The organism is Roseibium denhamense, assembly GCF_009711415.1.
In the GTDB taxonomy this organism is placed as follows: Bacteria; Pseudomonadota; Alphaproteobacteria; order Rhizobiales; family Stappiaceae; genus Roseibium; species Roseibium denhamense.
Map to the genome: position 1 here is coordinate 84,116 of NZ_SMLZ01000106.1, position 57,671 is coordinate 141,786.

Consider the following 57,671-nt stretch of genomic DNA (forward strand, 5'->3'; position numbering starts at 1 on the left):
TTTGCTTGCTGTTGGGCCGAAAAGAACTCTTGGCCGCCGCAAAAAGCTGCTCGGAAACAGCTCGCATGTCTGCGTTCGGTACGCCTGTGACCGCGCGAGAACAGTCGGTTATGGACGCGCTGGAGGCCTGGCTTGAAGGATACCCATCCCGGGCAGCTGACATTCTTGATGGTGCCTTGATCAAGGCACCCGAAGATGCGCTGATCATGAAACTGGTTCATGCCATCCGCTTTGTGCTGGGCGATGCTGCCGGAATGCGTCAATCGATCGAGCGGATCCAATCCGCCTATTCCGAGACCCATCCGGCTTACGGCTACCTGCTCGGGTGTCATGCGTTCTCTCTGGAAGAAACCGGCGACTACCGGCAAGCCGAGGCCTCCGGCCGCCGGGGGCTGGAGTTTGCCCGTGACGATGCGTGGGGGCTTCATGCAGTTGCTCACGTCCATGACATGACAGGGCGCTCCGAGGAAGGTGTCCGCTGGCTGGAAAACCATCCGGACGGCTGGACCCACTGCAACAACTTCGGTTACCACGTGTGGTGGCACCTTGCGCTCATGTATCTCGATCAAGGTCAGGGGGATAAGGCGCTGGCGCTCTACGACGCCGACATTCGCAAAGACAAGACCGACGACTACCGCGACATCTCAAATGCGGCCTCCCTGCTCGTCCGGCTTGAACTTGACGGCCTAGACGTCGGATCACGCTGGGACGAGATCGCACAACTTTCCGATAAACGTGCTGAAGACGGCTGCAATGTCTTCGCCGACCTTCATTACCTCCTTGCCCTCTTGAATGGCGGGCGGCGCATGGGCACCGAACGGCTTCTTCTGAGCATGAAGGAACGTGCCCAAGGCGAGAACGATATCGGCCGGGTGACCCATGAAACAGGCCTACCGACGGCTCTGGGATTGGAGCAATACCGGCGCGGCAACTACGCCTCTGCCTTCAGCATGCTGACATCGTCCCGCGACAGCCTCTATAAGATCGGCGGCTCCCACGCCCAGCGGGATGTGTTTGAACGGATTACGGTTGATGCCGCTTTGCGCGCAGGTCTTTCAAGCGAGGCGGAGACGCTTTTGAAAGACAGGGCGCACAAACGCGGAGCGCTTGACCGGTTTGCAGAACAACGGCTCGAAATCTGCGAAAAAATGCGCCGGGCCGAGCGCGTGATGGAAGATGAAAAACTTCGCGCCGCCGGTTCTATTTGACACTATAACGCATTCTCAAAACACGACCCTCATTTGCTGGATTGACAGTGAACGCGCATTCACAACCTAGACGCCCCCGCGACCCTCGGCTGGATTTCTTCCGGGGGATCGGCATGTTCATCATTTACATCGCGCATGTTCCCTGGAATTGGTGGACGCTTTGGATCCCGGCCCGGTTCGGCTTCTCGGACGCGACCGAGATCTTTGTCTTCTGCTCCGGTATGGCGTCAGCTCTTGCTTTTGGAAAGATCTTTGAAATCCACGGCTGGGGCATTGGGGCTGCGCGCATCCTACACCGCATGTGGCAGGTTTATTGGGCCCATATCGGCCAGTTTTTGATTATCGCGGTCGGCCTGGTCATGGTTCACGAAAGCGGATTTCTTCAGGACTGCTGCGGCCTGACACAGGACTACGTCGTTTCCTTAAACCTTTGGCATCTCTTTAACAATACCACGGTTGCCTTGCCTGGGATTATGACGCTCACCTGGGTCCCGAATTATTTCGATATATTGCCCATGTATATCGTGATCCTGGCGCTGATTCCGCTGATCATGCTGGCTGCACGTGTATCCGTACCGCTGGCGTTTGCCGTCTCAATCACGCTTTGGCTGGCCTCGCAGTTCGACCTTCTTAACCTTCCCGCCGAGCCTTGGTCGGATCGGAAGTGGTTCTTCAATCCCTTCGCTTGGCAGCTGTTATTTTTCACCGGTTTTGCCTTTATGCGGGGATGGATCCCTGCGCCGCCGGTGAACAAAAAGCTGATCCTCCTGTGCGCCTTCACTGTGGCCGCAACCATTCCGTTCGCTTACTTCCGGGTTTTTGGCGAAAACCATCTGGATCTGGCTTGGGCGCGGGACGTCCGGGAAGCAATCCGCCCGCTCTGGGTGAAGACCGAATTCGGTCTGTTCCGGTATGTGCATTTTCTGGCGCTCGCCTATCTGGCCTGGGTTGCCGCGGGCGAGCACGGAAAACGCCTGATCGGGCATGGCAAGATCTGGAACGGATTTGTCGGCGTCGTTCAAAAGGTCGGGCAACAGTCCCTTGCCGTTTTCATGGCCAGCCTTGTCTTCGCGCAGGCATTTGCAATCCTTCGTGACATGGTTTGGGGCCGGGGCGAATGGCTGCCGCAGGTCTTGACAAATTTGGCCGGTTTCCTTGCCTTGATTGCCGTCGCCTATCTGGTTGGCTGGTACAAGAGCGAGCCGTGGCGCAAACCGCCGCCCCCAAAAAAGACGCTTGATCCAGACCACGCCGGTGCAGCGAATCCTGCCCAGGATCAAGACGGGACGAAATCAAAGCAACCCGCGCTCACATGAAGGCAGTTGCCGCCTTCCATCTCCTCAAACAAAAACACCGGTCAAAGGACCGGTGTTTTTGTTTCTTTGAGTTGTGTCCCTCAGTGCAGAGACGCCATCTCCAAGTCTTGTTCGAAGGCGTTGGCAACCGCTGCTTCGCGGCTATCCGCCAGCAGGATCGGCGTGCCATCCGCATTGAGCAGTGCATAGAGCGTCATATTGTCCTGAAGCATGGGAACCTCAGGGAACATTTCCTTCAGGTCCTTCGCCTTGATCGGCTTGATATAAGCGACATCACCTGTGCCAAGCTCGATGAGCTCATCAACAGACATGTATTCGGACAGGAAAGGCCCATCTGCCCAGGCCGGAGTGTTGGGATCGTGCATCAGTGTGTCTCCATATGTTGGCTAACGAATGTTATTCGCCGCTGGAGATTTCTATTTTTCGGATGACCTTTTCGGGCTCCGGGCGCGCGAGATCGATTGACAGTAGACCATCCTTGAGGTCGGCTCCGAGGATCTCGATCCCCTCGGCCAGAACGAAAGCCCGTTGGAACTGCCTAGCGGCGATACCGCGGTGAAGATATTGCCGGGACTTGTCATCCAACTGGCGCCCGCGGATCACAAGCTGGCTTTCCTCAACCGAAACATCCAGTTGATCCCGCGTGAACCCGGCCACCGCGAGTGTAATCCGGATAACATCACCTTGGCCTTCCTCTTTCGGAAGCCTTTCAATGTTATAGGGCGGATAACCATCATTTGCGGCTTTGGATACGCGGTCGAGAACCCGCTCAATATCGTCGAACCCAAGCATTAATGGGCTAGAAAACGCTGACATACGTGTCACCCTCAAAGTCCTTGTCGAAGCGACCTTGCGCCCAGACCCTACCAAGAGGCATCCGGGCAGGAGCATCCCGCTCCCTTCGCTATTGAATATGGAGACTTGTTAATTTTGAATCAAGAAGCGGGCATTTATTGCTCGAGCGTTCGGGTAGACCACCTGTCCGGCAGTCCGGATTAGGGCTTCAAAATCGGATTGGACCGCAACAGTTTTAAAATCCCCCGGGACGCCGCCCTTACGGCAGGCTCGTGTCTTTCCTCATGATGAGTGACAATCCAGCGTTCCGTTTGCAATTCCTCGATAGGATCCCCTATCTGAACCAGATCGGGAAAGGCGGCACCCGCAAAAATCGGCAACACCATTCGGGCTTTACCCTGCCGAACAAGGGAAAGTGCCAAATTCGCTTTGTTGACCGTGACTGTCGGTCCCTCATGTCCGCGCTCGCGGAGCCATAGCCCTGTCGGCGTGTTCGCATCATCTTCGACCAGCTCCACCCAAACATGCTGGCCGCTGGATAAATCGCGTTTCGATTTGAACACGGCAAATTGAACGGTGCCCACCTTCTGCCCTGCTAGCCATTCCTGCACCGGCCGCCGGTTGCGGATACCGATATCTATCTGACGTCGGGCGATATCGCGGTCCCGCATATCCGATAAGAACTCGGGGCACCAGGATGCGTCTGGTCCCCAGAACTCATCGATATGGTCAATCAGCAATCGCATGGTCCAATCCCCGGCAGAAATGCGAACACGCCGTATGGCACTCTTTCCCTGGCTCCATCGCCCAATCAATTGGGCTGCCTGCTCCATATCCTGGGCCTGGCGGACAAGTTCGTGCCCGCTTTCCGTCAACTCGTAGCCTCGCGCTCCCCGTTCCACCAGGCGGGCGCCAAGCGCCCGTTCAAGCGCGGCAACCCGTCGGCTCAAAGTTGCGGGGCTTATTCCCGTCGCGCTTGCAGCACCGGCAAGTCCACCTGCGCGGGCGACCGACAGAAACAAGCGGAGATCATCCCAGCTCAAAGTTTGTTTCATTTTTGAAACTTTAATCTCTGTTTCACAGTCTTCCGCTTCTCCAGATTTCCGGGCCTTAGTAAAGATCCAAGCGAGCCTTATGTTAGAATGGATCTTAAAGATGCATATTTGTTTCATATGCGCAATTCAGCAGCGTACTTCAAAGCGAGGCAGTTCAAAACATAGCCACACCTCTGCCGGTCCGCTTTATCCGGCAAAATGGGAGCTTTGGCCGGAGCCGCTGCCGGAGCACATTCAGCACCGCCATGAAGCGGTGCGGCGTCAGAACGAGGCCAGGGCGCGTTTGGTCAAATCCATCTTTTTATTCAGATGGTTTAGACCTTGCATGCGAGCGCTGAAAACGTCACTGTCAGCCGTCCTTTCGTCCAAGCCTTCCAAATTCCGCTGAGATAACCCGAGTGACCCGTGAAGAATTCGACCTGTTTTGTAGCGCTCTGCCCGCCACGACAAATGTCGTTCAGTGGGGCAATGCCTCGGTTTGGAAGGTCGGCGGAAAGATTTTTACGGTCTGCTCACGCTGGGGGGCCGGCCAGCAAGACAAGATCAGTTTCAAATGCTCCGATATTTCCTACGCGCTTTTGATCGAGCAGGACGGGGTTATACCAGCACCATACCTGGCACGCGCCAAGTGGGTACAGCGTGAGACGGCATCGACGATTTCCGATGACGACCTGAAGGCTTATCTGAAGGAAGCCCATAAAATCATTGCGGCCAAGCTGACAAAAAAGCAGAAGAAAGAGCTAGGTCTTGGCGCATGAATTTGCCGGCAAATGGCGGTCGCTCAGTCTCCTGATGATTGCCGAAATCGCCGCAATGAGCCTTTGGTTCATGTCGGCTGCGATCCTTCCGGATCTCTCCCGCGAGTTTCAGATAACCGAGTTTCAACAGGCCGCTTTGTCGAGCGCCGTCCAGATCGGATTTGTCGCCGGGGCCCTGGCGTCAGCGCTTTTGGGTCTCGCCGACCGGATTGACCCGCGCCACTTCTTCGCCGCCAGTGCAATTTTGGCAGCAGGCTTCAATGCAAGCCTGCTAGTGGTGGAACCGGGCGGTGCTCTGTCAATCGCCGCCCGCTTTGCAACTGGCGTCCTACTTGCAGGTGTTTATCCGGTGGGGATGAAAATCGCCGTTGGCTGGGGTCAAAAGGACCGGGGTTTTCTGGTCGGAACACTGGTGGGAGCGCTCACGTTCGGTTCCGCTGCCCCTCATCTTCTGGCGCTCTTGGGGGGGACGGACTGGCGCTGGAGCCTCACCGTTGCTTCGCTGGCCTCAGCCGCAGGCGGCATCCTCTGCCTGGCGACGTCCCTTGGGCCGTTTCATGCAAAAGCCCAACGCATGAAACTCAGCGCCATTACGACGGCCTGGACAAACCGAAAAATCCGTTACGCTTATGCAGGGTATCTCGGTCATATGTGGGAACTCTACGCAATGTGGGCCTGGATCGGCGTTGCGTTGGCTGCAAGTTTTTCGGTTCAAATGCCATGGGAGGAGGCCCTGCCGCTCTCCCGCCTCATCGCGTTTTTAACGATTACGGCCGGAGGCGTTGCCTGCATTGGCGCAGGGCTAGTTGCGGACAAGGTCGGGAAAGCAAACATCGCGATCCTGGCGATGGTCATAAGCTGCGCCGCGGCGCTTGCCTCCGCTTTAAGCTTTGGCGGACCGGTCTGGCTGGTCATCCTATGCGCCCTCATTTGGGGAGCCGCCATCCTGCCGGATTCTGCGCAGTTCTCCGCCCTCGTGGCGGACTATGCACCTGCCGATCAAGCCGGCAGCTTGATGACTTTCCAAACGGCCCTTGGTTTCGCCCTTACTTTTTTCACTGTTCAATTGACGCCGCTCGCGGCCGACAGCATCGGGTGGCCCGTTGTCTTTTTCGTCATGGCACTCGGCCCGCTGGCCGGCATTTTCGGAATGTTGCGGCTCAAGGCCCTCACATAAATTCCGTTCCCGCGTCTTTCCCTGCAGCACGAGGGCATCAGGCGCTTTGCTAGAAGCGCCCAAAGGTGCTCGACCATTTCACACTCAATCGGCTTTAGGCGTTAAATCCGGTCGAATTTGACGCCCGTTGATTTATGCGCAGACGGGGATCAGCGATGAATTCATGGACCGGTGCCGGTATCGACGTGTCCCACTATCAAGGCACGATCAGTTGGGAAACCGTTGGCAACACTATTGATTTTGCCATGATCAAGGCGAGTGAAGGCGACACGGAAATGGATCCGTTGTTCCAGACCAACTGGGCGGGATGCAAGAACAACGGCATCCTGTGCGGGGCCTACCACTTCTTTCTGCCAACGGACAGTTTTTTGAACCAGGCCGACTTGCTCATTTCCCAGCTGCAATCCGTGGGGTTTGATCCGGAGATCGACCTGCCGCCAGCGATAGATTGCGAAGAGATGCAAGGTGTGAGTACCTCGACGTACATATTCGCGCTGCAGCATCTGGTGACGTTGTTGGCGCAACAGATCGGCTGCACTCCCATGATTTACGTCTCACCCGCGTTTTGGGACGGGTTGAACAATCCCGATTTTTCAAAGTGCCCGCTTTGGATTGCCGACTACACTGCAGCCGACACGCCTGAGATACCCGCCCCTTGGGCGACCTATGCAATCTGGCAAAGTTCGGACGAAGGCCAGATAGATGGTGTCGCCGGTGATGTTGATCTCGACAGCGCCAATCCGTCCTGGTCTCCGAACGCGCGCCAAGAGCCGAAGCTACAATGGTTTTGAGGTCAGCATCTGGTTGATTAGCCCGGAACCTTTGTCTCTTTATGGCCGGGCATGATCAACTCGAACTCAGTCCAGCCAAAGTCTTGTCCGTTGATCCGGACGCTGATCGCTTGTGTCCCCGGATGATAAACACGGGTCGTGATGGGTACAATTGCATGGGAACGATTGAGTTGGCTGCGCTCTCCAGGCTCCAGTTGCAAGCGTGTCCACTTGAAAACCTTGGGCGCAAGCTTGCCATTCGCCTTCCTGAAGTGCAGCACATAGTCGACAACGAGGTCCTGCCGTTCGGCGGAGGCAGATTGGAGGTCGATGTAGAACTCCAAACCCTATCCAAAACAGATCGAGGTTTCGGCCAGGCTTGGCCCCTCGAATTGAAGCTCTGGCGGATTGAGACCGAAGGCCTTCAAGGTTGCCGGGTGACCCGACTTGATGAGCGTTCTGCAAGCATGTTTGACGAGCTTCTCGCGGTTCTTGTCAGCGCCTTTCAACCAATTTGCAGCAATGCCGGCAACAAGGTCCGGGTGATCCTTTGCAATGTCATTCAAATGGTTTGCGACAGATCGCCGGACATATTCCTCAGGGTCATCCTTCAGCCTCTCCAAGAGAGGAAGTGTTGGCGCGGGATCTTTCACAAGCTGTTTGAGCTGCATGCCCCACGGTAGACGGGGCCGTGTCCCTTCCGATACCAAGCGCCTGACGTGAACACAGTCATCTTCAGTCCAAGGCGCCATGATGGCCAATGCGCGCTCCTGATCCTTCGCCAAGAATGGCCGGACATCGAACTCCGCTGTCGCCCGCTTGGTCATCTCTTTCAAAAGAGCAAATGAAGCCTCAAAACCGTCAAGCCCCCAGTCTGAAACAATCATCCCCAGGGGCATGATACCCCATCCGCGGATACCCTGGTCGTCGCTGTGCCGGTCAAATGCAATTTCGGTATTGGGATGCAGGACGGCTTTCAAAATTTTGAACCGCTCCTCGAGATCCATCGGGAGATATTGATGCGCGGTATCCGCAATCAGGCGCGCCCTTTGCTTCAGCTCCAAAGGCTCTATGGAGCCGAGCACCTGACTTTCAAAACCTGTCTGATCAAAGGTGGCGCAATTTTTGGCAAATTGTCTGCCGAGCTGGCGAACCAAGTCAGCGGACAGATTGTTCTTGAAGGGCTCCATGAAAAGTCCTGATGCTGTTGGCCCACCGGTGTGACAAAAAACGCCCGCTTTATCCAGACACCGGCTCAAGTCCTCCTGACATCCTCCCGTCAGGAGGCCTGCCGCAGGACGATCAACGGATGCTTAAAAAAAACCACCCCGATTGCTCGGGGTGGTTTGGTCAAGGCAGGCCGACCCTCGTATTGCCGCCCGCCTCAAAAACAGAGACGTGTCAGTCGATCCGTTTACCGGTGTCCGCGTCGAAGAAATGCACGTCTTCCGGCATAGCCTGCAACACCAGTTTCTGTCCCGGCTGATACTGCGCATGGCTTGAGACCCGGACCACGATTTCCGGCCCGCCTTCGCCGAAGCTGGCATAGAGAAAACTTTCGGCTCCAACGGGCTCAAGCACGTTCACAGTCACATCAGCCGTGACGGCGGCATCCGCAGATGCTGTTTCTACGACTTCGAAGTGTTCCGGACGCACACCCACGGTATAGCTGTCTGCGCCATTTGCGTTTTTGCCGGACAGACCGCTGCCGTTTGTGAGCGCCAGCCCACCATCCCTGACCGTGACAGGCAAGAGATTCATTGCGGGCGAGCCGATGAAGCTTGCGACAAATGTCGAGGCAGGTTTGTCATAAACGCTGATCGGTGATCCTATTTGCTCAATTACGCCGCCATTGAGAACCACCAAGCGGTCCGCGAGCGTCATGGCTTCCAGCTGATCGTGCGTTACGTAGACGCTTGTTGTGCCCAGCGAGCGCTGAAGACGCTTGATTTCAACCCGCATTTGAACGCGCAGTTTGGCGTCCAGGTTGGAGAGCGGCTCGTCAAACAGAAATGCGGCGGGCTCCCGGACAATCGCGCGGCCCATGGCCACGCGCTGGCGCTGGCCACCGGACAATTGACGTGGCCTGCGGTCCAGGAAATTCCCGATTTCAAGGATACCGGCTGCTTCCTTAACACGCCGGTCGATTTCGTCTTTCGCCATGCCGCGGTTCTTCAAACCGTAAGCAAGGTTGTTGTAAACCGACATATGCGGGTAGAGCGCATAGTTCTGAAACACCATGGCAATGTCGCGGTCAGCCGGATCAACATTGTTGACCAGGCGGTCCCCGATTTTGACTTCACCAGTGGTAATGTCTTCCAGGCCTGCGACCATGCGCAGCAAGGTGGACTTGCCGCAGCCAGACGGGCCAACCAGAACGATGAATTCGCCATCTGCGATATCGATGGACACGCCTTTGACGGCTTCCACGTTACCGGCATACACCTTCCGGACTGTGTCGAGCGTGATAGTTGCCATTATTGTTTTCCTTACTTGTCGCTCTCGACGAGCCCTTTGACAAACCAGCTTTGGAAGACGATCACCACGATCACGGGCGGAAGCATGGCCAGGATCGCGAGCGCCATGGCCTCGTTGAATGCCGGGATCTGAGACCCGACCCAAACCTGCATGATTTGTTTAATCCCACGCACCAGGGTGAACAGGCTTTCATCCGTGGTCATCAGGGTCGGCCACAGATACTGGTTCCAGCCGTAGACAAACATGATTATGAAGATGGCCGCGATCATTGTCTTGGAGAGCGGCACAAGTATATCCTTGAAGAATTTCCAGGGACCTGCGCCATCAATCCGGGCCGCCTCCAGAAGCTCATCTGGGACCGACAGGAAAAACTGGCGGAAGAAGAAGGTCCCCGTTGCCGAAGCAATCAACGGAACGATCAGGCCGGAATAAGTGTTCACCATGCCGAGCGACTGCACGATCTCGTAAGATGGCAGAATGCGGACTTCCAGCGGCAGCAGCAGGGTCGAAAAGATCACCCAGAAGCACAGAGACGCAAAAGGAAAGCGGAAGTACACGATCGCATAAGCCGCAAGCATCGAGATAACGATCTTGCCGATTGCAAATCCAAGCCCCAGGATCAGCGAATTCTTCAGCATGACGAAGCCGTCGACTTCTTTGGTAAAGCCGCCTGCCCGGAACAAGACCGTTTCATAGTTTTGCAGGAACTGATCACCGGGGAGAAACTGAACCCCTTCCCGGTAAATCGTGATGGCGTCATGCGTGCTGGTGATAAAGGTCAGCAAGACAGGCGTGACCATGAAAAACACACCGGCAAGCAGAACTAGATGGTCGGAGAGGTGAAGCTTGTTGTTCATCGCCGGTCCTCAAGTGTAATGGACGCGCCGCTCAATCAAGCGGAACTGGATGACTGTCAGGATGAACACGAGCAGCATCAGGATCACCGATTGTGCCGAGGAACCACCGAGATCATTGCCGCGGAACCCGTCCAGATAGACCTTGTAAACGAGCGTTACAGGGTTGTTGCCGGGCTCGCCTTTCAGAACAACATCGATAATGCCGAACGTGTCGAAAAACGCGTAGGTGATGTTGATGATCAAAAGGAAGAAACCGGTCGGCGCCAGAAGCGGGAATGTGACCGTCCAGAACCGCCGGAAGCCCGAACGGCAATCGATGCTTGCTGCTTCCTGAACGGATTTGGAAATCCCTTGCAAACCCGACAGGAAGAAAATGAAGTTTACCGGCACCTGCTTCCACACGGCCGTGACGGTCATAGCAAAGCTTGTGTCGAAGAAACTGACCCCGATTTGCATGTCCCAGCCAAGAAGCGCAAAAAATTCCGTGATGGGCCCAACATGCTGATCGAATAGCAGCACACCAATCAGACCGGCGACTGGCGGCGCGACCGCGTAAACCCACATCAAGAGCGTCTTATACGAGGATGCGCCACGGAGCACCTTGTCCGCCTTGACGGCCAGCAAAAGCGCAATGCCAAGCGACAAGAAGGTGACAAAGAAAGTAAACACGCCAGTGAAACGTGCTACCCGCCCATAATCAGATGATGTCAACGTGTCAGTGAAATTGTCCATGCCGACAAAAGTCGCGCCGAAGCCGAAAGGGTCTTCCAGATAGAAGGACGATTGCACCGCCTCGGCCGCGGGCCAGAGGAAGAAGATGGTCACGATGGCCAATTGCGGCAGAAGCAGCAAGAATGGCACGGTCCGCGACTGAAACTGGACTTTTTTCATCAAGGCACCGGAAAGGTGAACAGCGGACTGCCGCAAGCAGGCAATCCGCTGTTGAAACAGAGAAATGAGGGCGCATGGCGCGCCCCCATCTTGGATTGGTCAGGTCGGCTTAGTTGGCTGTGGTCTTGGCGAAGCGCTCAAGAAGCTTGTTGCCTTCGTCTTCGATGGCTGCGAAAGCGTCTTCAACAGAGGTCTCACCAGACATGATCTTACCGTATTCGCGGTTCATCACGTCACGGATCTGGACGTAGAAGCCCATGCGGTAGCCTTTGGTCCAGTCGCCACCCGGAAGGGTCAGCTGCTTGATGCCGATTTCAGCAGCAGGTGCTTCTTTGTAGTAGCCGTCTTTCTCAGCCAATTCGTATGCAGCGTTTGTGATCGGCACATAGCCGGTGTCTTTGTGCCACTTGTACTGAACTTCCGGAGAAGCCAGATACTCGAAGAAGGACGCGGTGCAGTTGTTTTCTGCTTCCGGCTTGCCAGACATGGAGAAGAGCGCAGCACCACCGATGAAGGTACCGGTGCCAGCACCTTCAACAGCGTCCCAGTAAGGCAGGTATGTCGCGGAGAACGGGAACTCAACAGTTTTCTGGATGCCGCCGAAGGAGCCCGAAGAACCGAGCCACATGGCAACCTTGCCTTCGTTGAACGGGGTTTGGTTGTCGCCCCAGCCAGTGCCGTAGTAACCGAACAGACCATCGTCCAGCCAGCCTTTGACAGCAGTGAAGTGGTTCTTGATCGGCTCACCGAAGACCAGCTGAGTGCCTTCTGCGCCGTCATAACCATTGTTGTTGGTTGCAAACTGCAGGTTATGGCGGGACTTGAAGTTCTCGGTAAAGATCCACGGCAGGTGAGACTGAGCGAGCGGCACGTAGCCAGCTTCTTTCAGCTTCGGCGCGATTTCGATGAACTCTTCCCAAGTCTTCGGAGCGTCAACGCCAGCTTTTTCCAATGCGTCTACGTTGTAGTAGAGGATCGGAGTGGAGGAGTTGAACGGCATGCCGATCATTTTGCCGTCGCTATCGGCGTAGAAGTAACGAACACCGGCAACATAGTCTTCGATGTTGAAGTCAACGCCTGCGTTTTCCAGGATGTCCTGAGCCGGAACAACAGCGCCTTTAGCGCCGATAACAGTGGCCGCACCGGCATCGAAGACCTGAATGATGTTCGGCTGCTCGCCAGCGCGGAATGCCGCGATGCCGGCCGTCAGGGTCTCTTCGTAAGTGCCTTTGTAAACCGGAGTGATCTGGCAAACATCCTGAGAAGCGTTGAAGCCGTTGGCGATTTCAACGGTTGCTTCACCCAGTGCACCACCCATTGCGTGCCACCAGGAAATCTCGGTCGCAGCATATGAAACTGTAGATGTGCCCAGAAGGGCAGCTGCAGCAACGATGCCCGCAGCGGTCTTACGATAAGCCATAGTTCACGCTCCCATATCAAAAGGCATAAGCCCTGATCAGCAGTTGGTTGGTCGCTGTCCCAATTTTCCGGAGGGGTCAGCGCTGTAAAACTTAACACCTGCGTTTGTTATTATTTTCATATGAACGTTATATGACGCTCATATGAACATCAAGCGACGGACAGAATTTTGAGATTTCGGGAGCTGTCTGATGCGCTTCTTCGGCACAACTGATCAAATAAAGTTATATGGATCAATGATTTATCAATAGGGCATTCATCAGGTCCACACACGGAGCAGACCCGAGGCGCACCTGATCAGTTTTCGCGCATACAACTGGGCAACGATTGAGACAAATGACACATCAATGCGAAAATATGACGACAGACTCGCAGGAAATATAGGTGCAGCGTTTAGCTGCTTGGCCGGCGTTTAGGTAGGCGGACACCCGGCACCCGTCAAAGCATGAGCGGTGATATGGATGGTTCTAGAACCGAGAGCCTATGGCAGGAACCGAAGTCGGCTCATCCGCAAACACAGGCGCCAATCAGAACACATTGCTTTTCGCTTGGGATAGAAAAATGGTGGAGCCTAGGGGAATCGAACCCCTGACCTCTTCGCTGCCAGCGAAGCGCTCTCCCAGCTGAGCTAAGGCCCCTTACCAGACGGCGCCGGTATGGGTCACCGGCTGTCGATGGAGGCGGAACATAGTCACCCTGCCCCCGAAGATCAAGCAGAAATTGGAGGGAATTGTATACCCCCCTGTGGAAAATGAAAAGCGGCGGAAAACCGCCGCTTTTTAATACCTATTAGCGGTCCGGATCGTCGTCAACTTCAACGCGGATGCCCGGCACAGCATCGTCGTCTTCATCTTCGTCATCGATAAAGACATCATCGTCAGACGCATCGTCTTCGTCCAGCTCGACGTCATCACCGTCGATATCCGGCACATCATCGTCACCGCCTTCAGCCTCTGCATCCGCTTCTTCCAGCGTCACGATTTCCGGAGCAGCAGCGGTGTCTTCTTCCTCTTCATCGTCATCCTTGGTCTCAACGACTTTCGCCGCCTTGGCGGCGCGGGACGTCATGACCACTTCGAAAATCGTACCACATTTGGGGCATGTCACCGGATCACGGTTGAGGTCGTAGTATTTAGCGCCGCAGCTTGCGCACAGCCGCTTTGTGCCAAGTTCAGGTTTTGCCACTGTGCTCACCCTTCTTCATGTGCATGGCCTCATGAGGCCGGTTTTTCTTGATGGCGCCGCCCATAGCCCTAACAACAGGCATGTGTCAAAGCGAAATCACCGTTTTCTGTCCCGTGTGCCAATTTTTCTGCACGTTGTGGCGGAAATTTCAAGCGCGCGAACAGATGACGCCATCGCATCCTCGTGATAGGACGATGCACCTTTTGACAACCCGTTAACATCGCGGACATTCAATATGTCACATGAATCCTCGCCCTTGCCGCTCACTTCCAGCGCAGGCGCGCCCCTGACAGGCACAATCAAAGTGCCTGGCGACAAGTCCATTTCCCACAGATCTTTGATGTTTGGCGCACTCGCGGTCGGACGCACAACGGTCAAAGGCCTTCTTGAATCGGAAGATGTTCTGGCAACCGCAGAAGCCATGCGCGCGGTTGGCGCTGTCATCAACAAGCAGGCTGACGGCACTTACACGATTGACGGTATCGGACTTGGCAGTCTGCTGGAACCGGAAAGCGTGATCGACTTTGGCAATGCGGGAACGGGCGTCCGCCTGACCATGGGAATTCTCGGAAGCCATAATATCGCAGCGACATTTGTCGGCGACGCATCGCTTTCAAAACGTCCTATGGGCCGCGTCCTCAACCCACTCCGCGACATGGGCACCAATGTCATCGCACGCGATGGCGACCGTCTGCCCGCGTCCATCAAGGGTCCGGAACAGGCTCTGCCGATCACTTACCGCGTGCCGATGCCATCCGCTCAGGTGAAATCAGCGGTGCTTCTGGCCGGACTGAACGCTCCGGGCGTCACCACGGTGATTGAGCCGATCGCCACCCGGGATCATACGGAAAAGATGCTCAAAGGGTTCGGCGCCGACATTTCGGTGTCACTCAATGAGGCTGGCGAGCGTGTCATCAAGCTGACAGGTCAACCCGAACTGGAACCTCAAGATATCGAAGTGCCAAGCGATCCGTCCTCGGCCGCCTTCCCGATTGTTGCAGCGCTGATCACGCCGGGCTCCGACGTTACGATTGAAAGTGTTCTGTTAAACGAGCACCGGACAGGCCTGATCACTACCTTGATCGAGATGGGCGGTAAAATTGAGATTTTGAACCGCCGTGAGACCGGCGGCGAAGAGCTGGGCGACATTCATGTCAAGGCGAGCCACCTGAAGGGCATTACCGTCCCGGCGAGCCGTGCTCCGTCCATGATCGACGAATACCCAGTTCTGGCTATTGCTGCAGCATTTGCTGAAGGCGACACGTTCATGCCGGGGCTGGACGAACTACGGGTAAAGGAATCAGACCGTCTTGCAGCTGTCGCCCGCGGCCTTGAAGCAAACGGCATACCGTGTGTCGAGACAGAAGACACCCTTACAGTCACCGGCGGCGCCAACAACATTGGTGGCGGAACGGTCACAACCCATTTGGATCACCGGATTGCGATGTCGTTCCTCGTCCTTGGCATGGCAGCCCACAAGCCGGTCACGGTCGACGACGGTGCCGTCATACAGACGAGCTTTCCAACCTTCACATCCCTTTTTGAAAAGATGGGCGCCAAGATCTCGGCAAATTCAAGCGAGGCTGCATGATCATCGCGATAGACGGTCCGGCCGCCTCGGGAAAAGGCACCCTTGCGCGGCGGCTGGCCGAGCATTTCGAACTGCGCCACCTGGACACCGGGCTCACGTTCCGCGCCGTGGCCGCCGCACTTTTAGCCAAGGGTTTGCCGCTCGGCGATGAAGCGATCGCGGTCGAAATAGCGCGCAATCTTGACCTGGCTCAGATGGACAAGTCCGTCCTATCCGCGCATGAGATAGGCGAGGCTGCTTCGCGGGTCGCCGTGCTCGGTGCGCTTCGGCAAGAGCTGGTCGACCTCCAAAGACGCTTTGCTGAAACACCTCCAGGCGCGGTTCTGGACGGGCGGGATATCGGGACAGTTGTTTGCCCGGATGCAACGGTGAAACTGTTCGTAACCGCGAGCCCGGAAGCCCGGGCCCGGCGGCGCACAGACGAAATGCTCTCCAAGGGCCAGGAGGCAACTTACGCCTCTGTTCTGGAGGATTTGAAGCGCCGGGACGAACGGGACAGCCAGCGAACTGTGGCCCCGATGAAACAAGCGGACGATGCGGTCTTGCTTGACACCACGGAAATGGATATAGAAGCAGCGTTCCAAGCGGCTGTGGATATCATTTCCAAGGCTGCATAAACGAACGATGACGTGGGGCTCACTTCCAGTGTGCCCCTTTCGGCGCATCTTTCGAGGAACCCGCCCTCAGGGCCTTAATGTTCAGAAATGGACACGAATCTTCGGCAGTGCGTATTTTCGCGCCCTGTGACGAGACCGGATTTTGTGTTTCCCGCCCCGCCGGCCCGCTTGGCAACAAGTGGAAGAACCAGACGAAACGTCGGTTCCGGGAGACAGAAGCTCCGGAGTGCAACACCAACCTGCCGGCGGCGCGCCAAAAGGCGCTAGGAGTATCTATGACCGATTTTAATCCCTCCATGGAAGACTTTGCTGCTCTTCTTGAAGAGTCCTTTGTCCAGAACGACCTCTATGAAGGTGCTGTTGTCAAAGGCACCGTCGTTGCTATCGAAAAAGACCTGGCCGTCATCGATGTTGGCCTGAAAGTCGAAGGCCGCGTGCCGCTGAAGGAATTCGGCGCAAAAGGCCGTGATGGCGAAATGAACGTCGGCGACGAAGTCGAAGTCTACCTGGAGCGTGTCGAAAACGCCCTCGGCGAAGCCGTTCTGTCGCGCGAAAAAGCGCGCCGCGAAGAGAGCTGGGTTCGTCTGGAAGTGGCCTTCGAAGCCAACGAAAAAGTCAACGGCCAGATCTTCAACCAGGTCAAGGGCGGCTTCACCGTCGATCTGGATGGCGCTGTTGCCTTCCTGCCGCGCTCGCAAGTGGACATCCGTCCTGTGCGCGACGTCACTCCGCTGATGCACACTCCTCAGCCGTTCCAGATCCTGAAAATGGACAAGCGCCGCGGCAACATCGTTGTGTCCCGCCGTGTCGTTCTGGAGGAAACCCGTGCCGAGCAGCGTTCGGAACTGGTCCAGAGCCTCGAGGAAGGCCACACTGTCGAGGGTGTCGTCAAGAACATCACCGACTACGGTGCATTCGTCGACCTCGGCGGCATCGATGGCCTGCTCCACGTCACCGACATCGCGTGGCGCCGCATCAACCATCCGTCCGAAGTTCTCACGATCGGTCAGACCGTCAAGGTTCAGATCATTCGCGTCAACCAGGACACGCACCGCATCAGCCTCGGCATGAAGCAGCTTGAAGCTGATCCGTGGGATGGTATCGAAGCCAAGTACCCGATCGAAGCCAAGTTCAACGGCCGTGTGACCAACATCACCGACTACGGTGCATTCGTCGAACTGGAGCCGGGCATCGAAGGCCTGATCCACGTTTCCGAAATGTCCTGGACGAAGAAGAACGTCCATCCGGGCAAAATCGTTTCCACTTCTCAGGAAGTCGAAGTGATGATCCTGGAAGTCGATCCGGTCAAACGCCGCATCTCTCTCGGCCTGAAGCAGACACTGCAGAACCCGTGGGATGCGTTTGCTGAGCAGTTCCCGATCAACACCGAAGTTGAAGGCGAAGTGAAGAACAAGACCGAATTCGGTCTCTTCATCGGCCTCGACGGCGACGTTGACGGCATGGTTCACCTGTCCGATCTGGACTGGAACCGTCCGGGCGAACAGGTCATCGAAGAGTACAAGAAGGGCGACATGGTCAAGGCCATCGTTCTTGATGTTGATGTTGAGAAAGAGCGCATCTCTCTCGGCATCAAGCAACTCTCCGGCGATCCGATGGAATCCGGTGCGGCCGGCGAGCTGCGCAAGAACTCCGTCGTGACCTGTGAAGTGACTGAGATCAAAGACGCAGGTCTGGACGTCAAGATCGCCGACAGCGATCTGGTCGCGTTCATCCGCCGCGCCGATCTCAGCCGCGACCGCGACGAGCAGCGCCCGGAAAAATACTCCGTCGGCGACAAGTTCGATGCCCGCATCACTCAGTTCGACAAGAAAACCCGCAAGGTTTCCGTCTCCATCAAGGCGCTGGAAATCGCAGAGGAAAAAGAAGCTGTCGCTCAGTACGGCTCTTCCGACTCCGGCGCGTCTCTTGGCGACATCCTGGGTGCTGCTCTCAAGCAGCAGAACGACGATTAAGTTATCTGCTTCTTTTCCAGAAGATAAAACGCGAAAGCCCGGCAGCGATGCCGGGCTTTTTGTTGAGATAGGCGACCAGACATATAGGCGTCTGACCAACTCAGATCATTGAACAATCGTGAGGCGCCCGTCCTTCTTTGCACCGGTTTCCGGACCAACGGTTCCGGTCTTGCGAATGTGGGAGATCACTTCGTTCCGGTAAACGAGTCCAGTATGCTCAAACGGCAGCTGACGCACGTCAAAACTCGCAATATTGCCCGGAACATCTGCGCCGATCGGCTTGCCGTTCCAGGTTTCGCCGAAGGCGCCCAGGGCGATGTAGGTGTTGAAGGCAACCCGGAAGGTTTTGTCCAGCTGCTCATCTAACGGCTTGCCCTGGACCAGGACATCAACCGCCCGCGCATCCGCTGCCGTCGCTCCAAGTGCGATCTTGTATCGCAAACCATTGGAGAAATGCAGGAAGCCGCGTGATACAAAGCCTTTCATATCAACGCTTTCCACCTCTTCAGGGCGCAGCAAACGCTTGGCGTTGTTGTCGAGCATCTCCTTCAGTTGCGCACCGGTCATGGTCGCAACATGCACTGCATCCGCGTACGGCATGACGTCATACCAGCCCCGGAAGGTCAGATCGCCCTTGGCGATGCCTGCTGACAATCCTGTCGCATTGAAGATCGCAAGATCCACCGGACCGCCGGGAAAGGCCTTGGACGCCTTGACCAGCGCATCATTCATGTAGTTCGCGAGCGCGACTTCACCAACATACCGGTCTGCAAAGGTCTCTTCCGAGGTCAAACCCTTATCATCAGACACCTGACCAATGACTTCCGCCAGTTTGGCATCGAGCGCCTTGATCATCGGCGCGATATGCGCTTCCTCGAATGCTTGATCGTAGTCTTCCGGCTGTTCAAGAGAAGCAAATTTCGGATCGTCCGCCGCAACGCGCTGGTCGCGTTTCTTGGTCGGATGCAGACCAACGGAGGTGAACCAGCCTTTGCGCCCCTGATCCGCTGCGATCGACATGGCGACATCGCCGAGGAACTTGCCGTGGGCATTGGCTTGGGTGATCAGGACGCCATTGACAACATTGTCGGTGTTGATCCCGCTCTTGTTCAACGTTGTGTGCGAATGACCGCCAATCAGGACCACCGGCTTGTCGGTCAACGGACCAACGGCATCCGCGATCGCAAAGTCACCTTCGCCAATTGTGCGGGACGTTGCCGCTTTCCCGCTCTTATGCTGGTCACCGCCGTAGCCGCAATGCGACAACACAACGATGACGTCACACACTTCGGAGAGTGCCGGGGTCAGGTTACGGGCGGCATCCACCGGGCTGGCAACGGCCAGGTCCGGATCGTCCGGCTGGCCAACACGGGTATCAACCGCTGTTGTCAGACCAATAAAACCCACCCGAAGGCCTTTCACTTCGGCGATGGCCGCCGCAACGTAATCTTCGTCACGCGCAATGTGTTTGGAGCCATGAATGTTGGCTGACAGGACCGGGAAATCTGCGTCGGTATCGATACCCAGCTTCAGAAGTTCCGCGCCGCGGTCAAACTCGTGATTGCCAAAGACGGCGATGTCGACACCGGCGGCGGAGTTCGCGCGGTAACCTGCGTCGGCAACAAACTCCTCCGGAGCCCAGCCCATCAGTTCATCAAAGATCGAACCGGTGTGGTCGTCGCCGGCAGACACGAAAAGAACGATCTCGTCCTCCTTTGCGGCGCTGCGGATGTCTTTGACCATCTTCACGATTTGAGAGAACCGGTGCGTATCTCCCCGCTTGCCGTGCATCTCCGTCAGATGATTGTGCATGTCGTTGAAGTGAAGAACCCGGAGCACGCGCCGCTCACCGTCTTCCAGCGTTGGCATTGGAACAGGATTGCCTTCTTCGGTCACGATCGTCCGGATCGGCCCTGCAAGCGGATCGCCTTTCAAAAGAAACAGACGTTCAAACACCCCGTTTGGGTTCGGCTGTGCTGGAACCATGGCAAGCTCACCGGGTCCAGCCTTGGCATGGGCACGGAAAGAAACAATGGACGGGACAAGCGCCGTGCCGGCAACGACAGCCCCTGTTTTCAAAAATGAACGGCGCGACAGCCCAGATAAAACCGGGTTCGACATAACAACCTCCTTGGCCGGATCGCCAAAATAGAATGGAAAGGATGCGCGTCCTGTTCCATGGCCAAGTGTCAGTAAAATGAATAGTCTGATAAGGACTTAGACAATTCAAGCCACCTCAGGGTCTTTGTCAGGGATAGCGGGTTTCGTTTTATTGCCCAGTACAGTAGGCTTATCTGAGAGAAACGAGCACCTGCAGCAAACTGCGGCCTCAAAACCCACCCCAAGACAGAATTGCGATATGCCTTATGACCGAAGCCAAGCCCGGCGACACGGTTCGCCTTCATTATAAAGGGACGCTTGAAGATGGGTCCGTTTTTGACAGTTCGGAAGGCCGTGACCCGCTGGAATTTACAATTGGGTCCGGCCAGATCATCAAGGGTCTCGATCAAGCGATCCCAGGCATGAAAGTGGGCGACGAAAAAACGGTCAAGATTGCCGCCGAGGATGCTTACGGTCAGCACAATCCAGCTGCAGAGCAAAGCGTTCCGCGCACGCAAATTCCCGACAGCATCCCACTTGCCGTTGGCTTGCAGCTTCAGGCCCAGACCGATAACGGCCAAATGATGAGTGTGACTGTTACCTCCTTCACGGATGAAGAAGTGGTCTTGGATGCAAACCATCCTCTGGCCGGCAAAGATCTCACATTCGACATCCAACTGACCGGTATCAATTGAGCACTGGTGGTGTCAGGTAAATGGCTAAGTGGTCTCTGCAAGCCAGGGAGCACTTGCCGGCTTGGCGGGCAAAGATCCTGCCGGGCCGTCCTGAATGAGCGCTCCAGCACTAAACGTCATGTTTCAACCACTTTGATTTCTTTATAGTTTGCAATTCATCTGGAACTGCGGTCTCAATGCCGGACCTGAGATCCTCAATCATGAGAGCGTTTTGAATGAGTGTTGATGTTGAAGGGTTGCTTGACCGGCGTCGCCTGCGCCGGAAAGTGACGTTCTGGCGTATTCTGACGTTTGTGGTGGTTGCAGCGGGACTGATCGGCGCCCTGATTTATGTTGCAGGCGCGCCAGGACTGTCCAAGCGGTCCGCCCACATCGCCCGCATACCGATTGAAGGCATGATCCTCGACAATCGCAAAACCTTGCGCATGATCGAACGGATGGGCAAATCGACGGCTGTAAAAGGCGTGATCATTTCCATCAATTCTCCAGGCGGTAGCACAACCGGCGGCGAAGGTCTTTATCAAGCGCTGCGCGAGCTTTCGGAGAAGAAACCGGTCGTCGCAGAGATACGTACGATCGGGACCTCCGCAGGATATATGATTGCCTTGGCCGCGGATCATATCGTCGCCCGGTACAACACGATCACGGGATCAATCGGCGTCCTGTTCCAGTTTGGAAACATCCAGCAATTGCTTGATACGGTTGGCGTGAAAATGGAGGCCATCAAAAGCGCCCCGCTGAAGGCCGAGCCCGACTTTTACTCCCAAACAACGCCGGAAGCGCGGGCCATGCTCCAGACACTTGTCAGCGATTCCTACGATTGGTTTGTCGCGCTGGTTGCCGAGCGGCGCCAGTTGGAGCCTGCAAAAGCCAAGGAGCTGGCGGATGGCCGGATCCTGACCGGCCACAGAGCGCAGGAAGAGAAACTTGTCGATGCTATCGGCGGTGAAGACGCTGCTATTAAGTGGCTGGTTGAAGAAAAAGGGGTGACCAAGGATCTTCCGGTCGTCACTTGGACCGTGAATGAGAACATTGACGATCTGCCTTTTGCGGCCCGTGTCTCCCGGGAGTTCGGAAAAGGCATCGGCACAGCCCTTCTTGGCCCAATGAATGACGCTAAAGGCCTGATTCCTCGAGGTCTTACGCTTGACGGGCTCGTATCCGTTTGGCAGGCTCCTGAGGCGGCAGACAATAAACCTTAGCGCGAGGGGGCGTCATATGATCAAATCCGAGCTGGTTCAGCACATTGCTGAGCAGAATCCGCACCTATATCAACGTGACGTGGAAAACATCGTCAATGCGATACTGGACGAGATCACTGAGGCGCTGATGCGCGGAGATCGGGTGGAACTGCGCGGTTTCGGTGCATTTTCCGTCAAGAACCGTCCTGCGCGGGTTGGCCGCAATCCCAGAACAGGGCAAAAGGTTGAAGTCGACGAAAAGTTCGTCCCATTTTTCAAAACCGGCAAGGAAATGCGGATCCGGTTGAATGACGGTGTCGATCACGGGGATGATTGACGCACGGCAACAGCCGTAATGATCCGGTCCCGCCAACAGCTTGAAGCTTCTGGAGATCACTGTGTTCCGTTTCATCAAAACCGTTATTTTGATGCTCACCATTATCATTGTGGTGCCGTTGGCTGTTGCGAACCGGCACACGGTGTCAATCGCGCTTAATCCTTTTGATCCGCAGGACCCCCGCCTGACCGTGCCGGACGTTCCGCTGTTCTGGGTGTTTTTCGCCTGCATTATGGTGGGAATCGTTCTGGGTGGCGTTGGCGTTTGGACCGCACAGGGCCGCTGGCGCAAAGAAGCCCGAGTGAAGCGGCGCGAAGCCGACAAGTGGCATAAGGAAGCCGACAAGCTGCGGGAAATGACGGCACCTGCCCCCGGCTTGCCAGGAGGCAAAGGGCTGCCTGCTCCGGATAAGCGCTCCGCGGCCTAACCCACCAATGCGCATTATCTCCAGCGATGAAATCGATTATTGCCTGGAAGATAGAGACGTTTTGGAAACCCTGCGCCGTGCCTTCCGGTCCAGCATTCAAACCCCGTATGTTGACGCTCTCACCATACCAAGGCCAAAGCAATCCGCCGGGGCGCTCGAATTTCACCCGGCATGGACGAACTTTGCCGGGCAGGGGCATAGCGATCGCGGATATATCGGCTGCAATCTGAAACTGTCCCTGCCGGAACTGACCGGCCCCGCATCCAACATCTATGTGCTGTTTTCCGGAAGCGGCGGCCAGCCTATCGCTCTGATTGATGGCATGCGGCTCGGGGTTTGGCGGAAGGCGGGAATTCACGGGCTGGCCGCGGCTTATCTCGCGCGCGAGGACGCCCGCCGCATGCTTGTCATTGGCGATGATCCCCGGCTCCCGCGTATCGTATCGGCCTATTCATCCGTAAGGGGCCTAACATCGGTTCTGTTCTGCGGCACCGCTCCATCCGTCCAAAAGCGCATTTCGGGAAACTCGGGCCTTTCCCATCTTCACTTTGGAACCACAGCCGACATCCCGGCGGCGGTGGAAGGCGCGGATATTGTCTGTGTTGCCGGTCCCGCGCACAACCAGCAAGATCAGTCATTGCTGCCTGACGACTTCGATCCCCCAGCGGGCTGCCACATCGACGTGCTCAATCCGCGCCTGTCCCTGCCATCGGACCTTCTTGAGGACTGCCGACTGTTTACCTCCGATTGTTCGCACCCGCCTTTTGACGGCAAGGATTGGGCAGCAGATCTGACCGACCTTGCACGCGGTGATAAGGCCGGCCGCCGCTACTATGGTCAAAGAACGCTTTTTTGCGCGAACACACTGACCGGAAAAGCTGACTTTGCTTTGGCAACACACGTTTTTTTGAGAACCTGAGCGCTGGTAAGCGCCATCTCAAAGCCCATATCTAAATGTAGCAAGGGGAGCACCCGAAGCCCGTCGTTCAATGAAGCGTAAAACGCACATGTCATCGACTGCTTCAAATCGTGTTTCTTTCGAAGGAGCCTGACATGCTTAGGACTTTTGCCTATGGCGCAAGTCTCCCGATGGTCACCTTGGGGCTGATCGTCTATGTGTCGGCCGCTTATGGGCTGGTCTACTAACATCAAGACAGAAAGCGGGTCCGGCAGGTCCCGCTTTCTGTCTTTTTGATCTGAACTCTTACTCCCGGATTTCGGCGGGTGTCATCCACCCCTGGACGGCACCGCCTGGGTCTTTGAGGACAGCGATGCGTCCGATCCCCGGGACAACAAATGGCGGCGTAAGGATCATGGCCCCTTGCGTCTTTGCAAGCTCCAACCGCTCATCCACATTGTCGACCGAAAGATAGGACATCCAGTGTTCCGAAACGCCGCCAAATTTCGGCCCTGACATGGGAAACACACCCGCAACCGGGTCGTCACCGAGTTTGGCGAGGTGGTAAATCGTGCCATCCTCCATCGGCATCTCCGAAAACTGCCAGCCAAGGCATGTCGTGTAAAACGCTTTTGCCTTCTCGGGATCCCGGGTCATCAGTTCATTCCAATAAAATGTTCCGTGTTCCCACATAGTCTTCCCTTTCGAGATGGAGGGTAGGATGTACTGCCGGCCGGCGCGCACATGATCCGGGGAAAGTACCATAAACATCGCCATAAGGCTGCGCGGCTGCGGTCACATTCGGACCATAGGCCCCCCACCGGCGCCGGCACATCTCAAGACGGGAGCAAGCCCTTACATCTCTGTGGGAGGTGCTCTAGCGGCTTTTGTAGCCCGGAAGGGTCCAGCCATAGGTCAACGCGCCGCCGCGCAAGACGAAAGCCAACAGCCCGGCAATACAGGCCGCAGGGAGCTGGGCAAGGCCAAGCTTGGCCAAAAGCACAAAGCAGCCGGCCCCGGCAAAAGCGGCACTCACATAAATCTCCGGCTTTACGATTGATGACGGTTCGCGCGCAATTGTGTCACGCAACACCCCGCCGAACGTCGCTGTCGCCACCCCCATCAGGACGGCAACCAAAACCGTGTCGCCAACGCTCATGGCCTTGGCCGCCCCCATCACGGAATACGCAGAAATTCCCACAGCGTCCGCCCATCTCAGCGGCTTGTTGAGCTGCTCGATCCAGTGGGCGAAAAACCACAGGAACACACTGACCCCCAAGCAGACCAGCAAATACCCTTCATTGCCAACCCAAAATACCGGCACACCAAGCAACAAGTCGCGCAAGGTCCCGCCGCCAATGCCGGTCAGCGTGGCAAAAAACAAAAACGCGATGAAATCCAATTGCTTGCGGGAGGCGATAATCCCGCCGGTAATGGCGAAAACCGCAACCCCGACATAATCCAGATACTGCAACAGCATAATCGGCCGATCCAAAATCAAAAAAACCGCCCTGACCATATGGCAAGGGCGGTTTGAATGTCATGTGTTCGCGGCAGTTAGATCAGCGGGCCATTCCCGCAGAAAGCGCCGGCTGAGGGTCACACACTCTTGTCAACAGCCTCTCCTGCGTCGCCGGTCGCCGCAGCTTGTGGCACTTCTTTTGGCCCGCCCTTGGAAACACCAACCATGGCAGGACGCAAAACGCGCTCGCCGATCACGTAACCGGCCTGAACGACCTGGACAACGGTGTTGTTCGGGACTTCCGTGTTCGGCACTTCAAACATGGCCTGGTGGAAATTCGGGTCGAATTTCTGCCCTTCCGGCTCCAGCTTCTTGACGCCGTTCTTCTCCAGCTGATTGAGCAGATCCCGCTCAATCATTTCAACACCCTCGATCAGAGAAGCTACGCCAGCATCGGCATTGCGCCGGTCTTCTTCCGGCAGCGCTTCAAGAGCACGGCGAAGATTGTCGGAGACCGTCAGCATATCCCGAGCGAAACTGGAAACAGCATATTGCCGGGCATCCTTGACTTCTTTTTCTGTCCGGCGGCGTAGGTTTTCCATTTCCGCCATCGTGCGCAGCGCCCGGTCCTTCAGCTCCGCGTTTTCAGCAGTCAGAGCGTCAACCGGGTCAGCACCAGCTTCATCTCCGGCATCTGGCTGTTCTGCGGCTGCTTCAGTGTCCGGTGTGACGGATTCCGGCTGATCTTCCGGGGTTTGATTTTCGTTGCTCATGAATGTTCCGTTTGGCTCAAACTTGTCTGCGGATGCTTATAAGTCCGGTGCCTCGATTTTTCAAAGCAGATCGGCGGATAGGCTTTCGCTTATCCGCCGGATCGCATCGATATGGTCTTGGCAGCCCGGCTGCCCGTGACGACTTAAAGGGCGCTGTTGATCCAGTCGGCAAGCTTGTTTTTCGGTGCGGCACCAACCTGCTGTGCCATTGGTTCGCCGTCCTTGAAGATAATCAGCATGGGGATGGACCGGACGCCATACTTCATGGCCATGTCCTGGTTCTCATCGATGTTCAGCTTGGTAATCTTGACCTTGCCGTCCAACTCCTCGGAAATTTCTTCCAGGGCTGGCGCAATCATCTTACAAGGGCCGCACCATTCCGCCCAAAAATCGACGACAACAGGACCATCGGATTCCAGAACTTCTGCTGCGAATGACGCGTCGGTGACTTGTGTGGTAGCCATAACAATATCTCGTGGTTTGGAAGAGCTGCGCCTACCCAATGCAAGCGCGCTGGTTGGCACGAACGTAGGTAGCCTTCCAGGCGGCGTCAACCCGCGATGGTCTCCGGCAGAAGGTTGGCAAAGGTTTCTTCGAGGACGGCTGCCGGGATTTCCATGATGGACGGACCAGATGTCCACAAAAGCTGGGCAACAATCTCGTGACCGGGATAGATGTGACGCAACAATTCCCGATAAACACTTAGCTGTGCACGATACTCTAGCGGGACATCATCAACCGCCGTTGGCGGGTTCAAGTTGGTCTTGTAGTCCACGATCACAACACGGTTATCGGCGATCACCAGGCGGTCAATCAAACCCGAGATCTCGACACCCTCCCCGTTGGCGGCCTGAATGGTTCCAACAACCGGAACTTCGGCGCGGGCATTTTTCGAAAACACATATGCGAATGCCGGGGCTTCCAGAACGGAGATGACTTCCCTCAGCAGATCCTCCCGGTGCCCGGCAAATTCCGGCTTCACGCCTTGATCAATCAGATCGGCTGCCGCCTTCTTCCGGGCCCCGGCCGGAACATCCGGAAGCAGCTCCAGCAGCCGGTGGATCAGTGTTCCTTTTTCCAGTGGCCATGACGCGTCAGACGCCTTTGCATGAAGCCTGGAGCCTTTGGGAACGGTATCTATCCCCTCCTTGGTCTCCATCGCTTCAAACACTTTCGATGGTTGAAGCCGCCGCTTTCTGGGTAGAGGTTTCATGGGTTCCAGCAACCATCCGGGCATGACCGGATCAGTTGGGGTACGTTCGGGTTGGGTTTCCTTCGGCGCGGTTTCACTATCAGCTGGCGAAGGCGTTTGTTGCCATTGCCATGCAACGATATCCCCAGCCGGGTTCTGGATCTCCTTTGCCTCAGGCTTCAGGGCTCGCGAGACCATCTGATACCAGCAGTTTTCATGAGCTCCCCGTTTTGGCTGCCACCCGCAGACAACAAGCCTGTCTTCGGCCCGGGTGAGCGCCACATAGAGCAAACGCCGGTACTCTTCCTCCTGCTTGTCCCGGAGCCCCGAAAGCGTCTCCTCGTGCCAAGCCATCCGGTCAGCTTTTGGCGGCAACCACACAAGGGCTGGCGGTAACAGCTCGTTTCCGTGTCTTGCCCGTGGCAGAAAGGCCGGATCATGAAGGGCGCTGACAGGAGCGCCGCCCGGATCTGCCAGGATCACGGTCTTTGCTTCCAATCCCTTGGACCCGTGCACGGTCATGATCCGGACCATGCCTTTTGTGTTGGTAAGCTCGCGCTTGATTTCTGTTGGCGCGGCGGCCATCCAGGCCAGGAACCCCTCCAGGCCCGGCATGCCGGTTTGCTCATAGGCAATCGTAAGCGCCAGGAACTCGTCGAGAACATCGTCGACTTCGACACCAAGGCGTCCGCGAAAGGCCTTCCGGCCACCATCCGCTCCAAGAAGGCGCGCGAAGAACTCGTATGGAGGTACGAAGTCCGCGCGGCTGCGCCAGTCTTCCAAACGCGTGCGCACGGCTGCCCACTTCGCGTCTGCCGATGCGCGCTTGAGCACCATCTGCCAAAGCGTTCCGGGCCTCACCTTGTCCGGAGTTTCGCGTGCGACCTCCAGAAGGTAGTCATCATCCAGCCCGAACAAGGGGCTTTTCAGAACGGCAGCCAAGGACAGATCATCTTCGGGCAAAAGCATGAACCGGCCCAGAGCGGCAAGATCCTGGACAGCAATATGCTTTGTCAAAACAAGCCGGTCGCTGCCAGCTGTCGGTAAGTTGAGCCGTTTCAGTTCCCGGTTCAAAGCGTCGACAAACGGGCCTCGTTTGCGCACGAGAACCATCACGTCACCAGGTTCAACCGCACCGCTTCTCACCCACCCGGAAATGGTTTCGGCAATCCGGCAGGCCAGTTTGAGCATGGGGCTGCCCGTGCCGACATGATCAATCGGCTGGCGCCAGTCATCCGGCTCATCGATCTCCGTCTCGGCCTCCATCGGCCACAGCTCGACGACTCCGGGGTCCCGCCGGATGGCTTCGTGAACCGGTGCGGTCACCTCCTGTGAAAGTCCCTTATGCGCCGCCTCGTCCTTGAAGATCCGGTCGACCGCCCCCAATACATCCGGCGCCGAGCGAAACGAGAGCTGCAAGTTGACGGAATGAAATTCCCGCTCGGCCTGTCCGGCACGCCTCGAAAAATCCCGCCGCATGGCATCAAAATAGGCTGGGATTGCTCCCTGGAAGGAGTAGATGGACTGCTTTTCGTCACCGACCGCAAAAAGAGTTCTTGCCGCCTCGCGCGCGCCCTCACCGGAAAAGAACTCTGACGCCAGCGAAGCAATCACTTCCCATTGGCGCGGGCTTGTATCCTGCGCTTCGTCAACGAGAATATGGTCAAGGCCCTGGTCCAGTTTGAACTGCACCCATTGGGCCGCATCGGACTTCGCAAGGAGGGTCGCGGTCTTGACCACAAGATCCTCGAAATCCAGGTAACCTCTTGTGTTTTTCGCTTCTTCGTAATGACCGATCACTGCATCGGCCAGCCGGAGCAAAGCAACGGTCCCTTCATATGTGACCCGTTTCCGGCGTTCTTCGAGGAGGCCGAGTAGCCGTTGTTGCTCGCCAAAAAGCGCCTCGACCATTTCAGGAAAGGCTTCCGCAACCTTCTTGGTCGCAAGAGATTTGCGGGCCTCCAGTTTGCCGGTCAAGTACAGCGGCAGCCAGGCCTCCCGAAACGCTACGGTATCGGTCAGCCTTGCGGCTGCGACGAGAGCCTCCGCCTTGGCCTGATCCGTCTTGGTTCCGGTTCTCAGGGCCTCGGCATAACTGAGACAGGTGTTCAGATCGAACGGGCAGCTGGACTTAAACTGCGCATCAAAACCGGAGACCGTTGCACCGGCCTCCACCTCAAGATCGAGCGCCAAATCGTTCAGGGCAGTGTCGAGCCCGCCTGCGTCTCCCGTCCAGCGGCGAAACGCGTCCCGGTTCTGGATCAGCTCATCCAGTGCCTTTTGAGCAGCACCGTCACTCATGAGATCAATCACCGAGCCGAGGGCCCGGCCAAAAGCGCTGTCCGGTTCGCTTTCCGCTGTGTGTAGAACAAATTCTCGCGCTGCGGCCATCAGCTCGGTCGCCACCCGGTCATCAAGCACGGCAAAATGACCCGCTACATTGGCTTCGAGCGGGAACTGATGAAGCAACGCCTCGCAGAAGCCGTGAATGGTTTGAATTTTCAGCCCGCCAGGCGTTTCCAACGCGCGCGCGAAGAGACGGCGGGCCATGGCAAGACGCGGCCGGTCCGGTTTCCGCCCTTCAATATCCGTCAATTCGGCCGTGAGCGCTTCGTCGCACATGGTTACCCACGTGCCAAGGATCTTGAAGACACGGGTTGCCATTTCGGCCGCCGCAGCCTTGGTGAACGTCAGGGCCAGGATCCGCGATGGATCCGTGCCATCGAGGAGCAGACGGACAACCCGGCGGGACAGGACAAAGGTTTTGCCTGAACCGGCATTTGCACTCACCCAAGCGGAGGCCTGCGGACGGGACGCAAGATCCTGACGTGTCCGGGTCAGTTCGGGGATTTGAAAGCTCACTCCGTCTCCTCCCCGCCAATGGCCCATTCCTGCGTGCGAGCGAGATGATCGTAGGGCCCGTCTTGCTGACGCTCACGCATCACGCGGGCCCGTGAGAGATATCCGGTTTCCTCCTTCGCATAATGGGCGATCAATTGTTCCAGGCGGCTCCAGGCATCTTCGATCAAGTCCTCCAGCGCCGTTTCTTTTGGATTCCGGCCTGCTTCAAGCACAGGATCCGATCCGCCTTTGAGTTGAAGATAAAGAAGATCCGAGATCGGCTCAGATGCAGGAATGTCTGAAAATCCGCCGCGCTTCACCATTGCCGCCGTCAATGGCAGTTGCGGTGACAACAGGGCGTCGACCTGTTTTTGGCTCGGCACCTGTCCGGTTTTATAGTCAATGATCGAAAGGGTTCCGTCCTTCATGACATCGATCCGGTCCGCGCGGCCCCGCAAACGGAAATCAAAGCCGGGCAAGGCCAGCGGAACGCCGCCGCCGATTTCCAGATACCGTTTCTCGACCTCCAAACTCCGCTTGGCCTCATAGCCGACGAATTCCTTGGCAATGCGCTGAAACCGGGGCCACCACAACGCACGCAAGGCCGGAAAGGCGTCCAGGGGCTCGAACAAGTCATCACCGATGCCGATCAGGGCGGCAACCGCGCTTTCGTCCATTGGGCAATCCCAAACGGTCAGAAAACGCGCGAGCGCATCGTGGATCAGATTGCCTTTGTCGGCGGCACCGGGTTCTCCGCCAATAGGATCAACAGGCTGGAGCTTGAGAACATGGCGGGCGTAAATCGCATAAGGGTCGCGGATCAGCCTTTCGATCTCGGTAATAGACAGCGTCTCGGGTCTTGCGGCTATTGGCGGACGCGGAGACGGGCGCTCTGCGGGGGTTACACTGCCCAGAGGCTGGTCAAGATACGCGGCAAATTTCGTGTAATAGGCGCCACGTTCTTCCATCGCCGATGTGACAGTAGGGCCCGCAAGCGTTGTCAGCCGCTGAAGCCAGCGTGAGGCGACGGTCGGCGCGCCATCGGAGCGCCCGGAGCGCGACAGTAAGACCCGCCGGGCTCCCATGCCCTGCGAGAAGTCGTGCGCTGCAGCTCCAGCCGGCGCTCTGGCGGCTCCAGGCCCAATTCCCGTTTCATGGGTCTGTTCAGCCATGGATCATTCCGGGTTCTCTGCGGCCAGATACCTTCATTCAATCCCCCGAGAACCACGAAATCGAAAGACTGAAGCCTTGCCTCCATGGGCCCCAAAATCTGGACACGCGGATCACCGGGCAGACGGCGGCGGACCGCTTGGCCCACCATGAGCGCCGGTAGTACAGACGGCCATTCGGCTGGATGAATGGCGAGGCCGCTATGATCTGCTTCCAAAAGACCGGTTAGAAATGCTGCAAGCGCTTCACCAGCCTCGCCAGCATAGAGTTCGCTTAAGCTGCCATCTTCTTCCCGGGCGACTGCCTGGACAACATCAACATGACGGCGCGCCAGTTCGGCAACGGGAACAGGCTCTGATGCGCCCGCAAGGTCTTCAAGCGGCTGCAAGGCATCACCTAGGCGGTCAACCAGCGAAGATATGACGTCCCAATCGCCCTCATGTATCTTCTTCCAGCGCGGGACATGCGGGGTATCCGATGCACGGCGGCTTGCCTCAACTGCAGCCCTCAGACCTGCCGTCCCAGGCCGTGGGCGCGGGCCGCGCACGACCCCGCGCTCCAGCGCCCGGCTCGCCGACCTGATATCCTTGACGGGCATACCGAGCCGTGCCAGCGGATGTTTCAGCAAACTCAACAGGTCAATCGGCTCGCACCCGCCGAGCGCGAGCCGTGCCGCCAGAAGCGCAAGGACCGCCGGCGCGGTTTGATCAAGTGGCCGTCCGGCACTGTCATCGACCTGGATGTTCCAGCGGATCAGCTCGGCCGCAACTCTCCGCGTCAACATCCGGTCAGGGGAGATCAGGGCAGCAGCTTGGCCCAGCTGAACCGCCTCGCGCAAGGCCGTTGCAACGCTCAAGGCTTCATCCGCTTCGTTGCGCCCTGTCATAATCCCGACGTTCTCAAGGGCGCACGCACGCTCTCTTTCATCCATTTCATTCAGAAAAGCGGTCCAGCCGTCAGACGTATCAGCCGGTCTGAGCGCCTCTGAAACCAGCGTCTCCCGCAGGTCCAGATCCGGCTCCGGGGCCGGGCCCAGGGCGGTAAAGCCGGTCCTGGTCATGCCCAACCGGCCCAGGAGCTGCTTCAAAGAATATTGTGGATGTCCGGGGAGTGGCTGACTGATGGAACGCGCCTCCCCTTTGCCCGCCTGCCGTTCACCGATCACCTCCCAGGATCGGTCATCGAGGCGGGTATCGAGACCAGGCAAAACGATAAAACCGTTCTCAAGCCCGGCAACTGCCTTCAGCAATTCCGCTGTTGCCGGAACCGAACCGGTAACGCCAGCAACAATAACCGGTCCCTTGGGCGGATGAGACCGTAACCGCTCCGCCTCGCGCCGGATCAGTTGCGACCGCTGCACCATCGGATCCATAAGACCGCGTTCGGCCAAATGAGCTGGCCAAGCGGATTGAACGATCTGCAGAAAATCCAGGGTGATTTGCCAGTAGCGCGCATGGTCTTCCGGCACGAGACCGGCAACATCCCCCCAGTCGGCTTCTTCCGTTTCAACCTCATCCATCAAGGCAAGCAGATCTCCGGCAAGCCAGGCCGCATCAGCGGCAGATGCTGGGATGCCAAGCGGCTCGCCCGACTTGAGGGACAAGGCCTCCCGGCGGAGGGTTCCTTTCCAGGCCATGACAAGCCGGGTCATGGTAAGATGCCTTTCCAGAAGCGGCATTGGCGGGTCAAGCGGCTCCAGGTCCGGGCCACCGGTCAGAACCTGCAGGTCCTCCTCCGCATCGCCAACCGGGCGGATCGCCGGAAGCAGGACCGGACGTCCACCGAAACATTCCTTGAAAAGGTCCGGCAGCAACCGTGCCGCGCGCCGGGTTGGGAGGTAGAGCGTGACATCAGACAGGGCGAGTGGATCTGAACGGGGCTCAAAGCCACGTACCAGAGTGCCGTTCACCAGCGCCTCGACAAGTGTCTTCAGAAATGGAACGGATGGCGGGATTGTGAAGAAGCGCTGCTGATCTGGCATGCCTCAAGCTGCACTTTCGCGCACGGCATATTCGGCTGCGCGAATGGCTTCCGGTGTTCCAATGTGAAGCCAGAGGCCTTCCATTTGAACGCCAAACAGACGGCCATCAGCGATTGCCTTGTCGAACAGCGTGTTCATGGAGAAGGGCCCTTCAGGCGCGCCCTCAAAGAGCCGCGGGTGATAGATCGCAGCCCCGGCATAAGCAAAGGGTGTCACGCCCTTTTCCGGGCGGCGCGTCAGCGACCCGTCGCGTGCCATATCAAAATCACCGCGCCCCGAGTAGGCAACCGCATTTACTGTTTCTGCAAGAAGCAAGAGCGCATCCATGCGCTCATTGTCCCAGGCATCAATCATGTGCTCCAGGTTCGGCTTGACCCCCTCGATCCAGTAACACGTGTCAGAGTTCAGCTGGAAAAACGGCTCAGGTCCCAAAAGCGGCAATGCATTGTTGATGCCGCCGCCAGTCTCCAGGAGCTGTTCACGCTCATCTGAAATGATGATCTCCATGTCATCGCGCCGGCGGACATGCACTTCCACCAGATCGGCAAGGTAATGCACGTTCACGACGCAAGTCTTGACCCCCGCTGCGGCCAGCCGGTCCATTCCATGGTCGATCAGTGCCTGACCGTTCACCTCAATGAGCGGCTTCGGTGTGGTCGCGGTGAGCGGCCGCATCCGCTTGCCAAGACCGGCAGCAAGGATCATAGCTTTGGATGGACGAAAGCGTGGGTTGGTCATCTGATTGCTCTATCCTCAATTCCCGTGAGCGCGCCGCTGCGGCCTAGCGCGCGTAACGCAGGTACCATTCTTTCAAATCCGGCACCGCGCCGCTGTCAAGCACACGTTGCAGGTAGCCCTGCATGCGCGGCAAATGGCCCAGGTAACCGGGCTTGTTGTCCCGCCGGGCAAGGCGAACAAAAATGCCAAGGATCTTTGTTATCCGCTGAAGCGCCATAACCCCATAAGCCCGATCAAAGGAGGTCACATCGAAGTTTGCGTTCTGGTCCACACGACAGGCCACGTAAGCATTCCGTAGTGCACTTTCCAGCTCAACCGAAATGTCTGTTCTGGCATCCAGAAACAGGCTGGCTGCATCATAAGCAACGGGGCCGATCACCGTGTCCTGAAAGTCAATCAGGCCAATCCGGTCTGCCTCTGCCGCTGCGGGCTGCCACAACAGGTTCGGCGAATGAAAATCCCTTAAAACCCATCCTGTTTCAGCGCTGCGAATGCTTGACAGCGCCTTCTTCCAGAGCGCTTCAAACTCGGTTCTCACCTCTTGGGGAGCCGCCTCACCCGCCAATTCAGGATAGTACCAATCCAGGAACAGAGAAGCCTCAGCGATTAGGGCCTCAGACGTGTAAACAGGCACTTGATAAGAGGTGTTTCCAGAAATTTTCACCACTTCTGGCCAGGCCTCGCCATGCAGCCGGGCCAGCAGTTTAGCGGCAGCGTGATATCGCTCTTCAACCGGCCTGCCATGCTCCACAAGCGTCGTCCGCCCGAGATCTTCGCTCAGAATGAGCCCAGCTTCAATGTCTGCGGCGAAGACCTCTGGAGCCCGGAAACCGTGCGCCCGGAGCTCCTGCCCGATTGCAAGGACGGACCGGCAATCTTGAGCCAGATGAACGCGTGTCATGTAACTGCGCACTGCGTCCGGCACCTGATTTCCTGTGAACGGCCAGCGCATCAGGACCGCATTGCGACCACCTTCGGCGACCGTTTCAAAAGTTCTGAGCGAGGCGTCTCCCGCCAGATGCCGGCGTTGCGCCCCCGCCCAGCCACTCTTTGCAAGAAGGGCTTCGATTTGTTCACTTTGATAAGAGGGGGATGAGGCGGATGTTCCAGTCATCATGCGAGACTGCGCGGCTTACTCGGCCGCGTCCTGATCGGCCAGATCCGGACGGGCCGGGAAAGTACAGGTGACGGTTGTTCCGGTTCCTTCGAGAGAGACAATGTCGACCGTCCCGCCGTGCAGTTCCACAAAGCTTTTCACAATTGCAAGGCCCAGTCCGGCCCCTTGCCGCCGCGCCCCTGTGTCATGTCCCACGAAGCGGTTGAAAACCTGCGTCAGGATTTCCGCCGGAATGCCATAGCCGTGGTCTTTGACAACAAAGGATACGGTATCATTTTCGCGCGCACATGTGACATCCACAACTCCATCCGGCTCGGAGTATCTCACGGCATTCGAGATGAGATTGAAGAGAACCTGACGGAGGCGCTTTTCATCCGCAATCATGTTGCCGATATCGGACGGCACGTGGGTTTGCAGCGTAATGCGGGCTTCTGCAATCCGGTCTTTAAGCCCTTCAACGGCTGCAGACACGGTTGAGGCGACATCGACTTCCCCGAGATCCAGCTCCATGATCCCCGCATCGAGCGTTGCCAGATCGAGAATATCGTTGATGATCGCAAGAAGCGCCGAAGAGGATGACTGGATATAGTCGGCGTATTCGCTTTGCTTGTCGGAAAGATCGCCAAACTTCGGGTCGGACAGAAGCTGCGCAAAGCCGATGATGTTGGTCAGCGGAGACCGTAACTCGTAAGACACATGCTGAATAAAGGCGTTCTTGATCTGGTCGGCCTGTTCAAGCGCCTCGTTCTTCTCAACGAGGGCCCGTTCCACATTCACACTATCGGTGACGTCCACGAAAGTGACGAGTGTGCCGCCATCGGGCAAAGGTACGGTGGCGTAGTCCAGAACGTCGCCATTGTGCCGCTCGAGCCGGCTGACTTTTTGTGTCCGGTTGTCCAAAAGCCCCGTTACATTTCCAGCCAGTTGTTCCCAGGCCTCCTTCTCCACATCGTTCAGCGTGCAAGCCGACACGACTTCCTTCACATGCGGCAACTCGGCAAGCTGATCTTCCTCGAGTCTCCAGATTTTGCCAAATGCCGGGTTCCAAAGCCGCAGTTTTCCGTCCGAGCCGAACACGGCAACCGCTTCGGATAGATTATCAAGCGTTTCGCCCTGGACCCGTGCCAGCGCGTTATAGCGGCTTTCCAGATCCAACTGCTCGGTCACGTTTTCATAGATATAGGTGACACCACCTTGCGAATGCGGATTTGCAATCACACGCAAAGTGCGTCCATCCGGCAGGTGCCACCAGTTTTCCTTGGCCTCGAGAGATTGATAGCTCTCCAGCATCTTGTTCCGCCAAACGCGGTAATCAGCCTGCTCGGGCAATTTCCGCGCAGCCCGCAACGCATCAAGAACAGCGCCATCCTCCGGCCGCGATTCCAGAAATGCCGGATCGAGATCCCAGAGCTGGCGGAACGCGGCATTGTAGAACTGCAGCTTCCGGTCGCTTCCGTAAATCGCAACGGCAGCTGCAAGCTGATCAAGGGTGCGCCCGTGGAAGTCCTCCGCACGGTTGAGTTCTTTCCGCGCCTGCTCCATTTCACTGATATCGACGGCAATGCCGGCTCCGCCGACATTCGCGTTGACATCAGTCACCTCAAATACACAGCGTTCGCCGCAGGCCACAATCGGGATCCGCGCGTTGAAGCAGCCATCCTCGTCCCGCTGGACAGCCATTGCCGTGCGGGCTGCGGCGTCCAGGAATGCGGTGCCATCCTGAATTACCTGTTCCGCGTTCGGCATCTCGACCGCCTCGGCGTAGGCCTGATTGGCCCAAATAAGGTTGCCTTCCGCATCCCGCTGCCAAGCCGGTGCGGGCATAGCATCAAGAAGCGAATGCAGCATGTGCAGTTCGCCTGAAATCTTTGCGTTGCGCGCGGCCAGTTCCGCCTGCATCTGCCGTTCGCCGGTAAGGTCCCGCAACCGCAAAACCACAGCGCCGCCCGTGGTGCGCCCATGGGCTTCGACGTAACTGCCGGTCCGGGTCTTTAACGTGGTCGAGAAGGTTTCGCCGGACCGGAAAAGCATATCCAGGTGCCGTTCCAGATCGCCCGCGCATTTTGCCGTCAGCCAGCTGCCGAATGCCAGAAGCTGCGCCGGGGGCCGCGGGACACCTGACTTGTCTGGAAGAATGCCCCAGATCTGAGGCATGGCCCCGTTGCCGGTCCAAACGATCACACGCTGTTCATCTGTGTTGAGCATGGCTTCAAGCCGGTCAACACGGAACTTCAGATCGCTTTTTTCCTTTTCGAGGGCCTCAGTAAGGTCCGCGGACTGTCTCCGGTGGCGGATGAGAACGGCTGCGGTCGTAATGGCAAATGCGCACATTCCGCCCAAGGCGCCAAACAGGATCATCATGTCGGGATTAATTGCAGCCAGGGTATCGGAGAGAACGTCTGCAGAGGCAGGACGCATGGACGCTGCAAGACCAACGAGAGCGGTGCCGCTCAGCTGAATCTTTTTCAGACTCCAATCTCGCCACGCCGCGCGATTGCGCGCGCCGTCCCCGCCGCCTTTCGGCATGTTATGAACCCCTTACGCCGCCATGGTCCGCCAAATGCGGATTTGTGCCCCAAATTCTGGGAGCAAATCAAAGGCATTCGCCTCAGGCCTCTGATTCGTTAAAACCATAACCTTTTTGCGAATCGCGCAGAAGAGTCGGTAACCGAAAAGTTAACAGGACCGTTCAAATTGAACGGTCCTGTCGATTTTTGTTCACAAGGTCGAATCAGGGGCAAAACAATATGTTGTGGCCCGAGCTCGCCAAATCAGTATTTGTAGTGTTCTGACTTGAACGGACCAACCTTATTAATCCCCAGATATTGGGCCTGATCGTCACTCAATTCGGTTAACGTCACACCAAGCTTCTCAAGGTGCAGGCGTGCGACCTTTTCATCGAGGTGCTTCGGCAGGACGTAAACTTCGTTCTTGTACTGATCACCCTTTGTGAAGAGCTCGATCTGGGCCAGCACCTGGTTGGTGAAACTTGCTGACATCACGAAGCTCGGGTGACCGGTGGCATTGCCAAGGTTCACGAGACGGCCCTGGGACAGAAGGATCATGCGCTTGCCATCCGGGAACTCGTACATGTCGACCTGATCCTTGACCGGACGCAGCTTTGTGTTCTTGAGCGCAGCGACCTGGATCTCATTGTCGAAGTGACCGATGTTGCAGACGATCGCCATGTCCTTCATCTCACGCATGTGATCGAAGGTGATGATGTCCTTGTTGCCCGTGGCGGTCACATAGATGTCGCCCTCGGGAAGAGCCTGTTCCATCGTCTTGACTTCAAACCCGTCCATGGCCGCCTGGAGCGCGCAGATCGGATCGATTTCGGTCACGATGACACGGGCGCCGGCACCAGCAAGCGATTGGGCTGAGCCTTTGCCGACATCGCCATAACCGCACACCACTGCCACTTTACCGGACATCATGACATCGGTGCCGCGGCGGATGCCGTCGACAAGCGACTCCCGGCAACCGTAGCGGTTGTCGAATTTGGACTTGGTGACACTGTCATTGACGTTGATGGCCGGGAACGGCAGCGCGCCGTTTTTCTGCATCTCATAAAGACGCAGAACACCGGTGGTGGTTTCTTCCGAAACGCCCTGGATCAGGTCGCGCTGTTTGGTGAACCAACCCGGGTTTGCAGCAAGACGCTTCTTGATCTGCGCAAACAGGGCCTCTTCTTCTTCCGATTTCGGATCCTCGATAAGTCCGGTCTCACCAGCTTCGACGCGAGCGCCGATCAGGATGTAGAGGGTCGCGTCGCCGCCATCATCCAGGATCATGTTGGCGCCATCCGGGAAGTCGAAGATCTTGTCCGCGTAATCCCAGTATTCTTCGAGCGTCTCACCCTTGACCGCGAAGACTGGAACGCCGGAAGCAGCGATCGCAGCAGCAGCCTGGTCTTGCGTAGAGTAGATATTGCAGGACGCCCAACGCACTTCAGCACCCAGCGCCACAAGTGTCTCGATCAGAACCGCAGTCTGAATCGTCATGTGGAGCGATCCGGCAATGCGGGCGCCCTTGAGCGGTTTAGACTCGCCGAATTCTTCCCGGCAGGCCATCAGGCCCGGCATCTCGTGCTCGGCAATTTCGATCTCGGTGCGGCCCCAGTCTGCGAGCCCGATGTCTTTAATGATGTAATCAGCCATGAAAAGGTCCTGCTGTTTGGTCCAGCGACATGCCAGTCCTCAGGTGCCAAGTAGCGCCGCCTAAAGCCTCGGTGTTTGAGCTCTTGAGGCATCAGCGTTACTCATCTGAATTCCAAGTTAGGAATTCGCTGCGGGGTATATACCGCCCAGCGGCAAATCTGGCAATAAAGATATAAAGAATTCTTTATATGATCCAAACTCGTTCGACATCCCTTACAGTAAGCCAGTCCTTTGAACGGGCCTAAAGCTAGCCTTTTCCTTGGCTGAGCACACCCTCGGCTCCAAAAAGCCAGTCTTTCGGCAAAACCTGAAAACCCAGTTGCGCGTCATACACCACCAACAGGACTGCACAGCCGACGGCCCAAAGAATGCTCGAGAATGATCCTATCAGAAAGTATTCAGCGTCGATTTTTTCATCCAGCTCCTTATGACGGGCAACCGTTTTCAGCGCGATCACCGCCAGAATCACTTCCCACTTTCCGTAAATAACACCGCCGACGATCAGCGCCCGCTCCAGATAGCCAATGTATCTGCCGGAATTGTTGCGGTCGTCCGTCTGTGCGGTCTCGCCGCCGGATTGGAGGCTCTCATTGCCAACTTGCTTGGCGCGGAGTTTTTCAAGCAGGTCTTTTTCGCGTTTTCCGGCCCCGCTCCGCTCGAGAGTGTATCTGGCAAACCACGTGCCACCGTCCAGGAGCACATAGACGATCAGGATATAACCCGCGATTTGAAGTATGAACTGCAAAACCGTGTGTCTCTATTCGGTCAAGGCTGTGCTCAGGTAGCCGCGAAGAGCGGTCAGGCGGTTATTGTAAGCGTCCCATTCCGCGCGCTCCACTGACTTGTAAACCGTCCGCTGTGCAACTTTCAATTCCGCTGCCGTAGCTTCCACATCGGCGTTTTTTTCCCGCCAGCATTTCAGGGTTTTCATTTGGGCGGCCGTCCAGGCCAATTCCATTTCTGTCAACACACCGCCCATAGCCTCCAGCAAATCTTGAGTTGCAGTCATCCTGGCGTCCGCTTCAGCCTTCAATAAGGTGAAACGGTAAGCATTCGTGTCCTGTTTTTCGTTCAGCCGCGCACGTGCCCCGGCCAGTCCGTCCCCCAGCATGTTCCAGGCCGCTTCTTTGTTGACAGGTGTCTGCAGGACCGACTGGCCGACTACAAAACGGCAGGCAATTCCGGAGAAAAGCAAATCCAAACGCATTGTGTTGGCAATCTCAAATGCATCGCCGGGATTGTCCAGCAACCCCTGGAATTCATCGCCAAGCGTGATGGTCAAGGGAGAGGCGAGCTTAGCGGCGAATTGTTGATTTGCGTCCCGAACGGCCTTGTTGAATTTTGAATACAGGTCCTGACGCGGGAGCTCTTCGCTCTTGATGATGTCTCCCATCAAAACAGTACAGTGCCGTGCTGCCATCCCGCGTCTTTCTCGTCCTCAACCGCCGAAAGCTCAATATACGACACAATATCGTATCTAATCACATTTTATGATACGTTTTTATATCATTCAATACTAATGATATATTTTTGTATCTCACAGGCAGATTTGAAATCATTTCGGGTCAATTTCAGTAAAGATCAGCCCGAGTTGGCGGTAACCCGGATGGGCCTTTAGTCCGTTTTGAAGACACTGTCTGGAAAATATTAATCGAGCCGCGCTCAAAGCCTAGCGAGACACCGCACAAATACGCGAGCCATAGCCGGTACCGCTGCTCCCCAATTTCGGCGATTGCTGCTTCCTTGACCGCTGTCAGGTTCTCCGCCCACAGCCGCGTGGTCCGCGCATAGTGCTCGCGCCACGCCTCGACGTCATGAACTTCAAACCCGTGATGCTCAAGGTTCGTCAGTGTCCACCCGATGTGATCCACCTCACCCCCGGGGAAAATGTACCGGACCAAGGCCTGGTATTCCGGCTTTTTCCGGCGGAACGCTTTAAGGTTTTTCCGCCCTCTGCGGGTAATGGCGTGATGCAGGTAAAGCCCGCGCGGACGCAAAAGCTTGTGCACGCTTTGAAAGTAATTGTCATAGTTGTCCAGGCCGACAGCCTCGAACATGCCAATCGACGAGATTTTGTCGAAACGCCCTTTCGGTAAATCGCGATAGTCGATCAGCTCTACCGAAACCCGGTCTTGCAGGCCACGTTCGGCAATACGTTCGCGCGCCAGTTTTGCCTGCTCTTCTGCAAGGGTAACGCCCAGCGCACTGACGCCATAATGCTCCGCCGCATGACAAATGAGCGCGCCCCAGCCACACCCGATATCCAGCATCCTCTCGCCCGGCTTCAAGCGAAGTTTCCGGCAAATCATATCGAGCTTGTCTTTCTGTGCCGTTGCAAGATCGTTCGACCAGTCCGTGAAATAGGCACAGGTGTAAACCAACTCCGGATCCAAAAAGAGCCGGTAGAAATCGTTTGAGACATCATAATGAAACGCGATATCGCTTTTCCGGCTTCCCGAGCTGCGATCGGCGGCCTTTCCGGCATCCAGACCCTCAATGCCATCAGCATTCCCGGAACTTCCAGGGCCCCTTAAGACCGGTATGAGATTTTTCAGCAACAGGGATTTGTTCAGCTTTTTCCGGATATCGCGGCTTTTCACTTTGGGGCGTTTTTCCGCAAAGTCGAAGATGCTGCCGCCGATAGGATCAATGTCGGATATCGAATAGAGATCGACCACTGTCTTGAGCGATGGCCGCCGGACAAGCCGAAGGAGTGCGTGTTCGGACAAGACGATCCTCAGGCCGTCTTTTGGCAGATCGGGCGGAACCGTCGCACCATCCCAGAGTTCGAAACCGAACTGAAGATCCAGAATGTCATGAAAGTGCTGCAGAACAGCTTCAACCGCATTGCGGTACCGGTTCCGGGCGTCTTGCACCATCTCTTCCCCACTCACCCCAAATGCGCGGCAGTTCAAGTGGGATGCCCAAAGGCAACCGGCAGACGGAAACCTGCCGTGATCCGCTCAATCCGTCTCGCCAAATCCATTGTCGACCAGCGCCGCGATTGCGGTCATGGCCGCCTCCGCTTGCGGGCCGCTAATGCAAACGCGTATGCAACATCCCGGACTGGCCGCGAGCATCATCAACCCCATGATGGACGTTCCACCGACAGTCTGCCCGTCTTTTGAGACTTCAACGTCAGCTTCAAAGGTTTCAACCAGCTTGACCAGCTTTGCCGAGGCCCTTGCATGGAGGCCCCGCCGGTTGACTATGGTCAGATCTTTTTCAAGGACGGTCATGTCGGTCATAAGATGGGCGGGTGTTTCTTGATTATGTTTGTCCCGACAGCACCTGGCTGGCGACAGAAATGTACTTTTGGCCCGCCTGGCGGGCTTCATCGACAGCTTCGGCGAGACCCCGGTCTGAACGGACGCTTGCCAGCTTGATGAGCATCGGAAGATTCACGCCGGCAACGACTTCAACAGATTTGCTGTCCATTACGGAGATCGCAAGATTGGATGGTGTTCCGCCGAACATGTCGGTCAGCAGCACAACACCCTGACCACTGTTTGCGGCCTCAACCGCTGTCAGAATGTCCTGACGGCGTTGCTCCATGTCGTCATCCGGCCCTATGCAGATGGTTTCAACTTGCTCTTGCGGACCGACAACATGCTCGAGCGCTGCCTTGAATTCCTCAGCAAGGCGTCCGTGGGTGACGAGTACAAGTCCGATCATACGTATAAAGGCCTGAAAATCATGTGCTGAAGCTCACTAGGGAGCAGGGCGTTTATCAGTCTGCAGCACTCTCGGCAACCGTTTCAACAGTTGCAAGCAAAAAACGCGTCCGCGTGTTTAAATGTAACTGGGACTGAACGGATAGAGCCTTCGGAGCCCCCAACGGATTAGCCGCGTACTGGCACTTTCCTGCCGCTCTGGGCAAACCAAATACGGTAGCTCGACGCCCTGAAGTGCGACCTGCGCGAGAGGGCGGTCCGGCAAACGCTCGATCTGATGCAATGGCTTCAGATCAATCACGAGGTGAACCCGTGCCGCACCAAAGCATGACACCCCTGTAATGCCAAAGCCCCGGACCTCAAGTTTTCCTTCAATTTCCTTTGGCGCCATCGCAAGGAGCCGCCCGGCAACCGGCATCAAGTCAACGCGGTCATCTGTCACAAACCCTGCCAGGTGACCAAGCCGGCTGGCCGACACCAGCAGCCTGTCCGAAAGGGCCGATTTGCCTGATCCCGATCGACCGCGGATCAATAAACCAGCGGTGCCCACAACAACACAATTGGCATGAATGTTGTCGCCAGTCATTTTCCAGATCCAGCAAGGAGCTGGATGATGAACCGCGCACCGGCGACGGTCTGACCGCCCTTGCCGTCAGGCTCCATGCGGTTGGTTGCATTCAGTGAGCCGCCATGGGCCTCGATAATCTGCCGGGATATGGAAAGCCCCAAACCCGAGTTGTTTCCGAAACCTTCATTGTCCGGGCGGTCCGTGTAAAACCGCTCGAAGATCCGCTCCGTGTTTTCGGCGCGGATACCCGGTCCTTCATCGTCAACGAGGATCTTGATCCATCGCCCTTCCCGGCTCAGGTCAACGCGCACGGTCCCCTTGGGCGGCGAGAAGGAGCGTGCATTGTCTAGCAAGTTGCTAACCACTTGGCCTAAGCGGATGTCGTGGCCTTGCATCTGGTAGGGCTTGTGGCCGGGTGCGTCCGCCACCGACAACTTCACACTTGGATCTTCCGCGCCGCTCCGCTGATTGACGGCATCCGCCATATTGCGCAGCAACTCAGCAATATCGATGGTCTCGGATTGGATCCGCGCAAGTTCCGCATCCAGGCGGGACGCATCAGAAATATCGCTGATCAAGCGGTCCAACCGGCGCACATCGTGCTGGATCACCTCCATCAAACGGTCTTTCGATTCCTTGGATTTGGCGAGCGGCAATGTTTCAACGGCGCTGCGGAGCGATGTGAGCGGATTCTTCAGTTCATGGGCAACGTCAGCTGCAAACTGCTCAATGGCGTCAATCTTATCGTAGAGCGAATAGGTCATCTCGCGGAACGCTCTGGCCAGATGGCCGATTTCATCCTGGCGATCAGAGAAGTCCGGTATTTCTTCGCGGGAATTCGAACCGTGCCGGACCCGGTCGGCAGCCGCAGCCAGCCGCCGTACCGGCCCAGCGATTGTTCCCGCCAGCAGGATCGACAGCAAAATGGTGACAGTGGCTGCGACCAGAAAAACGCGGATGATCGCGATCCGCTCCGCGCGCACGATGGCGTCGATATCGCCGCCTTGCGTTGACAGCAAAAGCGATCCGAGCACCGCCCGGAACCGCTGGATCGGCACGGCCACGGAGACGATCAACTCGCCGCGCTGGGAAACACGGGTCACACTCGCGGGTGAGCCCGCCAAGGCAGCTTCGACCTCCGGATAAGCACGGCCGTCACCTCCGCCGACTTCCTGGTAGATCGGCAAATCACCCTGGCTCAGCCAGCGCTTAGTCCATTGCCAGACTGAATCCAGAACACCTTGTTCCTCCGACGTTGGTGGAGGAAGGTCGAACCGCAGAATTTGCGCACTGGAATAAAGATGGCGGGAATCCAATATCAGGATCCCCTCGGGATCATAGATCCGGGCGCGGGTTTTCGTTGGAGAAATCAGCCGCCTCAGGACCGGGCCAACCCGTTCCGGATTAATCGGAAAATCGAGGCTGTCGAGATCATCATTGGTAGGCGTGATGCTTTCCCCCGCCTGAAGCTGAAGAAGCCGCTCGGGATCAACCGTGATAGTCCCCGTATCGACCGTAGCCGAAGCGGCAATCGCACCGGCTATGATCTCCCCTTGCGTCAAGAGGCTTTGCACCCTGGCATCAATAAGACCAGCCCGGAACTGGTTGAGATACAAAATGCCGATGACCAGCGCCAGAAGACCGACAAGGTTGATTGCGATGATGCGCCGGGTCAGTGAAGAAAGAACATAAGTCCCGAATATCCGGCCGAGCTGGTTGAGCAGGCGGCGGCGCAGACGGCGGTTTCCCAGGCGGCGCAAACGCGAGCGTTCGGACCCGCTATGCGGATCCGGTACCGACCCGGTGTCCATGCGCTCGCTGTCAACTGCCATTCAGGCCGCTTTCCGGTTCAACCCTATGCTTCGCGGAAACGATAGCCCACGCCGTAGAGGGTTTCGATCATATCAAAGTCATCATCAACAACCTTGAACTTCTTGCGAAGCCGTTTGATGTGACTGTCAATTGTCCGGTCGTCGACATAGACCTGATCGTCATAGGCCGCATCCATAAGGGCGTTCCGGCTCTTCACCACACCAGGGCGCTGTGCAAGCGCCGACAGGATGAGGAATTCGGTGACCGTCAGTGTTACCGGCTTGTTGTTCCAGGTGCAGGTATGGCGTTCCTGATCCATTACCAGCTGACCACGCTCCAGCAGCTTGTCAGCATCATCGCGTGCAGTGGTCGCATCTTTCGGCTGCGCGCGCCGCAGCACTGCCCGAACCCGCTCAACAAGCAGGCGCTGGGAAAACGGTTTCCGGATAAAATCGTCTGCGCCCATCTTCAAGCCGAACAGCTCGTCGATCTCGTCGTCTTTTGAAGTCAGGAAGATGACCGGCATGTCCGAGTTCTGACGCAAGCGCCTCAAGAGTTCCATTCCGTCCATGCGCGGCATCTTGATATCGAAAATAGCCAGCTCCGGCGGATCACTCTGCAGGCCATCCAGTGCCGATGTCCCGTCGGTATAGGTCTGAACCCGGTAACCTTCGGCTTCCAATGCAATAGAAACAGACGTCAGGATATTACGGTCGTCATCGACCAGAGCGATCGTCGGCATACTTGTTTTCCATCTTCGGCAACGCACCGATGGCGCGCTCGATCTTTAAAGTAACACACTGCCTTTGGCATTCTAAATGCGCATAAATTAAGGCAAACCAAGGCTTAACACGTCCAAATCACGGGCGATTAGGTTCGACTGCATCCTGCTTGGGACTTGCCGCGTTCGATTTCAAGACCCGATTGACACAAGTGCAAACGCCTTCAGCCGATAAGGCGGGTGAACTGCGTGTCAGGCGCGAAATCCATTCATAAATCTTCGAAAGATCCACCAAACCGAAGCATTCGAAACTTTCGTTTTTTAGTTTGACAGGAAAATTAATCATTCCATTTTTAATTGGCAAATTTAATCGATTAAACAACATCATAACCCATTTTGCCGACTTGCTGCCCTTAGGGCCTTCCACTACGTTCTCCGGACTTCGCCCCGGATTTATACTTTGTTAACGTTTCACGTCCGGCGGCGATGTATGCCCACATCACGAGGACAGCGGGACAATGCTAGAAATTGGTGTCAGGAATATCGGTTGTGAACCTTTTGGCTTCACGGACCTGAGTTCGGTGTATTGGAATCAGACCGAGCCTGCACTTTATGAGTATTCGCTGTCCCGCAAAGAAGCCCGTTTGGCGGCTGGCGGTGCCTTGGTTGCCGAAACAGGCATTCACACAGGCCGCTCTCCTAAGGACAAGTTCGTTGTCCGGGACGCTGAGACGGAAAGCACCGTTTGGTGGGACAACAATGCGCCAATGGACAAGGAGAAGTTCGACCTTCTTCTTGAGGATTTCCTGAACCATGCAAAGGGCATGGATCTCTTCGCGCAGGACCTATTCGGCGGCGCGGATCCCGCGCACCGGTTGCCCGTTCGGGTGTATACCGAGTTTGCTTGGCATTCCCTGTTCATTCGTAATCTCCTTTTGCGTCCGAGTGCGGAAGAGATTGCCGGTTTTGATCCGGAAATGACAATCATCGATCTGCCCAGCTTTCAGGCCGATCCGCAGCGCCACGGTTGCCGCAGCGAGACAGTCATTGCTGTCGATTTAACCCGCAAAATCGTCTTGATCGGCGGCACATCCTATGCCGGCGAGATGAAGAAGTCCGTATTCACCATGCTCAATCATCTCCTGCCAGCAAAAGGCATCATGTCGATGCATTGCTCGGCAAATGTGGGTGATGCCGGCGACACTGCCGTTTTCTTCGGGCTTTCGGGAACCGGCAAAACCACTCTTTCCGCAGATCCATCGCGAACCCTGATCGGAGATGACGAGCACGGCTGGAGCGAAAACGGCGTGTTCAATTTCGAAGGCGGCTGCTACGCGAAAACCATCAAATTGTCGGAAGAGGCAGAGCCGGAAATCTATTCAACCACACAGCGCTTTGGCACCGTTCTGGAGAACGTGGTGCTGGATGAACAGCGCGTGCCCGACTTCAATGATGGGTCCAAAACCGAAAACACACGCGCGGCCTATCCGATCCACTTCATCTCCAATGCAAGTGCGACCGGTCAGGCTCCTGTCCCGAGGACTATCATCATGCTGACGGCAGATGCGTTCGGTGTGATGCCGCCCTTGGCGCGTCTGACACCGGCGCAGGCCATGTATCACTTCCTGTCAGGTTACACGGCGAAAGTTGCTGGCACCGAAAAAGGCGTGACCGAACCGCAAGCAACGTTTTCAACCTGCTTCGGGGCTCCGTTTTTGCCGCGGCACCCATCGGAATACGGTAATCTCCTGAAAGAGCTTATCGCCAAGCATGATGTTGATTGCTGGCTGGTCAATACCGGTTGGACCGGCGGCGCATATGGCACGGGCAACCGTATGCCGATCAAGGCAACCCGCGCCCTTCTGCAGGCCGCGTTGTCCGGAAAGCTCAAAGATGCCGAGTTCCGCACAGATGCCAATTTCGGTTTCGAGGTTCCTGTCACGGTGGAAGGCGTCGACACAGCAATTCTGACACCTCGGGAAACTTGGGCTGACAAAGCGGCATACGATGAGCAGGCTGCAAAGCTTGTCCAGATGTTTGTCGGCAACTTCGAAACGTTCGAGGCGCATGTCGACGGGTCGGTTCTCAGTGCTGCACCGTCCATGCGCCTTGCGGCCGAGTAACACGTCAGCTCATAGAGCCAATTACGCCTTGCACCGGCGCCGGTTTCAAACCGGCGCCGTTTTTTCATGCGCCCTGGTCCTTTAATCACGCCAGAAACCCGATATATCTATCCGGTAACCGCTGAGGGAGACTTGAGGATGCGCAGCACTGCACGCCATACCCCCACCGACATTTTGAAAACTGCGGAAGTTTGGTTGAAGGCCGGCAAATCCGTTGCCTTGGCGACTGTGATTGAGACTTGGGGCTCCGCTCCGCGCCCAGCCGGGTCTCATCTTGTCATCGACAGTGATGGCAATTTTGAAGGGTCGGTTTCTGGCGGCTGTGTCGAAGGTGCTGTGGTAACCGAGGCCCTTGAGGTCATCGAGACACAGAAAGCCACCACCCTGGAATTCGGCGTTGCAGACGAAACAGCCTGGCAGGTTGGTCTTTCCTGCGGTGGGCGCATTAAAGTTTACGTGGAACCGGTCGTTTAAGGCGTCAAACACCATGACTTACGAAAGTCTCTTGGCTTTTCTTGCTGCAACGGCGCTTTTTGCCTACATGCCGGGCCCGGCATTGCTCTACACAGCTGCACAAACGTTATCCCGTGGCCGGAAAGCGGGTTTTATGGCAGCTTTGGGAATCCATTTGGGCTGCTATGTGCATGTTCTGGCGGCCGCTTTCGGCCTCTCCGCCCTGTTTACCGTTGTGCCGTCGCTCTACTTCGCGCTCAAGCTGATCGGTGGGGCCTATCTCATCTTTTTGGGTGTACAAATGATCCGCACTAAGGTCAGCGGCGGCACATGCCCCGACCTTCCTCACAAAAGCCCAAGGCGGTCCTTTGTCGACAGCGTTCTGGTGGAGGTTCTCAACCCAAAGGTTGCCGTCTTCTTCATCGCCTTCCTGCCGCAATTCGTCAGCCCGGAGGCTGGCTTGCCGATCTGGATGCAGTTCCTGCTGCTGGGAACGATCGTAAATCTGGCATTCACCTCAGCCGACCTGATCACCGTAATGTTCGCATCCGAAGTCAGGGACAGGTTAGCCCGTTCCTCCAAAGCGCAAGACGTCACCCGATGGATTGGCGGCAGCCTGATGGTCGGCCTCGGCGTTAAACTGGCAACGGACCGGACCTGATAAGATGGAACTAAGCCTTCTTGCACGCTTGAACGACCTGACGGAGAGACGTCGCGCGGCCATCGTCGTGACCAATCTGTCGGACAACACACAGCACCTTATTGAACGGACGGCAGATTTTTCAAGCCACCCCCTCGCGCAGGAGTTTGAACAGAGATTCTTGTCCGGCAAGTCAGGCACTGTGGAAACGGAAAAGGGACCGGTCTTCCTGACCGTTTCCGTTCCTCCGCCGCGGCTGGTCATTATTGGTGCCGTTCACATCAGCCAGGCCCTTGTGCCAATGGCCGAGATTGCCGGATTGTCCGTGACGGTCATTGATCCGCGGACAGCATTTGCAACGGAAGACCGGTTTGCCGGAAGCGTGCTCAAAGCCGATTGGCCCGAAGAGGCGTTGAAGGACACCCCTCTCGATGCCTTTACGGCGGTCGCAGCGGTGACGCACGATCCCAAGATTGACGATTATCCGCTTCTGGCCGCGCTTGAAGCAAACTGTTTTTATGTTGGCGCGCTCGGAAGCCGCAAGACCCACGCAAAACGCTTGGAAAGGCTACAGAAGGCTGGAGCCGACCCTACGCGGTTTTCGCGCCTCGATGCCCCGATAGGTCTCGATATCGGAGCGGCTTCGCCTGAAGAAATTGCTGTTGCGGTCTTGGGCTCGGTGATCAAGGCGATGCGCAAACCGGAGGCGGATGCATGAGGTTTGGGCCCTGCCCGACATTAGAAGCCGCCGGCTCCATCCTCGCCCACAAGACAAAGGCTGGGGACAAGACGTTCAAGAAAGGACACAGGCTCACTGGCGCAGATTGCGAGCAGCTGATGCAGGCTGGATTTCAGGAATTGACGGTTGCGCGGACCGAACCTGGAGACGTGCTGGAGGATCCGGCCGCTGACCGGCTGGCACGGGCGGCGATGGCTGGCGGATTGACCGGTGAGGATGCCTTCACCGGACGCGTCAATCTCTACGCTGCAACAGATGGCCTTTTGGTGGTGAACCCGGCCGCGATCAATGCCGCCAATCGCATTGACCCGGCGATCACGTTTGCGACGCTTGAAAACCATACATCTGTCGCCGAGGGGCGGATGGTGGCGACCGCGAAAATCATTTCCTTTGCCGTTCCCGAAACAGCTCTGAAAGAAGCAGAAGTTGCCGTTGCAAAGGCAGTCTCGGTTGTCCCGTTCCAGGCACAGAAGGTTGGTCTGGTCGCGACCGAATTGCCGCACTTGAAGACCTCCACCATGGACAAGACCCGCCGGGTCCTCGAACAACGGCTTCAATTGAGTGGGAGCCATATCCTGGCCGAAAAGCGGGTCCCTCACGATACTTCAGCCGTCGCCGATGCCATCGCTGATCTGAAAGACAGTGGAGCGGAGCTGCTTATCCTTTTCGGAGCGTCAGCTGTGGTCGACCGGCAGGACGTTTTGCCATCAGCCATCGACCGTGCAGGTGGTACCGTGAAGCATCTCGGTATGCCGGTGGATCCGGGCAACCTCCTTATGCTGGCGGACGTAAACGGCACGCCCGCCATAGGTGCCCCCGGGTGCGCTCGAAGCCCGAAGGAAAACGGCTTCGATTGGGTCCTCGAAAGGCTGCTCGCCGGCCTCACGGTGACATCTGAAGACATTACCGGCATGGGGGTTGGGGGTTTGCTGATGGAGATCGGGTCACGGCCGCAACCTCGGGAGCGGTCCAAACCGGTTGCTAGACCGCGTATTGCTGCGATCATCCTTGGGGCTGGAAAATCCTCCCGCATGGGAGGCCCGAACAAGCTGCTCGCCCAGCTGGATGGAAAGTCGCTCATCCGTCATGTGGCCGAAGCCACGGTACAGTCCGGGGTAGAGACTGCTATGCTGGTGACCGGCCACCGCGGCGATGAGGTCGCTGCCGAAGTAGAGGACCTTCCGGTCGTGCGGGTTCATAATCCAGACTATGCAGATGGAATGGCCGGGTCGATCCGGACCGGCGTGAATGCGCTGCGTGCCGGTATTGATGCGGTGTTTATCCTCCTCGGGGACATGCCAAGCATAACATCAGACCATCTGAAAGCGCTCATTGGAACCTATCAGGCGGAAGCTGGACCCAAAATTGTCATTGCCACCGCAAACGGTAAACGCGGCAACCCGGTTCTCTGGGACAAAGGCTTTTTCGGAGCCCTAAAGTCTCTTTCCGGCGACATTGGTGCCCGGCATGTCATTGCAGACAACCTCGAACTTGTTGCCGAAGTGGAAATCGGGGCCCCTGCACGAATGGACCTGGACACTCCGGAAGCCTTGACCGCAGCCGGGGGAAGGGTTGCCAACGGCTCAACCTCTGATTAACGACACAGTAAGCCGCAGCACCTAGTGTGCGCATCACTGATGCAATTATTAAACGGCGCTTCCATGCCCCGATATTTTCCTGTTTTTATTATCTTTTTTTGATTACCGGATGCCAGCACACAGGGGAACAAAAACCTGCAACGCGAATCGGCAAAATCATCGTTCAACCAATAAATGACAGTAACCAAGCCGTCATCGCTGCTTCGCTAAGGTCACGCTTTCAAACCGTGCGGAATGATATCAATCGGCAGCTGCCGCCAGATGCACCTTCAAGTGATCTGATCGTTGACGTAGAAGAGGTTAAATATGTGGCACCGTCCGGGATATTCATGTTCGGTCGCAGCCGTTTAGAAGGCCGTCTGTATTTGACCTCGCAGGCGGACGTCACACCCTTTAAATTCAAAATGACCGACGCAATGGACGCCCCGTTAGGCACAATTCTGAAGATGGATAGCTATTATAGCCCGCGTGAGACTTTTGCTCGCCTTTCCGATAATTTGGCAGCCAAATTCTCCTCTTACTACGGTCGCACTTACGGAATAGGCACGTTGAACCGATATGAGGTTGCCACGAGAGCAGGTCCGGCTTTTCCAAGTCAACCAACAGTGCCTACGACCCGGCACCCCGGTCAGGTTGCGCCGCCGCCACTAGTGCTGCGGGGCGGAACATAAGCCGGATTTAGCGAACATGTCTGGGGAGCTGTTCTACGCGAGAGGTTAATCCGGTTTAACCCGATATGCAGCGGGTGCAGAACCGCCATGCCAGCTCACCTATTGCATTTTTGTGACACAGCGCATATTTAAATCCTGCGCTTGCTGAAGAGCACCCGACTTACTGGGTTGGACACCGGATGACGTCCCGGGCGCCGCTTACATCCGTATCTTTTAAAAGCTGTTCGGATCCTCTCCTCCAGGGGATGCTCGAGCGCTTTTTTGCGTGTTAGAAGAATAAAGGAAACTACGATGGCTGATCTGTCTCTCCCCCGCCCGGGCTGCTGCAAATGGGCAGAAGGCGACGCTGGAAACTACATTTTCCCGTGCTCCAACCGTGTTGAGGCCGGTGTTTCCTATTGCACTGAACACAGCGCAATCGTGTACATCCCGCCGGAAGAACGCCGCCGCAGCCGCTCTAACGGTGGCGGTATGAGCCTGTCCTTCCGCCGGGCAGCATAAATTAAAAGCTGCTTAAACATAAAAGCAGAATTCCCGTGAAATATCACGGACCTAGAAACCCGGTCTTCGAACCGGGTTTTTTGTTGCCCAAACAAATCCCTGCCAAAACCACCAGTACCACGCCCACAGAAGCCAGCCCTTATACCTGCAATAAATACTGACCTATGGTCACTTCGCCCTTATTGTGAATACGTAAGAGGCAAATGTTATTCTTAACAAATAATAAATCTCACAAATCAAGTTAAGTGTTTCTTTTATCGATCCGTACAAACTACGCCCAAGTTAGTGCCGTATACTAAGTAACAACTGGCACAGCAAAGAGGCCCGGATGACATTGGCATTGCCACAGAACGAGTTAGAGCGGCTTGAAGCTCTCCGCGAGTTGGCGCTCCTGGGATCAGACCGCCTGCCTGAATATGATGCTGTCGTGGATGCGATCGCTGCCATATTTGATTGCCCCATCGCACTGATTTCGCTGGTTGATGCCGAAGAGCAGTGGTTCAAGGCACGGGTTGGTCTCGACATCGATTGTACCCCGCGCAGCGTGTCGTTCTGCCAGCACGCACTGGAATCCGACGATATCCTGATTGTTCAAGACGCACGCCTGGATGAGCGTTTTAAAGACAATCCGCTGGTGACCGGTGAACCGCACATCCGCTTTTACGCTGGCTATCCGCTCTCTCTGGATGGGCGTAACCGCATCGGTACGCTATGCGTGATTGACCGCAAACCACGGCTGCCGCGGCCCGAGCAATTGCAGCAACTCCGCAGAATGGGATCGGTCGTTGAGGGATTGTTCAAGACCCACAAGGCCAACCTTACCGCCGCAGAGGCAAGACGGCATGCAGAGCGCGAGCACGAAATTGCCGAGCGGGAAAGCATTCTGCTCGAAGAAATTACAGCAGTCTCGGGCGTGGGCGGCTGGGAAATGTGTCTTCGGACCAACGAGGTCACCTGGACGCGCAAGACCCGAGAAATTCACGAAGTTCCGGCGGACTACGTTCCAACGATCGACGCCGCGATCTCCTTCTATCCTCCTGCGAGCCGCAAGCAAATTACAGACGCGATCAGTAAAGCAACGCGCACGGGAGGCCGCTGGGACCTGGAGCTGCCGTTCCGGACGGCAAAGGGACGTGATATCTGGGTTCGGGCGGTCGGACGCCCCATTATGGACGGCGACACTCCGATCCGTCTGGTGGGCGCACTTGAGGATATTACAGACCGCAAGAGACAGGAACAGGAACTGCGGAAGTCTGAGGTGATCCACCGGACGACACTTGAATCCCTGGAAGAAGGTGTACTGCTTCTCAGCCCAACGGGATTGATCCAGTCCTGCAATCCATCTGCGGCCCAAATGATGGGGTATCGGGCAGATCAGATTATTGGCCGACCTGTCAGCGGACTTGGGCTACAAGTGCAGTGTGATGGCGCCACCGGCGGCTGTGATCCGTTTTTGCTGGCGGCGCGGGATCCGGCTGCTGTGTCCAACCTGGTTGCCAGCATCGTGCCGAACGGCCGGCCGCACAGCATGTGGCTTCGGCTGAATGCCAGGGCGATTGTTAACGCTGGCCCGAACAGCCTCGCAGCCGTCGTGGTGTCCATGGCCGACATTACGGAAACCAAGAAACAGGCTGACACATTACAGGTGGTCTTTGAAAATTTGCCAGGAGGGCTGGTCTATTACGATGCCGATGAACGGCTTGCGACCTGCAACATGGCGTTCAAAGAGATGCTGGATCTGCCTCAGGAATTGATCGATGGGAACGCAAGCCTGGAAGATGTGGCGCGTTTCATGGCCGAACGCGGAGACTATGGCGACGGGGATCTTCAGGAACTCCTGAAAAACCGCCTGGCAGTTATCAGATCCAAAGATACCGCGATTTACGAACGCAGCGCGCCCGACGGCAGGGTTCTGGAGGTGCGCGGTACATCCTTGGAAAGCGGCGGCCATATCGCCAGCTTCTATGATGTTACCGAGCGAAAGGCTGCAGAAGCTGCCGTCCACCAATCCGAACTCATAAACCGGACGACCCTTGAGGCCTTGAGCGAGGGTGTGGTTCTGCTGGATCGGGACGGGATCATCAAATCCTGTAATCCGGCTGCGACCGATCTTCTTGGTTTTAACGCAGAAGAAATCATCGGCCGCCGCTTGCAGGACCTTGGTATGGAGGCAAGCTGCACAATCCATGGCAAGCCATGTGATCCGTTCCATCTGGCGGCTGCGGACCCAGATGCGGCAACGGACATGCTGGTGTGCGTCGTTCCAAATGGGCGCTCGACCAGAAGCTGGTTGCGCTTAAACGCGACTGCGGTCGATCACACCGGCGACAGCGTGCAGGAAACTGTGGTGTTGTCGATCACCGACATAACCGAGACGAAGAACCAGGCGGATCAGCTCAACGTGATTTTCGATAACGTTCCGGGCGGCTTCGCTCATTTCGATGAAACGCGGCAGTTGACCCGCTCCAATCGTGAGGTGGCCCGCATCCTGGACTATCCGGACGAGCTGATGGACCAAAAGCTTCACTTGCTCGACTATATGAAATTCAATGCAGAACGGGGCGATTATGGAACCGGCGACCCGGAAACGTTGGCGCTGGAGCGGCTCAACGCGTTCCCGCCGGACCAGCCGCACAGGTTCGAACGGTCATCAGCTGATGGAAAATACATCGATTTCCGCAGCACACCGCTTCCAAACGGTGGTTTCATCTACAATTGCTTCGATATAACCGAGCGCAAGACACTTGAAAAACAGCTTGCTGAGAACGAACGCCAGGCCCGCCAGCGCAATGAGGAACTCGAGGCCATTCTTGCCAACATGCGGCAAGGCGTCAGCGTGTTTGATCAGTCAGGCCGGTTGCGCGTCTGGAACCAGCAGTATCTGGATATCTTCAACAAACCGGATAGCGAGGTTCAGGTCGGCAAGACACTTGTGGAGCTGATTTCAGCCGAGAAAGACCGCGGCGAATTCGAAGGTGATGTCCAAGAGCATGTCATGGACCTGATGATCCGCCTGTCTGCCGGTGAAGTGGTCAGGTCGAAGTTCGGCCATCCGTCAGGAAAGGTGATAAGTGCGGTCCATGCCCCCATGCCGGGCGGCGGCTGGATTGGAACACACGAAGACATCACCTTGCGTGAACAGGCACAGGCTAAAATCACCTATGCAGCCCACCATGATAGTTTGACCGGACTTGCCAACCGGACCTTGTTCAATGCCAAGCTTGATGACGCCCTGATTGCAACTCAAATCCAGGGAACATTCAGCGATCTGATGCTGCTGGACTTGGACAAATTCAAACCGGTCAATGACACCTTTGGGCACGATGTGGGAGACGAGCTTCTCAAGCAGGTTGCGCAGCGGTTGAAAGACTGTGTCCGCGCCTCCGATCTGGTCGCAAGACTTGGCGGAGATGAATTCGCAATCATCCTGGGTGGAACGGGAGTTGAGTCCGCCGGAACAGCTGAGATCGCTGAACGGATCGTGTTCAAGCTGAATTCACCGTTCGTGATTTTCGGACATACGATTTCGATTGGCGCCAGCATCGGGATTTCCCAGATTAATGATGCGGAGCCAGACAGCAGCAGCGTTATCAAGAAGGCAGACATTGCCCTTTACGATGTCAAACATGGCGGCCGGAATGGATACCGGTTTCATCGGGAAATAGAAGAGCGCTGGCGGGCCAAAAACACCGCGTAACAAAAAACGCGGCCTGTTGCCGGGCCGCGTTCGTTTTTGGAGAAGCTTATCTAAAGCGCGTTCTTTAAGCCGCCTTCAGTGCCTCTGCCACGTCCTTCAGCTGAGACACTGTCATCTCGGCTTTTTGTTTCGTGTCGTCGTCTTTTGCGTCAGCAACATCTTCCTCGGCATTCTGAATTGCCTGGTCGAGCTGCTCTTTCTTGATCTCAGTGACCGGGATTGCTTGCTCGGCCAAAACGGTCAGGCCGCCTTGAGCAACATCTGCGAACCCGCCGCGGACAAAGTATTCATCCCATGCGCCGCCGTCCTTGCGGACTTTCAAGATGCCAGGCTTGATGGTGGACATGAACGGGCTGTGGTTCTTCAGAACGCCAAACTCGCCTTCGGTGCCCGGTACAACGACCTCGGCGACCTGTTCGGACAGGAGCTGGCGCTCCGGCGAGACCAACTCAAACTGGAAAAGTTCAGCCATTTGGCGTCTTCCTTGTCAGTCATCGGTTCAGATAGCGGGCGAACAAGCCGCACTATCATACAAGAGAAAACCGGACGCCGACTTCCAGCGCCCGATCCAACGCGTTAAGCAGCTTCTGCAGCCAGCTTCTGAGCCTTTTCGATAGCTTCCTCGATGGAACCAACCATGTAGAAAGCAGCTTCCGGCAGGTGATCGTACTCGCCATTAACGAGACCCTTGAAGCCCTTGATCGTATCTTCCAGAGCGACGAGCTTACCCGGAGAACCGGTGAAGACTTCAGCCACGAAGAACGGCTGAGACAGGAAGCGTTCGATCTTACGGGCACGTGCCACGGTGAGCTTGTCTTCTTCAGACAGTTCGTCCATGCCGAGAATTGCAATGATGTCCTGAAGTGCCTTGTAGCGCTGCAAAGTCACCTGAACGGCACGCGCGGTTTCGTAGTGCTCTTCGCCAATGATGTTGGCGCTCAGCATACGCGATGTGGAATCCAATGGATCCACGGCCGGATAAATGCCTTTTTCAGCAATTGAGCGGTTCAGAACCGTGGTCGCATCCAAGTGCGCAAAGGTCGAAGCTGGTGCCGGGTCAGTCAAGTCATCGGCCGGGACGTAAACGGCCTGAACGGACGTAATTGAGCCCTTGTGGGTTGTCGTGATCCGCTCCTGCATGCCGCCCATGTCGGTGGCAAGAGTTGGCTGATACCCCACAGCAGACGGGATACGGCCGAGAAGTGCGGACACCTCAGAGCCAGCCTGGGTGAAGCGGAAGATGTTGTCCACGAAGAACAGAACGTCTTGGCCCTTGTCGCGGAAGTCCTCTGCGATCGTCAGTCCGGTCAGT

Annotated in this window: 54 protein-coding genes and 1 tRNA gene (1 of these 55 cut by a window edge); 21 read left to right on the plus strand and 34 right to left on the minus strand. The window is 56.6% G+C overall.

Annotation, left to right across the window (positions count from 1 at the left end; translation table 11 throughout):
• The first annotated feature begins 65 nt into the window (after nt 1-65).
• On the plus strand, nt 66-1,208 hold the full coding sequence (locus E1180_RS10175) for a tetratricopeptide repeat protein (RefSeq protein WP_208997057.1): 1,143 nt from the start codon (nt 66-68) through the stop codon (nt 1,206-1,208).
• A 113-nt stretch (nt 1,209-1,321) separates the two neighbouring features.
• Nucleotides 1,322-2,524 carry an OpgC family protein gene (locus E1180_RS10180; RefSeq protein WP_155191070.1) on the plus strand — a complete coding sequence of 401 codons (1,203 nt, stop codon included), beginning with the start codon at nt 1,322-1,324 and terminating at the stop codon, nt 2,522-2,524.
• 80 nt (nt 2,525-2,604) lie between these two features.
• On the opposite strand, the gene E1180_RS10185 is transcribed toward E1180_RS10180, so the two are convergent.
• The 3 genes from E1180_RS10185 to E1180_RS10195 all read right to left on the minus strand — a co-directional run bounded on the left by E1180_RS10185 (nt 2,605) and on the right by E1180_RS10195 (nt 4,374).
• Nucleotides 2,605-2,889: a BQ00720 family protein gene (locus tag E1180_RS10185; RefSeq protein WP_208997058.1), complete on the minus strand. Its 285-nt coding sequence runs from the start codon at nt 2,887-2,889 to the stop codon at nt 2,605-2,607.
• 31 nt (nt 2,890-2,920) lie between these two features.
• Nucleotides 2,921-3,340 carry an Hsp20 family protein gene (locus E1180_RS10190; RefSeq protein ID WP_244314030.1) on the minus strand — a complete coding sequence of 140 codons (420 nt, stop codon included), beginning with the start codon at nt 3,338-3,340 and terminating at the stop codon, nt 2,921-2,923.
• Nucleotides 3,341-3,519: 179 nt separating this feature from the next.
• Nucleotides 3,520-4,374, minus strand: a complete 855-nt coding sequence (locus E1180_RS10195) for a LysR family transcriptional regulator (protein WP_155191071.1) — start codon at nt 4,372-4,374, stop codon at nt 3,520-3,522.
• A gap of 398 nt (nt 4,375-4,772) precedes the next feature.
• Here E1180_RS10195 and E1180_RS10200 point away from each other — a divergent pair, with 398 nt between their 5' ends.
• The 3 genes from E1180_RS10200 to E1180_RS10210 all read left to right on the plus strand — a co-directional run bounded on the left by E1180_RS10200 (nt 4,773) and on the right by E1180_RS10210 (nt 7,100).
• The gene (locus tag E1180_RS10200) at nt 4,773-5,132 is read left to right on the plus strand and encodes an MmcQ/YjbR family DNA-binding protein (RefSeq protein WP_283404635.1); all 360 of its coding nucleotides are present in this window, start codon (nt 4,773-4,775) and stop codon (nt 5,130-5,132) included.
• Nucleotides 5,122-6,309 (plus strand): MFS transporter, encoded by a 1,188-nt coding sequence (locus E1180_RS10205; RefSeq protein WP_208997060.1) that lies wholly within the window; start codon nt 5,122-5,124, stop codon nt 6,307-6,309. The genes E1180_RS10200 and E1180_RS10205 overlap by 11 nt, the downstream gene beginning before the upstream one ends.
• A gap of 155 nt (nt 6,310-6,464) precedes the next feature.
• On the plus strand, nt 6,465-7,100 hold the full coding sequence (locus E1180_RS10210) for a glycoside hydrolase family 25 protein (RefSeq protein WP_155191072.1): 636 nt from the start codon (nt 6,465-6,467) through the stop codon (nt 7,098-7,100).
• A gap of 17 nt (nt 7,101-7,117) precedes the next feature.
• On the opposite strand, the gene E1180_RS22215 is transcribed toward E1180_RS10210, so the two are convergent.
• From E1180_RS22215 to E1180_RS10245, 8 genes are all read right to left on the minus strand, one after another.
• Nucleotides 7,118-7,423: a hypothetical protein gene (locus E1180_RS22215; protein ID WP_208997061.1), complete on the minus strand. Its 306-nt coding sequence runs from the start codon at nt 7,421-7,423 to the stop codon at nt 7,118-7,120.
• Nucleotides 7,424-7,426: 3 nt separating this feature from the next.
• Nucleotides 7,427-8,269 (minus strand): DNA alkylation repair protein, encoded by an 843-nt coding sequence (locus E1180_RS10215; RefSeq protein WP_208997062.1) that lies wholly within the window; start codon nt 8,267-8,269, stop codon nt 7,427-7,429.
• A 211-nt stretch (nt 8,270-8,480) separates the two neighbouring features.
• Nucleotides 8,481-9,557: a sn-glycerol-3-phosphate import ATP-binding protein UgpC gene (locus E1180_RS10220; protein ID WP_155191073.1), complete on the minus strand. Its 1,077-nt coding sequence runs from the start codon at nt 9,555-9,557 to the stop codon at nt 8,481-8,483.
• Nucleotides 9,558-9,568: 11 nt separating this feature from the next.
• Complete coding sequence (ugpE, locus tag E1180_RS10225; protein WP_155191074.1) at nt 9,569-10,414, minus strand: sn-glycerol-3-phosphate ABC transporter permease UgpE; 846 nt, start codon at nt 10,412-10,414, stop codon at nt 9,569-9,571.
• A gap of 9 nt (nt 10,415-10,423) precedes the next feature.
• A complete protein-coding gene (locus tag E1180_RS10230) occupies nt 10,424-11,305 on the minus strand; it encodes an ABC transporter permease subunit (RefSeq protein WP_155191128.1) in 882 nt (293 codons plus the stop codon).
• A 109-nt stretch (nt 11,306-11,414) separates the two neighbouring features.
• A complete protein-coding gene (locus tag E1180_RS10235) occupies nt 11,415-12,725 on the minus strand; it encodes an extracellular solute-binding protein (protein WP_155191075.1) in 1,311 nt (436 codons plus the stop codon).
• 561 nt (nt 12,726-13,286) lie between these two features.
• Nucleotides 13,287-13,362 (minus strand) — tRNA-Ala (locus E1180_RS10240).
• 151 nt (nt 13,363-13,513) lie between these two features.
• Nucleotides 13,514-13,909, minus strand: a complete 396-nt coding sequence (locus E1180_RS10245) for a TIGR02300 family protein (protein WP_283404636.1) — start codon at nt 13,907-13,909, stop codon at nt 13,514-13,516.
• A gap of 235 nt (nt 13,910-14,144) precedes the next feature.
• Between E1180_RS10245 and aroA the strand changes: the two genes are divergently transcribed.
• The 3 genes from aroA to rpsA all read left to right on the plus strand — a co-directional run bounded on the left by aroA (nt 14,145) and on the right by rpsA (nt 18,090).
• The gene (gene aroA / locus E1180_RS10250) at nt 14,145-15,500 is read left to right on the plus strand and encodes a 3-phosphoshikimate 1-carboxyvinyltransferase (RefSeq protein ID WP_155191076.1); all 1,356 of its coding nucleotides are present in this window, start codon (nt 14,145-14,147) and stop codon (nt 15,498-15,500) included.
• On the plus strand, nt 15,497-16,117 hold the full coding sequence (cmk, locus tag E1180_RS10255; RefSeq protein ID WP_155191077.1) for a (d)CMP kinase: 621 nt from the start codon (nt 15,497-15,499) through the stop codon (nt 16,115-16,117). Before aroA ends, cmk begins: the two co-directional genes overlap by 4 nt.
• A 275-nt stretch (nt 16,118-16,392) precedes the next feature.
• Entirely contained in the window at nt 16,393-18,090 is a 1,698-nt protein-coding gene (gene rpsA, locus E1180_RS10260) for a 30S ribosomal protein S1 (protein ID WP_155191078.1), read from the plus strand.
• Nucleotides 18,091-18,195: 105 nt separating this feature from the next.
• Here the strand turns inward: rpsA and E1180_RS10265 are convergent, their stop codons facing one another.
• Nucleotides 18,196-20,211, minus strand: coding sequence for a 5'-nucleotidase C-terminal domain-containing protein (locus tag E1180_RS10265; RefSeq protein WP_155191079.1), 2,016 nt, complete (start codon nt 20,209-20,211; stop codon nt 18,196-18,198).
• Between the two features lie 245 nt (nt 20,212-20,456).
• Between E1180_RS10265 and E1180_RS10270 the strand changes: the two genes are divergently transcribed.
• The 5 genes from E1180_RS10270 (at nt 20,457) to E1180_RS10290 (ending at nt 23,749) form a co-directional block, all read left to right on the plus strand.
• On the plus strand, nt 20,457-20,885 hold the full coding sequence (locus E1180_RS10270) for an FKBP-type peptidyl-prolyl cis-trans isomerase (RefSeq protein ID WP_155191080.1): 429 nt from the start codon (nt 20,457-20,459) through the stop codon (nt 20,883-20,885).
• Between the two features lie 215 nt (nt 20,886-21,100).
• Nucleotides 21,101-22,087, plus strand: a complete 987-nt coding sequence (sppA, locus tag E1180_RS10275) for a signal peptide peptidase SppA (RefSeq protein ID WP_155191081.1) — start codon at nt 21,101-21,103, stop codon at nt 22,085-22,087.
• A gap of 16 nt (nt 22,088-22,103) precedes the next feature.
• Complete coding sequence (gene ihfB, locus E1180_RS10280; RefSeq protein ID WP_155191082.1) at nt 22,104-22,403, plus strand: integration host factor subunit beta; 300 nt, start codon at nt 22,104-22,106, stop codon at nt 22,401-22,403.
• Nucleotides 22,404-22,464: 61 nt separating this feature from the next.
• Nucleotides 22,465-22,830, plus strand: coding sequence for a DUF1049 domain-containing protein (locus tag E1180_RS10285; protein WP_208997063.1), 366 nt, complete (start codon nt 22,465-22,467; stop codon nt 22,828-22,830).
• Between the two features lie 7 nt (nt 22,831-22,837).
• A complete protein-coding gene (locus tag E1180_RS10290) occupies nt 22,838-23,749 on the plus strand; it encodes an ornithine cyclodeaminase (RefSeq protein ID WP_155191083.1) in 912 nt (303 codons plus the stop codon).
• 285 nt (nt 23,750-24,034) lie between these two features.
• Here E1180_RS10290 and E1180_RS10295 read toward each other — a convergent pair whose 3' ends face one another.
• From E1180_RS10295 to E1180_RS10385, 20 genes are all read right to left on the minus strand, one after another.
• Nucleotides 24,035-24,421 carry a VOC family protein gene (locus E1180_RS10295; RefSeq protein ID WP_155191131.1) on the minus strand — a complete coding sequence of 129 codons (387 nt, stop codon included), beginning with the start codon at nt 24,419-24,421 and terminating at the stop codon, nt 24,035-24,037.
• Nucleotides 24,422-24,605: 184 nt separating this feature from the next.
• Nucleotides 24,606-25,208 carry a trimeric intracellular cation channel family protein gene (locus tag E1180_RS10300; protein WP_155191084.1) on the minus strand — a complete coding sequence of 201 codons (603 nt, stop codon included), beginning with the start codon at nt 25,206-25,208 and terminating at the stop codon, nt 24,606-24,608.
• A 119-nt stretch (nt 25,209-25,327) separates the two neighbouring features.
• Nucleotides 25,328-25,963, minus strand: coding sequence for a nucleotide exchange factor GrpE (gene grpE, locus E1180_RS10305; protein ID WP_155191085.1), 636 nt, complete (start codon nt 25,961-25,963; stop codon nt 25,328-25,330).
• A 143-nt stretch (nt 25,964-26,106) separates the two neighbouring features.
• A complete protein-coding gene (gene trxA, locus E1180_RS10310) occupies nt 26,107-26,427 on the minus strand; it encodes a thioredoxin (RefSeq protein ID WP_155191086.1) in 321 nt (106 codons plus the stop codon).
• Between the two features lie 86 nt (nt 26,428-26,513).
• A complete protein-coding gene (gene addA / locus E1180_RS10315; RefSeq protein WP_155191087.1) occupies nt 26,514-30,044 on the minus strand; it encodes a double-strand break repair helicase AddA in 3,531 nt (1,176 codons plus the stop codon).
• On the minus strand, nt 30,014-31,081 hold the full coding sequence (locus E1180_RS22220) for a PD-(D/E)XK nuclease family protein (protein WP_341873555.1): 1,068 nt from the start codon (nt 31,079-31,081) through the stop codon (nt 30,014-30,016). Before E1180_RS22220 ends, addA begins: the two co-directional genes overlap by 31 nt.
• A complete protein-coding gene (addB, locus tag E1180_RS10320) occupies nt 30,997-33,147 on the minus strand; it encodes a double-strand break repair protein AddB (RefSeq protein WP_208997066.1) in 2,151 nt (716 codons plus the stop codon). The genes E1180_RS22220 and addB overlap by 85 nt, the downstream gene beginning before the upstream one ends.
• A 3-nt stretch (nt 33,148-33,150) precedes the next feature.
• Entirely contained in the window at nt 33,151-33,885 is a 735-nt protein-coding gene (locus tag E1180_RS10325) for a nucleotidyltransferase family protein (protein WP_155191088.1), read from the minus strand.
• A gap of 43 nt (nt 33,886-33,928) precedes the next feature.
• Entirely contained in the window at nt 33,929-35,002 is a 1,074-nt protein-coding gene (locus E1180_RS10330) for an aminoglycoside phosphotransferase family protein (protein WP_155191089.1), read from the minus strand.
• Nucleotides 35,003-35,017: 15 nt separating this feature from the next.
• Nucleotides 35,018-37,420, minus strand: coding sequence for a PAS domain-containing sensor histidine kinase (locus tag E1180_RS10335; protein WP_244314032.1), 2,403 nt, complete (start codon nt 37,418-37,420; stop codon nt 35,018-35,020).
• Nucleotides 37,421-37,773: 353 nt separating this feature from the next.
• A complete protein-coding gene (gene ahcY / locus E1180_RS10340; RefSeq protein WP_155191091.1) occupies nt 37,774-39,162 on the minus strand; it encodes an adenosylhomocysteinase in 1,389 nt (462 codons plus the stop codon).
• 247 nt (nt 39,163-39,409) lie between these two features.
• Nucleotides 39,410-39,907, minus strand: coding sequence for a hypothetical protein (locus E1180_RS10345; RefSeq protein WP_155191092.1), 498 nt, complete (start codon nt 39,905-39,907; stop codon nt 39,410-39,412).
• 12 nt (nt 39,908-39,919) lie between these two features.
• Nucleotides 39,920-40,582, minus strand: coding sequence for a SatD family protein (locus E1180_RS10350; protein ID WP_155191093.1), 663 nt, complete (start codon nt 40,580-40,582; stop codon nt 39,920-39,922).
• Nucleotides 40,583-40,733: 151 nt separating this feature from the next.
• Nucleotides 40,734-42,041, minus strand: coding sequence for a class I SAM-dependent methyltransferase (locus E1180_RS10355; protein ID WP_155191094.1), 1,308 nt, complete (start codon nt 42,039-42,041; stop codon nt 40,734-40,736).
• Between the two features lie 84 nt (nt 42,042-42,125).
• The gene (locus E1180_RS10360) at nt 42,126-42,401 is read right to left on the minus strand and encodes an HPr family phosphocarrier protein (protein ID WP_155191132.1); all 276 of its coding nucleotides are present in this window, start codon (nt 42,399-42,401) and stop codon (nt 42,126-42,128) included.
• A gap of 31 nt (nt 42,402-42,432) precedes the next feature.
• A complete protein-coding gene (locus tag E1180_RS10365) occupies nt 42,433-42,837 on the minus strand; it encodes a PTS sugar transporter subunit IIA (RefSeq protein WP_155191095.1) in 405 nt (134 codons plus the stop codon).
• A gap of 117 nt (nt 42,838-42,954) precedes the next feature.
• On the minus strand, nt 42,955-43,422 hold the full coding sequence (locus E1180_RS10370) for an HPr kinase/phosphorylase (protein WP_155191096.1): 468 nt from the start codon (nt 43,420-43,422) through the stop codon (nt 42,955-42,957).
• Nucleotides 43,419-45,236, minus strand: coding sequence for a sensor histidine kinase (locus tag E1180_RS10375; protein ID WP_155191097.1), 1,818 nt, complete (start codon nt 45,234-45,236; stop codon nt 43,419-43,421). Before E1180_RS10375 ends, E1180_RS10370 begins: the two co-directional genes overlap by 4 nt.
• Nucleotides 45,237-45,259: 23 nt before the next feature.
• A complete protein-coding gene (locus E1180_RS10380; RefSeq protein ID WP_155191098.1) occupies nt 45,260-45,958 on the minus strand; it encodes a response regulator transcription factor in 699 nt (232 codons plus the stop codon).
• Between the two features lie 118 nt (nt 45,959-46,076).
• A complete protein-coding gene (locus tag E1180_RS10385) occupies nt 46,077-46,364 on the minus strand; it encodes a hypothetical protein (RefSeq protein ID WP_155191099.1) in 288 nt (95 codons plus the stop codon).
• 91 nt (nt 46,365-46,455) lie between these two features.
• Between E1180_RS10385 and E1180_RS10390 the strand changes: the two genes are divergently transcribed.
• From E1180_RS10390 to E1180_RS10425, 8 genes are all read left to right on the plus strand, one after another.
• Nucleotides 46,456-48,060, plus strand: a complete 1,605-nt coding sequence (locus E1180_RS10390; RefSeq protein WP_155191100.1) for a phosphoenolpyruvate carboxykinase — start codon at nt 46,456-46,458, stop codon at nt 48,058-48,060.
• Nucleotides 48,061-48,198: 138 nt separating this feature from the next.
• On the plus strand, nt 48,199-48,534 hold the full coding sequence (locus E1180_RS10395) for an XdhC family protein (RefSeq protein WP_155191101.1): 336 nt from the start codon (nt 48,199-48,201) through the stop codon (nt 48,532-48,534).
• A 13-nt stretch (nt 48,535-48,547) separates the two neighbouring features.
• Nucleotides 48,548-49,174, plus strand: coding sequence for a LysE family translocator (locus E1180_RS10400; RefSeq protein ID WP_155191102.1), 627 nt, complete (start codon nt 48,548-48,550; stop codon nt 49,172-49,174).
• A gap of 4 nt (nt 49,175-49,178) precedes the next feature.
• Nucleotides 49,179-49,871: an XdhC family protein gene (locus E1180_RS10405; RefSeq protein WP_155191103.1), complete on the plus strand. Its 693-nt coding sequence runs from the start codon at nt 49,179-49,181 to the stop codon at nt 49,869-49,871.
• Complete coding sequence (locus E1180_RS10410) at nt 49,868-51,490, plus strand: NTP transferase domain-containing protein (protein WP_155191104.1); 1,623 nt, start codon at nt 49,868-49,870, stop codon at nt 51,488-51,490. Before E1180_RS10405 ends, E1180_RS10410 begins: the two co-directional genes overlap by 4 nt.
• Before the next feature lie 26 nt (nt 51,491-51,516).
• Entirely contained in the window at nt 51,517-52,161 is a 645-nt protein-coding gene (locus tag E1180_RS10415; RefSeq protein ID WP_155191105.1) for a hypothetical protein, read from the plus strand.
• A 291-nt stretch (nt 52,162-52,452) separates the two neighbouring features.
• Nucleotides 52,453-52,662, plus strand: a complete 210-nt coding sequence (locus E1180_RS10420; RefSeq protein ID WP_155191106.1) for a hypothetical protein — start codon at nt 52,453-52,455, stop codon at nt 52,660-52,662.
• 328 nt (nt 52,663-52,990) lie between these two features.
• Entirely contained in the window at nt 52,991-56,359 is a 3,369-nt protein-coding gene (locus tag E1180_RS10425; RefSeq protein WP_155191107.1) for a PAS-domain containing protein, read from the plus strand.
• Between the two features lie 64 nt (nt 56,360-56,423).
• Here the strand turns inward: E1180_RS10425 and E1180_RS10430 are convergent, their stop codons facing one another.
• Nucleotides 56,424-56,831, minus strand: coding sequence for a F0F1 ATP synthase subunit epsilon (locus E1180_RS10430; RefSeq protein WP_155191108.1), 408 nt, complete (start codon nt 56,829-56,831; stop codon nt 56,424-56,426).
• A 104-nt stretch (nt 56,832-56,935) separates the two neighbouring features.
• Nucleotides 56,936-57,671: the 3' portion of a F0F1 ATP synthase subunit beta gene (atpD, locus tag E1180_RS10435; protein WP_155191109.1), read on the minus strand. Its footprint extends 689 nt past the window's final position; only the last 736 of its 1,425 coding nucleotides appear in the window; its start codon lies beyond the right edge, outside the window; the stop codon is at nt 56,936-56,938.

What these genes read in the sequence shown, in the direction of transcription:
- ahcY (WP_155191091.1), bottom strand. Translation starts at nt 39,162, where the DNA reads ATGGCTGATTACATCATTAAAGACATCGGGCTCGCAGACTGGGGCCGC.
- E1180_RS10370 (WP_155191096.1), bottom strand. Translation starts at nt 43,422, where the DNA reads ATGACTGGCGACAACATTCATGCCAATTGTGTTGTTGTGGGCACCGCT.
- trxA (WP_155191086.1), bottom strand. Translation starts at nt 26,427, where the DNA reads ATGGCTACCACACAAGTCACCGACGCGTCATTCGCAGCAGAAGTTCTG.
- E1180_RS10235 (WP_155191075.1), bottom strand. Translation starts at nt 12,725, where the DNA reads ATGGCTTATCGTAAGACCGCTGCGGGCATCGTTGCTGCAGCTGCCCTT.
- E1180_RS10400 (WP_155191102.1), top strand. Translation starts at nt 48,548, where the DNA reads ATGACTTACGAAAGTCTCTTGGCTTTTCTTGCTGCAACGGCGCTTTTT.
- E1180_RS10380 (WP_155191098.1), bottom strand. Translation starts at nt 45,958, where the DNA reads ATGCCGACGATCGCTCTGGTCGATGACGACCGTAATATCCTGACGTCT.
- E1180_RS10420 (WP_155191106.1), top strand. Translation starts at nt 52,453, where the DNA reads ATGGCTGATCTGTCTCTCCCCCGCCCGGGCTGCTGCAAATGGGCAGAA.
- E1180_RS10405 (WP_155191103.1), top strand. Translation starts at nt 49,179, where the DNA reads ATGGAACTAAGCCTTCTTGCACGCTTGAACGACCTGACGGAGAGACGT.
- E1180_RS10430 (WP_155191108.1), bottom strand. Translation starts at nt 56,831, where the DNA reads ATGGCTGAACTTTTCCAGTTTGAGTTGGTCTCGCCGGAGCGCCAGCTC.
- E1180_RS10195 (WP_155191071.1), bottom strand. Translation starts at nt 4,374, where the DNA reads ATGAAACAAACTTTGAGCTGGGATGATCTCCGCTTGTTTCTGTCGGTC.
- E1180_RS10395 (WP_155191101.1), top strand. Translation starts at nt 48,199, where the DNA reads ATGCGCAGCACTGCACGCCATACCCCCACCGACATTTTGAAAACTGCG.
- ihfB (WP_155191082.1), top strand. Translation starts at nt 22,104, where the DNA reads ATGATCAAATCCGAGCTGGTTCAGCACATTGCTGAGCAGAATCCGCAC.
- E1180_RS10290 (WP_155191083.1), top strand. Translation starts at nt 22,838, where the DNA reads ATGCGCATTATCTCCAGCGATGAAATCGATTATTGCCTGGAAGATAGA.
- E1180_RS10300 (WP_155191084.1), bottom strand. Translation starts at nt 25,208, where the DNA reads ATGCTGTTGCAGTATCTGGATTATGTCGGGGTTGCGGTTTTCGCCATT.
- E1180_RS22220 (WP_341873555.1), bottom strand. Translation starts at nt 31,081, where the DNA reads ATGGGAGCCCGGCGGGTCTTACTGTCGCGCTCCGGGCGCTCCGATGGC.
- E1180_RS10425 (WP_155191107.1), top strand. Translation starts at nt 52,991, where the DNA reads ATGACATTGGCATTGCCACAGAACGAGTTAGAGCGGCTTGAAGCTCTC.
- E1180_RS10210 (WP_155191072.1), top strand. Translation starts at nt 6,465, where the DNA reads ATGAATTCATGGACCGGTGCCGGTATCGACGTGTCCCACTATCAAGGC.
- grpE (WP_155191085.1), bottom strand. Translation starts at nt 25,963, where the DNA reads ATGAGCAACGAAAATCAAACCCCGGAAGATCAGCCGGAATCCGTCACA.
- E1180_RS10215 (WP_208997062.1), bottom strand. Translation starts at nt 8,269, where the DNA reads ATGGAGCCCTTCAAGAACAATCTGTCCGCTGACTTGGTTCGCCAGCTC.
- rpsA (WP_155191078.1), top strand. Translation starts at nt 16,393, where the DNA reads ATGACCGATTTTAATCCCTCCATGGAAGACTTTGCTGCTCTTCTTGAA.
- E1180_RS10190 (WP_244314030.1), bottom strand. Translation starts at nt 3,340, where the DNA reads ATGTCAGCGTTTTCTAGCCCATTAATGCTTGGGTTCGACGATATTGAG.
- cmk (WP_155191077.1), top strand. Translation starts at nt 15,497, where the DNA reads ATGATCATCGCGATAGACGGTCCGGCCGCCTCGGGAAAAGGCACCCTT.
- E1180_RS10350 (WP_155191093.1), bottom strand. Translation starts at nt 40,582, where the DNA reads ATGGCAGCACGGCACTGTACTGTTTTGATGGGAGACATCATCAAGAGC.
- E1180_RS10180 (WP_155191070.1), top strand. Translation starts at nt 1,322, where the DNA reads ATGTTCATCATTTACATCGCGCATGTTCCCTGGAATTGGTGGACGCTT.
- E1180_RS10265 (WP_155191079.1), bottom strand. Translation starts at nt 20,211, where the DNA reads ATGTCGAACCCGGTTTTATCTGGGCTGTCGCGCCGTTCATTTTTGAAA.
- E1180_RS10325 (WP_155191088.1), bottom strand. Translation starts at nt 33,885, where the DNA reads ATGACCAACCCACGCTTTCGTCCATCCAAAGCTATGATCCTTGCTGCC.
- E1180_RS10335 (WP_244314032.1), bottom strand. Translation starts at nt 37,420, where the DNA reads ATGCGTCCTGCCTCTGCAGACGTTCTCTCCGATACCCTGGCTGCAATT.
- sppA (WP_155191081.1), top strand. Translation starts at nt 21,101, where the DNA reads ATGAGTGTTGATGTTGAAGGGTTGCTTGACCGGCGTCGCCTGCGCCGG.
- E1180_RS10390 (WP_155191100.1), top strand. Translation starts at nt 46,456, where the DNA reads ATGCTAGAAATTGGTGTCAGGAATATCGGTTGTGAACCTTTTGGCTTC.
- E1180_RS10330 (WP_155191089.1), bottom strand. Translation starts at nt 35,002, where the DNA reads ATGATGACTGGAACATCCGCCTCATCCCCCTCTTATCAAAGTGAACAA.
- E1180_RS10220 (WP_155191073.1), bottom strand. Translation starts at nt 9,557, where the DNA reads ATGGCAACTATCACGCTCGACACAGTCCGGAAGGTGTATGCCGGTAAC.
- E1180_RS10185 (WP_208997058.1), bottom strand. Translation starts at nt 2,889, where the DNA reads ATGCACGATCCCAACACTCCGGCCTGGGCAGATGGGCCTTTCCTGTCC.
- E1180_RS10365 (WP_155191095.1), bottom strand. Translation starts at nt 42,837, where the DNA reads ATGATCGGACTTGTACTCGTCACCCACGGACGCCTTGCTGAGGAATTC.
- E1180_RS10230 (WP_155191128.1), bottom strand. Translation starts at nt 11,305, where the DNA reads ATGAAAAAAGTCCAGTTTCAGTCGCGGACCGTGCCATTCTTGCTGCTT.
- E1180_RS10295 (WP_155191131.1), bottom strand. Translation starts at nt 24,421, where the DNA reads ATGTGGGAACACGGAACATTTTATTGGAATGAACTGATGACCCGGGAT.
- aroA (WP_155191076.1), top strand. Translation starts at nt 14,145, where the DNA reads ATGTCACATGAATCCTCGCCCTTGCCGCTCACTTCCAGCGCAGGCGCG.
- addA (WP_155191087.1), bottom strand. Translation starts at nt 30,044, where the DNA reads ATGGGCCATTGGCGGGGAGGAGACGGAGTGAGCTTTCAAATCCCCGAA.
- E1180_RS10360 (WP_155191132.1), bottom strand. Translation starts at nt 42,401, where the DNA reads ATGACCGTCCTTGAAAAAGATCTGACCATAGTCAACCGGCGGGGCCTC.
- ugpE (WP_155191074.1), bottom strand. Translation starts at nt 10,414, where the DNA reads ATGAACAACAAGCTTCACCTCTCCGACCATCTAGTTCTGCTTGCCGGT.
- E1180_RS10410 (WP_155191104.1), top strand. Translation starts at nt 49,868, where the DNA reads ATGAGGTTTGGGCCCTGCCCGACATTAGAAGCCGCCGGCTCCATCCTC.
- E1180_RS10175 (WP_208997057.1), top strand. Translation starts at nt 66, where the DNA reads ATGTCTGCGTTCGGTACGCCTGTGACCGCGCGAGAACAGTCGGTTATG.
- E1180_RS10375 (WP_155191097.1), bottom strand. Translation starts at nt 45,236, where the DNA reads ATGGCAGTTGACAGCGAGCGCATGGACACCGGGTCGGTACCGGATCCG.
- addB (WP_208997066.1), bottom strand. Translation starts at nt 33,147, where the DNA reads ATGCCAGATCAGCAGCGCTTCTTCACAATCCCGCCATCCGTTCCATTT.
- E1180_RS10270 (WP_155191080.1), top strand. Translation starts at nt 20,457, where the DNA reads ATGACCGAAGCCAAGCCCGGCGACACGGTTCGCCTTCATTATAAAGGG.
- E1180_RS10355 (WP_155191094.1), bottom strand. Translation starts at nt 42,041, where the DNA reads ATGGTGCAAGACGCCCGGAACCGGTACCGCAATGCGGTTGAAGCTGTT.